69 protein-coding genes (1 of these 69 running past the window's edge) are annotated in these 56,225 nt (G+C 38.0%); 47 read left to right on the plus strand and 22 right to left on the minus strand.

The genetic code is table 11. The annotated features are described in order from the left end of the window. Window positions 1–56: 56 nt before the first annotated feature. From MKY76_RS06015 to MKY76_RS06035, 5 genes are read left to right on the plus strand one after another with little or no spacing between them, the layout of a single operon-like run. Window positions 57–1,073: an iron ABC transporter permease gene (locus MKY76_RS06015; RefSeq protein ID WP_066036574.1), complete on the plus strand. Its 1,017-nt coding sequence runs from the start codon at window positions 57–59 to the stop codon at window positions 1,071–1,073. After that, window positions 1,066–2,106 carry an iron ABC transporter permease gene (locus MKY76_RS06020; protein WP_054550570.1) on the plus strand — a complete coding sequence of 347 codons (1,041 nt, stop codon included), beginning with the start codon at window positions 1,066–1,068 and terminating at the stop codon, window positions 2,104–2,106. Before MKY76_RS06015 ends, MKY76_RS06020 begins: the two co-directional genes overlap by 8 nt. 6 nt (window positions 2,107–2,112) lie before the next feature. Continuing rightward, window positions 2,113–2,982 carry an ABC transporter ATP-binding protein gene (locus MKY76_RS06025; protein ID WP_342557517.1) on the plus strand — a complete coding sequence of 290 codons (870 nt, stop codon included), beginning with the start codon at window positions 2,113–2,115 and terminating at the stop codon, window positions 2,980–2,982. Further along, window positions 2,979–3,251, plus strand: a complete 273-nt coding sequence (locus MKY76_RS06030) for a hypothetical protein (protein ID WP_342557518.1) — start codon at window positions 2,979–2,981, stop codon at window positions 3,249–3,251. Before MKY76_RS06025 ends, MKY76_RS06030 begins: the two co-directional genes overlap by 4 nt. A 9-nt stretch (window positions 3,252–3,260) precedes the next feature. Further along, window positions 3,261–3,740, plus strand: a complete 480-nt coding sequence (locus MKY76_RS06035) for an IucA/IucC family C-terminal-domain containing protein (RefSeq protein WP_342557519.1) — start codon at window positions 3,261–3,263, stop codon at window positions 3,738–3,740. A 73-nt stretch (window positions 3,741–3,813) separates the two neighbouring features. Here the strand turns inward: MKY76_RS06035 and MKY76_RS06040 are convergent, their stop codons facing one another. Next, window positions 3,814–4,377 carry a TetR/AcrR family transcriptional regulator gene (locus MKY76_RS06040; protein ID WP_342557520.1) on the minus strand — a complete coding sequence of 188 codons (564 nt, stop codon included), beginning with the start codon at window positions 4,375–4,377 and terminating at the stop codon, window positions 3,814–3,816. Between the two features lie 165 nt (window positions 4,378–4,542). Here MKY76_RS06040 and MKY76_RS06045 point away from each other — a divergent pair, with 165 nt between their 5' ends. From MKY76_RS06045 to MKY76_RS06055, 3 genes are all read left to right on the plus strand, one after another. Then, window positions 4,543–5,466 (plus strand): DsbA family protein, encoded by a 924-nt coding sequence (locus tag MKY76_RS06045; RefSeq protein ID WP_342557521.1) that lies wholly within the window; start codon window positions 4,543–4,545, stop codon window positions 5,464–5,466. Window positions 5,467–5,480: 14 nt separating this feature from the next. Further along, window positions 5,481–5,801: a monooxygenase gene (locus MKY76_RS06050; protein ID WP_054550573.1), complete on the plus strand. Its 321-nt coding sequence runs from the start codon at window positions 5,481–5,483 to the stop codon at window positions 5,799–5,801. Window positions 5,802–6,186: 385 nt separating this feature from the next. Continuing rightward, a complete protein-coding gene (locus MKY76_RS06055; protein ID WP_342557522.1) occupies window positions 6,187–7,542 on the plus strand; it encodes a YjiH family protein in 1,356 nt (451 codons plus the stop codon). A gap of 15 nt (window positions 7,543–7,557) precedes the next feature. Here MKY76_RS06055 and MKY76_RS06060 read toward each other — a convergent pair whose 3' ends face one another. From MKY76_RS06060 to MKY76_RS06075, 4 genes are read right to left on the minus strand one after another with little or no spacing between them, the layout of a single operon-like run. Beyond that, complete coding sequence (locus MKY76_RS06060) at window positions 7,558–8,289, minus strand: CPBP family intramembrane glutamic endopeptidase (protein WP_048391371.1); 732 nt, start codon at window positions 8,287–8,289, stop codon at window positions 7,558–7,560. Window positions 8,290–8,313: 24 nt separating this feature from the next. Next, a complete protein-coding gene (locus MKY76_RS06065) occupies window positions 8,314–9,009 on the minus strand; it encodes a hypothetical protein (protein ID WP_342557523.1) in 696 nt (231 codons plus the stop codon). Further along, entirely contained in the window at window positions 9,006–9,869 is an 864-nt protein-coding gene (locus MKY76_RS06070; RefSeq protein WP_342557524.1) for an ABC transporter ATP-binding protein, read from the minus strand. Before MKY76_RS06070 ends, MKY76_RS06065 begins: the two co-directional genes overlap by 4 nt. Further along, window positions 9,870–10,232: a GntR family transcriptional regulator gene (locus MKY76_RS06075; RefSeq protein WP_048391366.1), complete on the minus strand. Its 363-nt coding sequence runs from the start codon at window positions 10,230–10,232 to the stop codon at window positions 9,870–9,872. Window positions 10,233–10,556: 324 nt separating this feature from the next. Between MKY76_RS06075 and MKY76_RS06080 the strand changes: the two genes are divergently transcribed. Next, window positions 10,557–10,808 carry a phage holin gene (locus MKY76_RS06080; RefSeq protein WP_048391360.1) on the plus strand — a complete coding sequence of 84 codons (252 nt, stop codon included), beginning with the start codon at window positions 10,557–10,559 and terminating at the stop codon, window positions 10,806–10,808. A gap of 81 nt (window positions 10,809–10,889) precedes the next feature. Then, entirely contained in the window at window positions 10,890–12,977 is a 2,088-nt protein-coding gene (locus MKY76_RS06085) for a DUF2339 domain-containing protein (RefSeq protein WP_342557525.1), read from the plus strand. Between the two features lie 209 nt (window positions 12,978–13,186). On the opposite strand, the gene MKY76_RS06090 is transcribed toward MKY76_RS06085, so the two are convergent. From MKY76_RS06090 to MKY76_RS06100, 3 genes are read right to left on the minus strand one after another with little or no spacing between them, the layout of a single operon-like run. Next, a complete protein-coding gene (locus MKY76_RS06090; RefSeq protein WP_342557526.1) occupies window positions 13,187–14,824 on the minus strand; it encodes a hypothetical protein in 1,638 nt (545 codons plus the stop codon). Then, complete coding sequence (locus MKY76_RS06095; RefSeq protein WP_054550582.1) at window positions 14,824–15,273, minus strand: prepilin-type N-terminal cleavage/methylation domain-containing protein; 450 nt, start codon at window positions 15,271–15,273, stop codon at window positions 14,824–14,826. The genes MKY76_RS06090 and MKY76_RS06095 overlap by 1 nt, the downstream gene beginning before the upstream one ends. Before the next feature lies 1 nt (window position 15,274). After that, window positions 15,275–15,739, minus strand: coding sequence for a type II secretion system protein (locus tag MKY76_RS06100; RefSeq protein ID WP_112117554.1), 465 nt, complete (start codon window positions 15,737–15,739; stop codon window positions 15,275–15,277). A gap of 580 nt (window positions 15,740–16,319) precedes the next feature. Here MKY76_RS06100 and MKY76_RS06105 point away from each other — a divergent pair. The 12 genes from MKY76_RS06105 to MKY76_RS06160 all read left to right on the plus strand — a co-directional run bounded on the left by MKY76_RS06105 (window position 16,320) and on the right by MKY76_RS06160 (window position 26,643). Further along, a complete protein-coding gene (locus MKY76_RS06105) occupies window positions 16,320–16,652 on the plus strand; it encodes a hypothetical protein (protein ID WP_342557527.1) in 333 nt (110 codons plus the stop codon). A 126-nt stretch (window positions 16,653–16,778) separates the two neighbouring features. Beyond that, a complete protein-coding gene (locus tag MKY76_RS06110) occupies window positions 16,779–17,651 on the plus strand; it encodes a G5 domain-containing protein (RefSeq protein WP_342557528.1) in 873 nt (290 codons plus the stop codon). Window positions 17,652–17,674: 23 nt separating this feature from the next. Continuing rightward, window positions 17,675–19,339, plus strand: coding sequence for a GspE/PulE family protein (locus MKY76_RS06115; protein ID WP_048391675.1), 1,665 nt, complete (start codon window positions 17,675–17,677; stop codon window positions 19,337–19,339). Window positions 19,340–19,350: 11 nt separating this feature from the next. Further along, window positions 19,351–20,397, plus strand: a complete 1,047-nt coding sequence (locus MKY76_RS06120) for a type IV pilus twitching motility protein PilT (protein ID WP_048391346.1) — start codon at window positions 19,351–19,353, stop codon at window positions 20,395–20,397. Beyond that, on the plus strand, window positions 20,394–21,599 hold the full coding sequence (locus MKY76_RS06125; RefSeq protein ID WP_036080216.1) for a type II secretion system F family protein: 1,206 nt from the start codon (window positions 20,394–20,396) through the stop codon (window positions 21,597–21,599). The genes MKY76_RS06120 and MKY76_RS06125 overlap by 4 nt, the downstream gene beginning before the upstream one ends. Window positions 21,600–21,724: 125 nt before the next feature. Further along, window positions 21,725–22,201, plus strand: a complete 477-nt coding sequence (locus MKY76_RS06130) for a prepilin-type N-terminal cleavage/methylation domain-containing protein (RefSeq protein ID WP_342557529.1) — start codon at window positions 21,725–21,727, stop codon at window positions 22,199–22,201. Between the two features lie 56 nt (window positions 22,202–22,257). Next, a complete protein-coding gene (locus MKY76_RS06135; protein ID WP_257961758.1) occupies window positions 22,258–22,701 on the plus strand; it encodes a prepilin-type N-terminal cleavage/methylation domain-containing protein in 444 nt (147 codons plus the stop codon). 112 nt (window positions 22,702–22,813) lie between these two features. After that, on the plus strand, window positions 22,814–23,788 hold the full coding sequence (pilM, locus tag MKY76_RS06140; protein ID WP_342557530.1) for a pilus assembly protein PilM: 975 nt from the start codon (window positions 22,814–22,816) through the stop codon (window positions 23,786–23,788). After that, window positions 23,788–24,381, plus strand: coding sequence for a hypothetical protein (locus MKY76_RS06145; RefSeq protein ID WP_257961756.1), 594 nt, complete (start codon window positions 23,788–23,790; stop codon window positions 24,379–24,381). Before pilM ends, MKY76_RS06145 begins: the two co-directional genes overlap by 1 nt. Then, window positions 24,378–25,070, plus strand: coding sequence for a hypothetical protein (locus MKY76_RS06150; RefSeq protein WP_048391335.1), 693 nt, complete (start codon window positions 24,378–24,380; stop codon window positions 25,068–25,070). The genes MKY76_RS06145 and MKY76_RS06150 overlap by 4 nt, the downstream gene beginning before the upstream one ends. Window positions 25,071–25,134: 64 nt before the next feature. Beyond that, the gene (locus MKY76_RS06155; RefSeq protein WP_048391334.1) at window positions 25,135–25,887 is read left to right on the plus strand and encodes an A24 family peptidase; all 753 of its coding nucleotides are present in this window, start codon (window positions 25,135–25,137) and stop codon (window positions 25,885–25,887) included. Between the two features lie 33 nt (window positions 25,888–25,920). Beyond that, window positions 25,921–26,643: a gamma-glutamyl-gamma-aminobutyrate hydrolase family protein gene (locus MKY76_RS06160; RefSeq protein WP_257961755.1), complete on the plus strand. Its 723-nt coding sequence runs from the start codon at window positions 25,921–25,923 to the stop codon at window positions 26,641–26,643. A gap of 108 nt (window positions 26,644–26,751) precedes the next feature. Here MKY76_RS06160 and lexA read toward each other — a convergent pair whose 3' ends face one another. Then, on the minus strand, window positions 26,752–27,369 hold the full coding sequence (gene lexA, locus MKY76_RS06165) for a transcriptional repressor LexA (protein ID WP_004232118.1): 618 nt from the start codon (window positions 27,367–27,369) through the stop codon (window positions 26,752–26,754). A gap of 166 nt (window positions 27,370–27,535) precedes the next feature. On the opposite strand from lexA, the gene MKY76_RS06170 reads away from it, so the two are divergent. Next, window positions 27,536–27,850 (plus strand): LysM peptidoglycan-binding domain-containing protein, encoded by a 315-nt coding sequence (locus MKY76_RS06170; protein WP_048391327.1) that lies wholly within the window; start codon window positions 27,536–27,538, stop codon window positions 27,848–27,850. Continuing rightward, window positions 27,847–28,512, plus strand: coding sequence for a recombinase family protein (locus MKY76_RS06175; protein WP_004232122.1), 666 nt, complete (start codon window positions 27,847–27,849; stop codon window positions 28,510–28,512). Before MKY76_RS06170 ends, MKY76_RS06175 begins: the two co-directional genes overlap by 4 nt. Before the next feature lie 29 nt (window positions 28,513–28,541). Here the strand turns inward: MKY76_RS06175 and def are convergent, their stop codons facing one another. The 4 genes from def to MKY76_RS06195 form a co-directional block, all read right to left on the minus strand. Further along, entirely contained in the window at window positions 28,542–29,117 is a 576-nt protein-coding gene (gene def, locus MKY76_RS06180) for a peptide deformylase (protein WP_342557531.1), read from the minus strand. Further along, window positions 29,110–29,301 (minus strand): helix-turn-helix transcriptional regulator, encoded by a 192-nt coding sequence (locus tag MKY76_RS06185; protein ID WP_082148123.1) that lies wholly within the window; start codon window positions 29,299–29,301, stop codon window positions 29,110–29,112. The genes def and MKY76_RS06185 overlap by 8 nt, the downstream gene beginning before the upstream one ends. Before the next feature lie 280 nt (window positions 29,302–29,581). Further along, window positions 29,582–30,115: a DJ-1/PfpI family protein gene (locus tag MKY76_RS06190; RefSeq protein ID WP_054550592.1), complete on the minus strand. Its 534-nt coding sequence runs from the start codon at window positions 30,113–30,115 to the stop codon at window positions 29,582–29,584. Between the two features lies 1 nt (window position 30,116). Next, a complete protein-coding gene (locus MKY76_RS06195; RefSeq protein WP_103117633.1) occupies window positions 30,117–30,650 on the minus strand; it encodes a GNAT family protein in 534 nt (177 codons plus the stop codon). Between the two features lie 187 nt (window positions 30,651–30,837). Here MKY76_RS06195 and MKY76_RS06200 point away from each other — a divergent pair, with 187 nt between their 5' ends. From MKY76_RS06200 to MKY76_RS06210, 3 genes are all read left to right on the plus strand, one after another. Continuing rightward, window positions 30,838–31,071, plus strand: coding sequence for a DUF896 domain-containing protein (locus tag MKY76_RS06200; RefSeq protein WP_004232132.1), 234 nt, complete (start codon window positions 30,838–30,840; stop codon window positions 31,069–31,071). A gap of 126 nt (window positions 31,072–31,197) precedes the next feature. Continuing rightward, complete coding sequence (tkt, locus tag MKY76_RS06205; protein WP_103117634.1) at window positions 31,198–33,192, plus strand: transketolase; 1,995 nt, start codon at window positions 31,198–31,200, stop codon at window positions 33,190–33,192. 110 nt (window positions 33,193–33,302) lie between these two features. Continuing rightward, window positions 33,303–33,950 (plus strand): HAD family hydrolase, encoded by a 648-nt coding sequence (locus MKY76_RS06210; protein WP_342557532.1) that lies wholly within the window; start codon window positions 33,303–33,305, stop codon window positions 33,948–33,950. A 45-nt stretch (window positions 33,951–33,995) separates the two neighbouring features. Here MKY76_RS06210 and MKY76_RS06215 read toward each other — a convergent pair whose 3' ends face one another. From MKY76_RS06215 to MKY76_RS06235, 5 genes are all read right to left on the minus strand, one after another. Then, window positions 33,996–34,628, minus strand: coding sequence for a response regulator transcription factor (locus tag MKY76_RS06215; RefSeq protein ID WP_009370700.1), 633 nt, complete (start codon window positions 34,626–34,628; stop codon window positions 33,996–33,998). Next, window positions 34,603–35,643: a sensor histidine kinase gene (locus tag MKY76_RS06220; protein ID WP_288583059.1), complete on the minus strand. Its 1,041-nt coding sequence runs from the start codon at window positions 35,641–35,643 to the stop codon at window positions 34,603–34,605. The genes MKY76_RS06215 and MKY76_RS06220 overlap by 26 nt, the downstream gene beginning before the upstream one ends. Beyond that, entirely contained in the window at window positions 35,640–36,323 is a 684-nt protein-coding gene (liaF, locus tag MKY76_RS06225) for a cell wall-active antibiotics response protein LiaF (protein WP_066036595.1), read from the minus strand. The genes MKY76_RS06220 and liaF overlap by 4 nt, the downstream gene beginning before the upstream one ends. 112 nt (window positions 36,324–36,435) lie before the next feature. Further along, window positions 36,436–37,074 carry a PspA/IM30 family protein gene (locus tag MKY76_RS06230; RefSeq protein WP_009370701.1) on the minus strand — a complete coding sequence of 213 codons (639 nt, stop codon included), beginning with the start codon at window positions 37,072–37,074 and terminating at the stop codon, window positions 36,436–36,438. Between the two features lie 15 nt (window positions 37,075–37,089). Further along, window positions 37,090–37,446, minus strand: a complete 357-nt coding sequence (locus tag MKY76_RS06235) for a hypothetical protein (RefSeq protein ID WP_048391315.1) — start codon at window positions 37,444–37,446, stop codon at window positions 37,090–37,092. 338 nt (window positions 37,447–37,784) lie between these two features. Here MKY76_RS06235 and sirA point away from each other — a divergent pair, with 338 nt between their 5' ends. The 3 genes from sirA to MKY76_RS06250 all read left to right on the plus strand — a co-directional run bounded on the left by sirA (window position 37,785) and on the right by MKY76_RS06250 (window position 39,142). After that, window positions 37,785–38,210, plus strand: coding sequence for a sporulation inhibitor of replication protein SirA (sirA, locus tag MKY76_RS06240; protein WP_004232148.1), 426 nt, complete (start codon window positions 37,785–37,787; stop codon window positions 38,208–38,210). Between the two features lie 99 nt (window positions 38,211–38,309). Further along, complete coding sequence (locus MKY76_RS06245; protein WP_004232154.1) at window positions 38,310–38,528, plus strand: YneF family protein; 219 nt, start codon at window positions 38,310–38,312, stop codon at window positions 38,526–38,528. Window positions 38,529–38,638: 110 nt separating this feature from the next. Then, window positions 38,639–39,142, plus strand: a complete 504-nt coding sequence (locus tag MKY76_RS06250) for an S-ribosylhomocysteine lyase (protein WP_112117565.1) — start codon at window positions 38,639–38,641, stop codon at window positions 39,140–39,142. Window positions 39,143–39,190: 48 nt separating this feature from the next. Here the strand turns inward: MKY76_RS06250 and MKY76_RS06255 are convergent, their stop codons facing one another. Continuing rightward, window positions 39,191–40,162 carry an alpha/beta hydrolase gene (locus MKY76_RS06255; protein WP_036080551.1) on the minus strand — a complete coding sequence of 324 codons (972 nt, stop codon included), beginning with the start codon at window positions 40,160–40,162 and terminating at the stop codon, window positions 39,191–39,193. Window positions 40,163–40,369: 207 nt separating this feature from the next. Here MKY76_RS06255 and MKY76_RS06260 point away from each other — a divergent pair, with 207 nt between their 5' ends. The 3 genes from MKY76_RS06260 (at window position 40,370) to MKY76_RS06270 (ending at window position 42,528) form a co-directional block, all read left to right on the plus strand. Continuing rightward, window positions 40,370–41,554 carry an acetyl-CoA C-acetyltransferase gene (locus MKY76_RS06260; protein WP_082148122.1) on the plus strand — a complete coding sequence of 395 codons (1,185 nt, stop codon included), beginning with the start codon at window positions 40,370–40,372 and terminating at the stop codon, window positions 41,552–41,554. A 23-nt stretch (window positions 41,555–41,577) separates the two neighbouring features. Next, complete coding sequence (locus MKY76_RS06265) at window positions 41,578–41,844, plus strand: YqkE family protein (protein WP_036080173.1); 267 nt, start codon at window positions 41,578–41,580, stop codon at window positions 41,842–41,844. 177 nt (window positions 41,845–42,021) lie between these two features. Beyond that, a complete protein-coding gene (locus MKY76_RS06270; RefSeq protein WP_048391312.1) occupies window positions 42,022–42,528 on the plus strand; it encodes a GNAT family N-acetyltransferase in 507 nt (168 codons plus the stop codon). Between the two features lie 16 nt (window positions 42,529–42,544). On the opposite strand, the gene MKY76_RS06275 is transcribed toward MKY76_RS06270, so the two are convergent. Together MKY76_RS06275 and MKY76_RS06280 are read right to left on the minus strand one after the other, a co-directional pair. Then, a complete protein-coding gene (locus tag MKY76_RS06275; RefSeq protein ID WP_066036598.1) occupies window positions 42,545–43,024 on the minus strand; it encodes a VanZ family protein in 480 nt (159 codons plus the stop codon). Then, entirely contained in the window at window positions 43,021–43,920 is a 900-nt protein-coding gene (locus tag MKY76_RS06280) for an aldo/keto reductase (protein ID WP_342557533.1), read from the minus strand. Before MKY76_RS06280 ends, MKY76_RS06275 begins: the two co-directional genes overlap by 4 nt. Window positions 43,921–43,996: 76 nt before the next feature. Between MKY76_RS06280 and MKY76_RS06285 the strand changes: the two genes are divergently transcribed. From MKY76_RS06285 to MKY76_RS06340, 12 genes are all read left to right on the plus strand, one after another. Beyond that, window positions 43,997–44,554 (plus strand): NUDIX hydrolase, encoded by a 558-nt coding sequence (locus tag MKY76_RS06285; protein ID WP_048391304.1) that lies wholly within the window; start codon window positions 43,997–43,999, stop codon window positions 44,552–44,554. Between the two features lie 53 nt (window positions 44,555–44,607). Beyond that, a complete protein-coding gene (locus MKY76_RS06290; protein WP_004232169.1) occupies window positions 44,608–45,120 on the plus strand; it encodes a hypothetical protein in 513 nt (170 codons plus the stop codon). 122 nt (window positions 45,121–45,242) lie between these two features. Then, on the plus strand, window positions 45,243–45,707 hold the full coding sequence (locus MKY76_RS06295) for a Fur family transcriptional regulator (protein ID WP_004232171.1): 465 nt from the start codon (window positions 45,243–45,245) through the stop codon (window positions 45,705–45,707). Between the two features lie 175 nt (window positions 45,708–45,882). Continuing rightward, window positions 45,883–46,785, plus strand: a complete 903-nt coding sequence (xerD, locus tag MKY76_RS06300; protein ID WP_112117567.1) for a site-specific tyrosine recombinase XerD — start codon at window positions 45,883–45,885, stop codon at window positions 46,783–46,785. 98 nt (window positions 46,786–46,883) lie between these two features. Then, a complete protein-coding gene (gene deoB, locus MKY76_RS06305) occupies window positions 46,884–48,065 on the plus strand; it encodes a phosphopentomutase (RefSeq protein ID WP_115673517.1) in 1,182 nt (393 codons plus the stop codon). A gap of 15 nt (window positions 48,066–48,080) precedes the next feature. Beyond that, on the plus strand, window positions 48,081–49,331 hold the full coding sequence (locus tag MKY76_RS06310; protein ID WP_315054888.1) for a thymidine phosphorylase: 1,251 nt from the start codon (window positions 48,081–48,083) through the stop codon (window positions 49,329–49,331). A gap of 239 nt (window positions 49,332–49,570) precedes the next feature. After that, on the plus strand, window positions 49,571–49,924 hold the full coding sequence (spoIIAA, locus tag MKY76_RS06315; RefSeq protein ID WP_004232181.1) for an anti-sigma F factor antagonist: 354 nt from the start codon (window positions 49,571–49,573) through the stop codon (window positions 49,922–49,924). Beyond that, complete coding sequence (gene spoIIAB, locus MKY76_RS06320) at window positions 49,917–50,357, plus strand: anti-sigma F factor (RefSeq protein ID WP_048391296.1); 441 nt, start codon at window positions 49,917–49,919, stop codon at window positions 50,355–50,357. The genes spoIIAA and spoIIAB overlap by 8 nt, the downstream gene beginning before the upstream one ends. 10 nt (window positions 50,358–50,367) lie before the next feature. Continuing rightward, window positions 50,368–51,159: an RNA polymerase sporulation sigma factor SigF gene (sigF, locus tag MKY76_RS06325; protein ID WP_009370709.1), complete on the plus strand. Its 792-nt coding sequence runs from the start codon at window positions 50,368–50,370 to the stop codon at window positions 51,157–51,159. Between the two features lie 15 nt (window positions 51,160–51,174). Further along, the gene (locus tag MKY76_RS06330; RefSeq protein ID WP_004232186.1) at window positions 51,175–52,623 is read left to right on the plus strand and encodes a spore germination protein; all 1,449 of its coding nucleotides are present in this window, start codon (window positions 51,175–51,177) and stop codon (window positions 52,621–52,623) included. 225 nt (window positions 52,624–52,848) lie between these two features. Continuing rightward, window positions 52,849–54,168: a diaminopimelate decarboxylase gene (gene lysA / locus MKY76_RS06335; RefSeq protein WP_066036603.1), complete on the plus strand. Its 1,320-nt coding sequence runs from the start codon at window positions 52,849–52,851 to the stop codon at window positions 54,166–54,168. A 199-nt stretch (window positions 54,169–54,367) separates the two neighbouring features. Further along, window positions 54,368–54,739 (plus strand): GNAT family N-acetyltransferase, encoded by a 372-nt coding sequence (locus tag MKY76_RS06340; RefSeq protein WP_004232192.1) that lies wholly within the window; start codon window positions 54,368–54,370, stop codon window positions 54,737–54,739. Here the strand turns inward: MKY76_RS06340 and MKY76_RS06345 are convergent. Further along, window positions 54,736–55,242, minus strand: coding sequence for a DUF309 domain-containing protein (locus MKY76_RS06345; RefSeq protein ID WP_004232196.1), 507 nt, complete (start codon window positions 55,240–55,242; stop codon window positions 54,736–54,738). The two genes, MKY76_RS06340 and MKY76_RS06345, sit on opposite strands and share 4 nt — an antisense overlap. A 55-nt stretch (window positions 55,243–55,297) precedes the next feature. Between MKY76_RS06345 and MKY76_RS06350 the strand changes: the two genes are divergently transcribed. Further along, a complete protein-coding gene (locus MKY76_RS06350; RefSeq protein ID WP_066036605.1) occupies window positions 55,298–56,077 on the plus strand; it encodes a segregation/condensation protein A in 780 nt (259 codons plus the stop codon). Beyond that, on the plus strand, window positions 56,049–56,225 hold the 5' portion of the coding sequence (scpB, locus tag MKY76_RS06355; RefSeq protein WP_342557534.1) for an SMC-Scp complex subunit ScpB. 417 nt of this gene lie beyond the right edge of the window; only the first 177 of its 594 coding nucleotides appear in the window; its start codon is at window positions 56,049–56,051; its stop codon lies off the right edge, out of view. Before MKY76_RS06350 ends, scpB begins: the two co-directional genes overlap by 29 nt.

Genomic DNA, 56,225 nt, shown 5'->3' on the forward strand with positions numbered 1-56,225 from the left:
TGAGCATAATTGAAACCTACATAAGCTAAATTGTGGATCAAGAAAGTTGGCATAACATGAGAATTATTCTTTCCAGTACACCGATGAAACAAATAGGTTTATTCATCAGCTGTTTGATTCTTTTGCTGGCATTTATAATCAGCATAGCTATTGGTCAAACGTCCATACCTTTTTCGTCAATCTATGATGCTATTTTTCATTTTGATGCTGCTAACAAGGAGCATGTCATTATTCGAACATCTAGATTTACAAGAGCTGTGATCGCTACAGTAGTTGGCGCAAGCCTTGCCATTGCGGGCGCATTAATGCGAGCATTAACAAGAAATCCTTTAGCAGCTCCTGATATTTTAGGTATTAATGCAGGGGCCATATTTTTTATTGTCAGTGCTATTACTCTTTTTTCCGTTCAATCTTTAATGAGCTATATGTGGATTGCCTTTTTAGGGGCAGGTGCAGCGGGGGCGATGGTTTTTTTCCTAGGCTCATTAGGAAGAGATGGGTTAACACCGATAAAAATAGTATTAGCTGGTGCAGCGATTACAGCTCTATTTGTCTCGTTTACGCAGGGGCTTTTAGTCATCGATGAACAAGGTTTACAAAGTGTCCTGTTTTGGTTAGCGGGTTCTGTATCGGGGCGTAGTATTGAAATGCTCGTGCCTGTCCTACCGTTTATTTTAGGAGTGACAGTCGTGGCAATATTTATGGGGCGTTCAATCAATATTTTACAATCAGGAGATGATATTGCCAAAGGATTAGGACAACGAACAATGCTCACGAAAATCACGCTAGGCATAATTATTATCATACTGGCAGGCAGTTCAGTAGCTGTTGCAGGTTCAATAGGCTTTATTGGCTTGATTGTCCCTCATATGGCGCTCCATCTTGTTGGCACGGATTATCGCTGGATTATTCCCTACAGTGCCGTGTTGGGAGCAATATTGCTACTGTTGGCTGATATTGCGGCAAGATATGTGATTATGCCATTGGAAATGCCGATTGGTGTCATGACAGCCTTAATCGGAGCTCCTTTCTTCATTTATATTGCACGAAAGGGGTTAGCAAAAAATGCCTAATTATGTGTCGGTTCGAACGAAAACTAATCGTATATCTTTTCAAATTGCTAAAAGAACGGCTTGGATTCTACTACTTTTAAGCTTATTATTAGTCCTCATAACGGTTCTTGGTTTATCTGCGGGGAGCGAGTTTATCCATCCTGTCACTGTGGTGAAAGAATTATTAGGCTATGGCAATGGAGATTACGATTTTGTCTTACATACATTAAGGCTCCCGCGTGTGTTGATGGCCTTATTAGTTGGTGCTGCGCTGGGAGTGGCCGGTTTAATTTTACAAGGAATTATCCGTAATCCTCTTGCTGCCCCAGATATTATTGGTATAACGAGCGGAGCATCGATGGGGGCAATTATTTTTATCGTGTACTTTATGGGATCAGTCAGCATTCAATTTTTACCGTTAGCTGCTATATTAGGTGCTGGTATTGTCTCCTTCATCATTTACCTACTATCATGGAGAAAAGGAGTCACACCAATTCGAATGGTACTAATTGGAATTGGCATCTCAGCTTTAGCAAAGGCGGTTGTGACGATGCTGCTTGTAATCAGTAATGTAGCCGCTACAACGAAAGCCTATTTATGGCTGACAGGTAGTTTGTATGGAGCCAATATGCAGGATGTCTATTTGCTATTACCGTGGCTAGTCATTTTAGTGCCACTAACATTTATTTTAGCAAGAACGGTGAATGTGAAGGAATTAGGCGATGAAATAGCGATAGGGCTAGGAGTAAAAGTACAAGTGTATCGTTTACTTTTTCTACTCATTAGTGTCATGCTAGCTGGTTCTGCAGTAGCTTTTGCTGGTGGCATTGCCTTTGTTGGATTAGTGGCTCCTCATATGAGCAGAATGCTTGTTGGGCGTTCCTTTGCAGGATTAATTCCTGTGACAGCTATTATAGGTGGGATCATTGTCATTGTGGCTGATATGGTGGCACGCACAGCCTTTTTACCAAAGGACTTACCTACAGGAGTCTTTACTGCTGCAATTGGCGCACCATTCTTTATTTATTTATTATTTAGAACGCGCAATCAATAAAGCTTTATGATAAAAAAGTTAAAAGCGGGAGAAGAAGGTGACAGGAATTTGAAACATGTCTTAGAAGCACAAAATTTACATGTAAGCTATGGAGAAAATCTTATTTTAGAGGATTTGAATCTTCAAATACCAAAAGGAAAAATTACAGTACTAGTTGGGGCCAACGGTTGTGGAAAATCTACACTACTTCGGACATTTGCACGATTACAAAAAGCGAAGTCGGGTGAAATTTTTTTAGATGATAATAAACTAGATGCCATTTCAACGAAAGAGGTAGCGAAACGTTTAGCTATTCTACCGCAGGGCCCTGTTGCACCAGAAGGATTAACTGTTCAGCAATTGATTAAGCAAGGTCGTTATCCACACCAAAGTTGGTTAAAGCAATGGTCTACGGAGGATGAAAAAATTGTAAACAATGCGCTTGCAGTAACGCAGATGACTGAATTTGCCGATCGTCCAGTAGATGCATTATCAGGTGGTCAGCGGCAACGTGTATGGATTGCTATGACATTAGCGCAAAAAACAGATCTTATTTTACTAGATGAACCTACAACTTATTTAGATATGGCTCATCAAGTAGAAATTTTAGATTTACTATTTGATTTAAATGACAAGGAAGGGCGTACCGTCGTTATGGTATTACACGATTTAAACTTAGCCTGTCGCTATGCCCATCATATTGTGGCGGTACGTAATAAACAGGTTTATGCCCAAGGCAAGCCAGAGGAAGTGGTGACAGCAGTGATGGTCCAGGCTGTTTTTCGTATGGATTGTACCATTATTAAAGATCCGCTCTTTGGGACACCTTTATGTGTGCCACATGGCAAGGGGCGAACAGTTCAAACAGTGGAATTAGAGGAGGTAGGGATCTGTTGAGCCTATCACTGTCAGCTGAAGAAACATCCGTGTTACTAAGAGAGTATCGATTGTCGATAGAGCCTGCAGTAGATGCTACATACTCTTTATATGCCAAAAATTTATTGGACAATGAACAAGCTCTAGATTATTTACAAAAAATTGCCCATTTCTTTCAATCGCCTTCTATCCTAGTTACTGCATCGTTGTTTGCGAAGCGCTATAGCGTTTTAACGATAGCTTCAGCCTTCTATGCTATGTCCAGATACGATAAAGGACTACATTGCTGAATTGAAAATATGTGGGTAGAAGCGGAATCTTCAAAACCTTGGCTTCCTACTATTCGGCTAATCGATTGCACAGTGTCTATACCTACTGAAGACCGTGAAAAATGGCGTGATGAGGTTCTTAGAGAAATCTTTGCGAATAATTTAGCGAAGGTTTGGCAGTCATTAGCGAAAATAAGTAAAATTCCAAAAACAATCTTATGGGAAAACACAGCTATTTATGTGAATTGGCTCTATGAAACGAAAATAGGGGAAGGAGCCAGTGAGCAAGAAAAGGCTCGTATACAAGAGGATTATCACTATATTGTAAACCAAGCACCAGGCTCCATTTTTGGAGAAAGGAAAAATCCTTTGACAAACTATTGTGGTCCTAAAGTGACAATTATGGAATCGGAGCAACCTGTACGCTTGAGAAAAACATGTTGTTTCTATTATCATACCTCTGATGAAGCAAATGATTATTGTATCTCCTGTCCAAAAATAAAAAGATAATCATAACAACAAAATCTCTAAACCACCAAAAGTGAGTAAACACTTATAGCCTTTCATAGGTGTTTACTCACTTTTATTTTTGACCATCAATACCTGCCATTAAATAAGGAATTGCAGGTTTGATAAATTCTTCGGGCTGTATCTCCTGATTGCTAGTTCTCCATTCTATAGAAGCGCCATAGATTCCCCAGCTTAATATTACAGCAGTCATTTTTAGCGCTTCGTTCTCTGTCACTGCATTTTGTTTCAATAACATTTTGTAAAAGATAATTTCAAGCTGCTCTCTAATAATGCGAGCAATTGTCTCTTCATAGCCTCTATGACAACGATTAGACAATGACTTTTGAAAATTAGTTATCGCTTTAAAGAGAATAATGAAAGCTCCTTCATTAAGTTCGTTATGCTGTAGAAAGTCATCATTCAAATTAATTAATAATACTTCTGATAGGACCTTCTCTAACAAATCATATATATCTTCAAAGTGATAATAAAAAGTCGCACGATTAATCATGGCCTCTGTCGTAATATCCTTAACCGTTATATCCTTGAACTCTTTTTTACTAGAAAGTGCAATGAAAGAATCCATGATTAATTTACGAGTCCGTATAACACGAAGATCTGTCTTAGATGAGGTCATTACTTACACTCCTTTTTAAACAATTTCTTCAAAGTGTTGTATAAACAACAATTCAAATAGATTATTGGTTTATTGATGATTTTATTATGAATAAAATACAACTGTAAGGCAAATAAGAGAGTTATATATTTATATTTAATGAAAGTAAGAAAAGGGGATAGTCTATTGAAGAATCATCCAATGGTTTGTGATTTAGAGACAGGTGTATGTGGAATAGCTGGCGAGGAGGAATTGGGGATAATTGATTTTAATCAACCAAAGAAATCCATTGAAGTATACTATGTAACGGATCCAATATGTTCTCATTGTTGGGCACTCGAACCCGTTCTTCGACGTTTTATCGAGCAGTACGGACACTATTTTAACTTTCATACGATTATGGGAGGATTACTAGAAAAATGGGGTGATGGTCCAGTAGACCCTGCTAATGGAATATCTGGACCTGCTGACGTTGTAGGACACTGGAGAGAAGTTGGAGAATATTATCGCATGCCAATAGATGGAACAGTGATGATGAACAATCCAGTGCAATCATCCTATCCACCATCTCGTGTTTTTAAAGTGATTCAAAAAAATCAGCATGATGCTATAGCATTTGAATATTTGCGCAGAGCAAGAGAAGCGCTATTTGTATTTAATCAAAATATTGCAGATACATCCGTTATGATTGACATTGTAAATAGACTGGGGCTTGATGGAGCGGCTATTGTAAACGAATCAGAACAAACAAGCGGGCAACAGTTATTAAATGAAGATTTTGACCTTGCAAGAAATCTAGGCGTAAGAGGATTTCCAACTATTATTATGATGAATGAAGATAATAAAGGGTTGAAAATTGTTGGTGGGCGTCCATTTGTAAACTATGTGGAAGGACTAAAACAGGTTCTCAATTTTGAAGAGCTGCAACCAAAACAACAGCCATCTCTTTTAAGCTTGCTTGAAAAAGAAAAGCTTCTATTTTCGAAAGAAATTGAAGTCATGTATGATTTGGAAAAGTCAGAGGTTATATCTTATGTGAAAAAAGAGCTTTCATCAGATCAATATGAAATGAAGGAAATACTTGGTGAATGTTATATTACTACTAAATAATGAGGAGAATGACAATGACATACGTATTACAAGTAGATTTTAAATTGGATGGACCATTTGGTGATGTGATGGCAGAAGCGTTTTCTGACTTAGCAAAAAGTATTTATGAAGAGGAAGGACTTTTGTGGAAAATTTGGACAGAGAGCCCTGAAACAAACGAAGCGGGCGGCATCTATCTATTTGAATCAAAACGCACAGCTGAACAATATATAGCAATGCATTCAAAAAGGCTAGCTGAATTTGGAATCACTACTATCAACGCAAAAATCTTTGCTATCAATTCAAAACTGACTGAAGTTACGAAAGGTCCAATAAAACAATTAAAAAATCACTGATGCATCATAGAATTACTAGCTAATTCAAAGGAGTCTAATTTCTAATTAAGAAGTTAGACTTTTATTTTATGAATGTATAAATATTCTGAATATTGTGAGGTTGAACCAATTGCGTTGTAGCGTTTACAATAGTTTTATATCACGTTTATGTTATAAAAACATGAATAATTTGAGTGTTTTTCTGTTTAATGCTCAATACTTCAAAGCTTTTAAAATCGTTCTATAGCAGAAGGAGGGATGAGATGTTGAATGAAAACAACATATTTTTGCTTATATAGTAGTACAACAATTGATAAATAAATGTTTCTTATAAACACTATTTTAATTGTTGTTATGCAAAATACATAAATTATTGAGATTAAAAGAGATGAGGTTTTATAAAAAAATGAAAAAGTATTCTGTTGCTACATATTTTTACTTCATTATTCCGTCTTTAATTGGTGTCTTTCTATTTATGACCCCCATTTTAACGGAAGAGGGCTGGAAAGTACCCATTGCCATATTAGCCAATGTTTTAGCGGGGATTGTGGCCCCGATCATTAGCTATTTTACAATTGGAATGTTTGCCATCTCTGCAATTGGTGCACTTATAGCGAAATTTATCCCTCGTAAAAATGCTAAAGAACCTAGTATGTTGGATACATTGTTTTATGTTAATTGGTTTTGGACAATTACTCGTATTATCGGTTTAGCCTTTGCTTCAATGGTGGTCTTCGATTTTGGACCTTCTGCCATCAATAATGAAAATACGGGTGGACTTCTCATGGATCCAAATGAGGGACTTGTGACGTTTTTATTTACCATTTTTTTGTTTGCGGGTTTCCTTTTACCATTTTTAACAAACTTCGGTTTACTTGAATTTTTCGGGACAATGATGGTGAAAATTATGCGGCCACTGTTTAAAAGTCCAGGGCGTTCTTCAATCGACGCTCTTACGTCATGGGTAGGTGATGGCACAATAGGTGTGTTAATGACCAGTAAACAATATGAGATGGGGAACTACACAAAAAAAGAAGCTGCGATTATTGCCACAAGTTTCTCAGTAGTGTCCATCACATTCTGTATCGTTGTATTGGATACTGTACATTTGGCACGCTATTTTATTCCTTATTATTTGACAGTAGTACTTTGTGGAATTGTATTAGCCATTATTATGCCTCGAATCTATCCACTTGCGAAAAAGGAGGATACGTATATAGATGGGACACCAGTGGATTATTCACGTGAGAAATTACCAGAGGGCTATAATTCTGTTTCACATGGTTTAGAAAATGCACTTGCTATTGCGCATGCAAATCGTGATCCTCGACAATTTTTCAAAGATGGCTCTAGAAATGTAATTGATTTATGGGTAGGTGTGGCCCCTATCGTTATGGCTTTTGGGACAATTGCCTTAATGCTTGCTGAATTTACAAGTATTTTTGCGATTTTAGGAAAACCGTTTGAACCAATTTTAACCGTCCTTGGCTTGCCTGAAGCGGCTGAAGCAGCGCAAACAATGGTCGTAGGCTTTGCCGATATGTTTCTACCTTCTATTTTAGGTGCAGGGATTGAATCGGAAGTTACTAGATTTGTTATTGCTGTTGTTTCTGTGTCACAGCTGATCTATATGTCTGAGGTAGGTGGACTTATTTTAGGTACAAAAATTCCATTGAAGTTTTTGGATTTAGTCGTCTTATTTATACTACGTACGCTTATTTCTCTTCCAATTGCAGCATTGGTTGGTCATCTACTCTTCTAACTAAAATGCCAAGTCTTAAATGGACTTGGCATTTTTCATAAACAGATTGTGATCGATTTTCTTTAGACGTCTCCATAACGTAAGCATGTAGATAAAGAGTACAAAAATGATAAGATAGGCACTTAACATGGAGCCTTCCGTATTTCCCATAATGTTGAAGAAATTATTCAGTCCATGGAAAATAATTGTTACGATAATTGATTGACCTTCCAATACAAGTAAAGCTAGAACAAGGCCAACTAAAAGAGCATAGATGATTTGAAGAATCGTATCTTCTAGAGATTGGCCACCTAGTAATTGTAACGCATGTGTGACGCCAAACAATATACTAGAAATCCAGACAGCAGAAAAAGCCCCTTTTGCTAATAGCATGCGTAGCATAATGCCTCTAAATACAGACTCCTCAATAAACGCTACTATGAAAATTTGCATGATAAACATGACAATTAAATCACTAATAGATGTCATATTCAATCCTTTTGTGCTTACTAAGATGATGCCTAAAATAAGAAGAAGTGGTAAGGTGATGAAGAAATGATTCTTTTTAATAGGATAAAAGAAATATACTCTCCATTTCTTTTTCGCCGCTATATACATGAAGAGCCCTAATGCAAATGGGATTAACAGCGCAAACTGTAGAAAAGGGCTTAAAGGTTGTTTGATAGAAACAAAGGCACCATTTAAAACATAGAAAAATATGAGTAGAGACTCTAAACCAATTATTTTTATCAACATTTTTGGGTTCATGTTATTATCTTCCTCCTATTCTATTTATACAGGATTGACAGAAACCTTTCGCATACTAGCTGAAATAACTAGATAGAGGAAAATACTAAAAACAAACATGCTCCCTAAAATCGCTAATATAGATGAATTGGCTAATAGTTTATACAACGGAGAATACCATTCAAAGATCACCATTAATATAGGTATTAATGCAAGGAAACCAATTAAGCTATAGCCTCCTAGTATGCCTAAACGATAAAAAACAACGTTAAGGAGAAGGCCAGAACTTAGACAAAATAAAAGCAAGACCGTATCCAATACTACTGTTTGGAAAAATGAATGGGTAATATCAAAAAATAAGATAGGGTGGATGATAATAATATCTTTGATATTGAATAGGGTAGAAACATAAGAAATGATTTGATGAGTACACGCAATAATCAAGGCACCGACCAGACTCCAGCTGAAAAAAAATAGCCCGACATACAACATATATTGCTGACGACTTAATCCTAGCTTTAAAAAATAGGGTAAGGTTTTATTGAGAAGTTTTGTTGCCATCATACTGTAAAAAATATAAACAGGAATTGAAATAGTCATAGCAAATGATACATATTGACCAAAAAATGCATCTAAGAAAAATGACAAAAGCACGATAGAAAATAAAATGCTCCAAAAAATAATATTTTGCTTCTTATAGCTTTGAAATAAGATATAAAAACTGCCTTTCATCGTGTTCATCGCCCCGACCTCACTTTCTGTTTACTTAAATAGACGAGCATATCTTGAAGAGAGACAGATTCAAGCGTAATGTTCTGATCTTCAATGGATTGACCATTTGCGAAGACAATAGCTGTCATCTCTTGCATAAATGTATGTTGATAGATTACTTGTAAATCCCCAATTGCTCTCTCAACATCTGAGGCATTGCCTTTTACAGCCACAATATGCTCTCGCCATTCATCAGTGGTCTTTTGGAGCAAAAGTTCGCCCTCATGTAGAATGAAAATTTCCTCAAATAGCTCGCTTGCCTCATCGATTAAATGTGTAGATAGAATAAATAATCGCGGATTTTCTGTTTGCTGCTCAATTAACAAATCATAAAACATATTACGCGCTGCTACATCTAAACCGATATAAGGTTCATCAAATATAGTTATAGCTGTACAACTCGCAAAGCCTGTAATAATTCCAAGTGCAGAGACCATCCCTTTTGAAAGATTACGCACTTTATCTTTTGGATTCAGGGCAAATATTTGTAGCAGTTCTTGAGCTAGCTCTTCATCCCATTTTGGATAAAAGAAGTGATTGGCCTTTAATGTTTGGGCAATGGTCATTTCTTCTTGAAAGTTGCCACTTTCAGCGACAAAGCAAATATCACGTAATGTGGAAGGGGCATTGAAGACATTTTCTCCGTTAACTAAAATTTCTCCGCTTGTTGTAGAGATGAGGCCTGATAATAAATTTAAAAAAGTTGTTTTACCAGCTCCATTGTGACCTAAAAGGCCAATAATCTTTGGTCCCTCCATGGTGAAAGAGATATTTTTCAAAGCTGCTTTATGTTTATAGGATTTCGTGACATTGCTCACATTAATTTTCATTCATGATCCCCCTAGTATCAATTTTTGTAACTCTTCATCTGAAATGCCTAGACGTCTTGCTTCCTTTTTCAATGGTTCAATATGTTGCTGGAAAAAGCTTTCTTTACGCTCAGTAATTAAAATATTTTTGGCGTCTGCATGTACAAACATACCGACACCTCTCTTTTTATAAATGACGCCCTTATCCACTAATTCATTCACGCCTTTCCCAGCAGTTGCAGGATTAATCTGGTATTCTTTTGCAAACTCATTTGTAGATGGAATGCGATCTTCAGGCTGTAGCTGTCCATCTAGAATGGCATCTTCTATTCTTTCACGTATTTGTTGGAAAATGGGCTTTTCGTTATTTAAAGAATGAATCACAATCCACCTCACTTGTTAGTTGGTTAATTACTTGTGTAACTAACCATATAACTTATGGCATCCATTGTCAATGATTTGGTAAAAAAATGTACAAAAATTTTTACATGAAAAAAACCTTCTCATTCTTGAGAGGGCTCTAAGTAAACTAAATATATGAACATGTTATTCATGAAAAAAATTCCTTCACTTTCTATATTTGAAAATAGATTGCATCACAAAATATTATCAAAAAATCCTAGTAACTTGGCAAGAGTTCCATTTTTGCATATGTGTCACATAACCACTATGCATATACTGTGGCAAGAGGGGGGGAGGTGAGCTTTTATGAGAATTAATTGGAAGGTTCGTCTTCAACATATTCCATTTCTACTAGGGCTATTTTCATTGTTGCTCTTACTCGCACAACAAGTGGCTGCAATTTTTGGCTATGATTTTACAGGTGTGATGAGTGAGCAAATATCATCTATTTTAAATACAGTCTTATCCATTTTTGTGTTAATGGGGGTCATTGTCGATCCAACCACACGTGGCACTAGTGATAGTGAACGTGCCTTAATGTATCGGAGACCGAGATAAAATGAACAAAAAGTGTAATTTTACAATAAGGATAAATATGTTATAATGTTAGAAAATTGATAAAGTGGGGAGGATGATTGAATGTCCCTTGAATTGGAGCGCAGAATTGCGAAGCTCGAGGAGGAAATGGCAGATTTACGTCAGGAGTTGTCAATATTAAAAGGTTCGCAAAGCACTGAAAAAAATAATACTCTTGATGCCAGACAGTCGATGATCAAGCAATCAGAACCAATTAAACCAAAACCAGTACTGGAGTCGAAGCCTATCCCGACTAAAGTAGCGGAAAAAGAAGTGCAACCACAGCCATCGATGGAGGAACGTGTTATGTGGGCACTTCCAAAAGTATTCATGGTTATTTTAGTAATGGGCGTACTTTGGGGTCTAAAACTTGTCAGTGACTATGGCTATTTATCGGATGGCGTGAAAATCATCCTTGCCTATGTACTATCGTTGGGATTGGCGGTTATTGCCTATGTACTAGAGCGTAGGAAAGTAGGCTCATCGGCTATAACGATTTCTTTATATGGTGGGGCATTTATTGTCGGTATTTTAACAACCGCAGCAAGTGCCATATTATATGAAATCATTGGTCTTATTCCAGCACTAGGCATTACGCTGCTTTATATTGGCTATGGTATTGCTATTAGCTATTTGAAGAAAAATGAAGCACTAACTGTTTTTGTTGCCTTTACATCATTATTACTACCTTACTTACTAGAATATATGGATTTTAGTGCTGTCATTATTTTATTATTTGTGGTCGTATTGTTTGCTGCATTGCAATTAGTTATTTACCAGCACAAGCAAAAACTAGCCCTTTATATCGCCACATTCTTTTCAGTGCTAGCAGTGAGTGTTGTAGCATTTATGAATAGTGATCAACAAGTAGTTTTTGCACTTGGCTTACTTGTAATTCTAGCAATCTTTTATGCAATATGGTGTTTACTGTATAACGCACAATCCAAATGGAAGCCACTTCACATTGGACTCCAATTTTCTTTAGGCTCATTTAGTTTATTACTGCTGAATTTAATCATTCGTTCTCTTGAAAATGGAGAAATGCTACTCCTCATTTTAATGGCTTTATTTGGCGCTGTAGCGTTTTATAGCTATCGTCAAAAATGGCAGGAGGTACTGGATAGTGCTGTGACACTTGTGTTTATCACCTTCTGTAATATGATACTTCTATTGAATATTCCGAATAAAGTGGATGATTTATTGTATCCTTTGATTGCATTTGCAGGCGTGATGATGAGCTTACGAATACGTGCAAGTATGATGAAGGTCGTTACTTCACTTTCCCTTGTGATGACATTTACACTAAACTTTGTTTTCCATGAAGCAAGTCCATTTTTCAGCATCGATCATTTAAGCTTATTTATGCCAATCATCTATTTCATCATTATTTATTTATATGCAAGACGTCCAAAAGAGACACTCTCACCTTTTGAAAAGGTCATGAAGGATTTGTATGTAATCGATATTTTAGCAGTGGTCACAGCTGGCTATTTCTTAGCCTATATTAGCAAGCTAGATGCCGTATACTTTACAGCCGCAAATGGCATTCCATATATGGTGTGTATCGTACTAGCTGTCTTATTTACTGGTTCTTTATTTGTAGAGGAAACTTACAAAGGACGTGCATTAACGCCAGTACTTGGTGCATTTTCCCTACTAGTCTCCTTGATGATCAGCACTAGAGTGTCAATGTTGGAAAGCTTAAACACTATCACTAGATTAATTTATTTAGCAGTGATTGTAGCGATTGTCGCTGATGTGCTTGTAAAAGGAATTATTTATCGATTGTACGAGGACCGTCTGGGGAAATATGTGGACGCCATTGTAAGTACGGGGATTGTGCTCACGATGATTTCAATATGGGGGCTGATCCATCAGTTTACGTTTAACAACGCCCTTGATTGGAAGCTAAGTATCGCCCTTACAACTATTACATTATTCTTAACTGCTAGTGTATCACTATGGATTAGTTCCACACATCATTTAAAAACATTGCGCACAACAGGCTTTATTATTTTAGTTATCGCATTTATTAAGCTAATTTTCTTTGACTTATCTGCCCTTGATTTACTGATTAGAGCTGTTCTATTTATTACCATTGGCGGTATTGGAATGCTATTGTCGGGTAGGTTGTTGAGGAAAAATGAATGAAGTTAGTGTGTATAGGTATCAGTAAATTGTAACAATAAAAATGTCAAAGCGTAGTTTAAACAGCGCTTTGACATTTTTGCTATAAGTTCCTCATCTCAGAACAATTAACGATTATCATATAAGCAATCACTAACAAAAAAAGTTTTGCTTATGAAATTAAGTAAGACGAAAAACAGCCATAAAAAAATTCTCATGGCTGTTTTGTCGCATTAATTTTCAATCATACTTGTTTCCTCAGTCCAGAAAAGATTATCTTTTACATTTGGAGTAGGGTAATCTGATGTTTCTGTTTCAGGTACAACACCTGGAGGTAGAGGGGTAGCAGGTCCTCCATAAGTGATACTAGTACCTCCGCTTGAAGATATATTATTTGCAACTACAATACCTGTAATATTTCCCCCTCCTTTCAAATTAATAGTGGCATTCGGTGCAATTATATATTGCCCATTAGTTTGCATGCCTCCACTAATTTCTATGCTTCTACCTCCTGAAATAATATTTCCGTAGATAGCAGCTCCTGATGTTAAAACCATGTTTGAGCTTTTATTTATAATAGATCCAACGATTTTTGAGTTAGCATTAAGATTTATTGTAGATGATCCTTGATGATAAATATTTAATTGAGATGGATTCCCATTTTGGTTGAAGGGGCCAATGAAATTAGTTATATTTTTTGCATATATATTTAGCTTCCCGTTCCCTTTAATAAAAATTTTCCCGTTTTTAATATTTAAATTATCTATATAAATATCAACCTCTTTATCTCCTACATCAATTGTGAAATCATTACCTGTATCCACAGTGAAATTTCTAAACTTAATACTTGAAGATCCTGTAGAAAGGTTTAACGTATATTTTGGATCTCTCCATGTATGGGGAGCGTTATAGTTTCCTTGATTGTCAATAACATCATACGGATTCCATTGATCTCCTATTGTTTGTTTAGATGCATAAGATATATTGTTTGCAGCTAAAAACTTATCATCTGGAAAAAATGTTGGGGGTAGATAACTTTTCGGATCGATATTCAACTTCGGAACGGTAGTATACGAAAGCCAGTGATCCGCAATTATATTATTTGGATTTTCTAAGCTTATATCTCCATTAACTTTTGCTCCACCTTTAAGTGTAAAAGTACCATTTTGCAAACTTACATTTCCTGTAACAGAACCACCCTCTGTAATGGAGATATTTCCTGAAACAATTGAAGCATAGCCATCAGGGAAGCTACCAGGTGGTTGTTCATTATTATTTTCACCAGTGCCATCACCACTATCACCGTCCTCCGAAAACGGAAGACGAGGTTCAATTTCGATTTCTTGCGTTACTTCTCGTTCTTTGGAGCCTTCAATGCTGCCCTTTGATACAATATTAATTCGATAAAGCAATGGTGTCCCATCTGCTGGTAATTCAGTATCTAATGTAATAGATGCCACTTTTCCTGTCGAAATGGCATGTGATTCTAGTATAGAAGGGGCATTTTTAAACGCTTTAAATTCACTATTTAAAATTCTTCTGTATTCCGCCTCCGCCTCCGCCTTTTTTAAACGAGGAAGCTGAGGTCGAGTGCTTTTTCTTCTTGTATTTTCACTATCAATCCATTTCGTAATTTGCTGATAGGACCTACTTTGAATTTCTGATAATTCTTTTTTTACTTCTAATTTCGCTAAACTCATCCCCGCCTCAGCAATATAAAAGACAGCCTGATCTTTTCTCTCGTAGTCTACTTGTTTTAGACTGTTAGAAGAGACACTGAGTAAAGAAATACCAAGGATTGAAATAATCACAACTAAAAATAATGCAAGGGCAAGTGCTGAACCTCGTTGATTTTTAATTTGTTTACTCATTATTTTCCTCTCCTTTGAGTAATATCTGTTGCTGCTGTTTGACCATCTTCACTTATAATTTCAATAGCGCCTCCACTGATCGTAAATGATGATATTTTATATGCAATGACTTCATCCTTGCCATTTGAATTTCGAATAATTTGATTATTTTCTAATCTATAAGTTGATACAACTTCCTCACCTAACAATAATGTGTGTAATTCTTTCGGAGGGTCTGTTGTATCATCAGATTCTGTTATAAGGTTATCACTTTTTCGAAAATCCTTCGTAATTACTTTTAAGGCAAAAGATAAATCCTTAATCTCACGATTATGTGTACTTTGCTCGAGTTGTTGCTTTGTAGCAGATGTTACAATACTAATACTCAGCATGGATACGACGGCAAGAATAACAACGACTGTGAGCACTTCAAATAATGTAAGACCTTTGCTATTTAAGAGCCATTTCATCTTATTTTGCCCCCCCAAGTATATACACATTTTCCATTGTAGCTTTACTATTTGTACTATTTTCAATAACTTCTAGATGTACATAAACCGCATTTTTATAAGCGGTATCTGCAGGAAATGTTTCTAATATTAAATAGTAGGTAAAACGATCTTCTTCGTGTGGTAGATATTTATACATTTGGTTAGTGGGTAGAGAAGATGAGGACGTTTTAGCATTCTCTTCATCTAATTCATAGCCACCTGCTAAATCTTCATAAGTAACAGCTCCACCAGATGCATTATAAATCTCCTCCATCTTTACTTGAGCGGCATAAGTAGCATCCATAATATCATTTGACTTGTGCGTTGTCTTATTTGATTGAACGAGCAAGCCAAAAAATGAAATTAACACAATGCCTATTATTAAAAGGGCGGCAACAACTTCAATCAAAGTCATGCCTTGATTATTTTTAAGATATTTTATCAAAATCAATTCCCTCCCTATATTACTATTGATCTATCAATAGTTTGGTCTATGTTGAGTAACCGAAAATATATTGTATGTCGATATTTAGCTCTATTTTATTTTATTGATTTATTTTACAGTGTCTTTGTCCACTCCTATGATCATGTGGACCTCACGGAGCAACGCTTTATCAATAGATTGACCACTAACAAAGCTTTCATCATTTGGTGTTCATAATCATAAATTTCATATAGAGTGTGTAAAACCTCCTAAATATCATAATTATTTTTAATGCTAAAGATATAGTTAGCTTCAATTTATTATAAAATAAAAAATTCTTAATATGTATGTAAGTTCAAAAAGATAATGAATTGAAATAGTTAATTAAGGCTATTATAACAAATTCTAAATATGTATCGAAAAAAATTAAGGTTATTCATAGTTCTTTGTGACTAAATGTTGAATTATTTTTGAATTTTCATGTGAAACATCTAGTCAAAATCGGAACAAAGTTGCATTTTAGTAGTGCCAGAATACCATAGTTGTAGTATCATTTGTATATAAATAGAAAAACCACTAAGTTAAATAAAGGATGATGTGGATGAAAACATACATAAAAATAATTAGCTTGTTTTTGGTAATTGTTCTAATTGTGGGATTTTTTGTTCCATCATTTGTGCTAAATGACACAGTTTTTGCTAAAGAAGGTCCTAAATCTTCAACTATTGGGGGTATTAAGATCCATGATGTGAAAACAGTAGATTTAGCAACTACGCTACAAAATGCAATTTCAGAATGGCAAGGTGCCGAAATGGAAATTGTTAGTGATGGTATAGCCAAAACCATTGACTCGAAACAATTTGTTTTTGATCCATCAGCAGCTATTGCTCAGTACGAAATGCTGACTAAAAAGCCTTGGTATGCTTTTTGGTAAAAAGAAAAAGTAGTTCATATTCCCATTCCTGTTACCGTCAATGAAGCGATTACGCAGCAAATAGATGAAGCAGGTGTTTGGGATACAGATAAAACACTCCAGAAACTAATCTTACAAGCCAGCTATTTGAAGGAGCATAAGGTCGAAGCCGTTATCAATGAAGGTTCCATGCAAACCGGGGAAAGGATTGCCTTTCAGATTGCCGAGCTACCAGCAAATAGTCAAGGAGTAGCAAAAATCATTCCGTTATTAAATGATGTAAATCTAGTTCCAAATCAATCCATCTCGTTGCTTACACTTTTAGGTGAACAGGCTGGGGTTGTCAATGATGCAGGTTTAGATTTTGTGGCATCAATGCTATATAGTGTAATTCTTCAAACGGATTACGAAATTTTAGAAAGACACTCTCAGGAAATAAATCCAAGCTATTTGCAACAGGGAATTGAGGCAGATATCAATGCAGCATTAGCAAAAGACTTACAATTTATTAATCGGTCTGAGCAGCTCGGTAAACTGAAAGCATCTATAGAGGGTAATCAATTAAAGATAGAAGTTTTTGCAGCCGCGAAAGACAAGGACATCACAGTACGTGTTAGTAAGGATAAAATTGTAAAGCCACGCATTATTTATCGCTATTCGAAGGAGTTAAAGGCTGGACAAGAAAGAGTGGAGCAAGAGGGGAAAGAGGGTTCAAGAGTGGAAGTATATCGTTCCATTGTAGAGAACGGAGCAACAGAAGAACAATTCATTAGTAGAGATTATTATGCACCTCAAAATCGAATTGTTACGCGTTCTTCGCAGGAGCCTGTTATTATCACAACGCCTACTCAGAACGTAGGGGCGGGTGCATCAGATCCTGATTTAGAAGTGGATTTAGATGGTAATGGTTTGCCTGATGTGAAACCTTCAAAATCAGAGGAAACAAAGCAAGAAGATGGACCAGAAATTGTCTATGGCTACTATGATAAGGGTGGTAATTTTGTACAAACAAGTCCATAACGATTGGAGGTATGTTTATGGCAATGAAGCCAGGGCGTAAACGTTTAGGAGATTTACTGGTGGAATCAGGTGTTATCACAGCTGACCAGCTTGAGTACGCATTAACTACTAAGATGAAAAATGAGAAGCTTGGAGATTTCCTTATCAAAGAAAATTTCTTAACAGAGCAGCAGCTTATTGAAGTCTTAGAATTCCAGCTTGGTATCCCTCATATCAGTCTGAATCAGTTTTCAATTAGTCCCGAATTATTACAGCTAATTCCAGCGGAGCTGGCAAAGCGGACAAATATTATGCCGATTCGCAAAGAGAAAAATAAATTGTTTATTGCAATGGAAGACCCGATGGATTATTTCGCCATTGAGGAAGTTCGTATGACGACAGGCTGTCAAATCGAGACAAGTATTGCGGCAAAAGATGATTTATATCGGACGATAACAAAATACTATGATTTACAGGAATCAATGGATGCGGCAATGTTGGATTTGGCTGCCACAAGTACGGAAACACAAGAGGAAATAGAGAATGAGGATTCACCTATTGTTCGTTTAGTGAATCAAATTATTGCGAATGGTGTCGCACAGCGCGCTAGTGATATCCATTTTGATCCGCAAGAAACAGAGCTTCGTGTCCGCTATCGGGTAGATGGTGTGCTACGTACTGAGCGATCCTTGCCAAAGCACATGCAAAACGTCGTATTGGCGCGTATTAAAATTATGGGGAATTTAAATATTACAGAAAATCGTATTCCGCAGGATGGACGTATTAAAACCAATGTTAATTTTAGACCTGTCGATATCCGTTTAGCTACACTACCAACAGTTTATGGTGAAAAGGTAGTTATGCGTATTTTAGATTTAACTAATTCAGCCAATGATATTGATAAATTAGGCTTTAGTGCAAGTAATGAAGCACTTTTCAGGAAAATGATAGCCCATCCAAACGGTATGATGCTGATTACTGGACCAACAGGCTCAGGTAAGTCCTCTACGTTATATGCGGCCCTTTCTCATTTAAATGAAGAAGGCGTCAACATAATTACGGTTGAGGACCCAGTGGAATATCAGTTAGATGGTATCAATCAGATTCAAGTAAAAGAGGAAGTCGGCTTAACATTTGCGGTAGGGTTACGCTCAATTTTACGACAGGACCCCGACATTGTAATGGTAGGGGAAATTCGTGATCTTGAAACAGCTCAAATTGCTATCCGTGCTTCACTAACAGGCCATTTAGTATTAAGTACACTGCATACTAACAGTGCCATCGAGTCTATCTCACGGCTCCATGACATGGGGATCGAGCCATTTTTATTATCCTCTTCCCTTGTAGGAATCATGGCGCAACGTCTTGTACGAAAAGTTTGTCGTGATTGTGCTGAACCATATATATTCACTTCTCGTGAACTAGAAATACTTGAGGAGAATGGGGTGGAAGGCAAAACACATGGTAAAAAAGGGCGTGGATGTCCTGCCTGCAATCAAACAGGCTACAGAGGACGTATGGCGATTCATGAAATCCTCCCTGTTGATCGCCAAATAAAGGATATGATTTTAAATCGTGTTGGTGATCGCGTCCTCCGTGATTATATGAAAGAAAAAGGCTACCATACCCTATTAGTGGATGGATTACAAAAGGTTGTAGCAGGCCAAACAACCACTTCAGAAATATTACGTGTTGCAAGTGCAGACTAGGGGTGAAAAAAATGACAGCATATTCAATCGTTGAATTATTAACACGTGCATTTGAAGAAAAAGCATCTGATCTTCATTTAACAAAAGGTATTCCACCAGTATATCGTATCCATGGGCAACTAGAGCATTACGGCACAATCCCACTTGAAACAGAGGATTTGAAGGCAATGGTAAAGGTCATTCTTCCTGTCCATAAACAACAGGAATTTGAGGATAAGGGAGAAACAGACTTTAACTTTTCATTGCCTGGGAAATGTCGATTCCGTGTCAATGCATACCATCAGCGAAATGAAGTGACGATTGCAGCTCGTTTAATTGAGGCTAAAATTCCTTCTATTGAAGCACTCAATATGCCACAGGTGTTATATAAGCTTGCGGAAAAACCACAAGGCTTAATTTTAGTAACTGGCCCAACAGGCTCAGGGAAATCAACTACCTTGGCAGCAATGATAGATCACATCAATGAAACAAGATCTAAACATATTATTACGTTAGAGGATCCAATTGAATATTTGCATACACATAAGAAGTCTGTCATCAATCAACGTGAGATTGGTGTCGATACAATGAGCTTTGCCAATGGTTTACGTGCATCATTACGTCAAGACCCAGATATTATTTTAGTTGGGGAGATGCGAGATTATGAAACCATTTCAACGGCTATTACGGCTGCTGAAACAGGGCATTTAGTTATGGCTACACTGCATACAAGTAGTGCACCAACGACGATCGACCGTATTATCGATGTATTTCCACCGCATCAGCAGAGTCAAATTCGTGTGCAGCTTGCGAATGTACTACAAGGTATTGTTTCTCAGCGTTTATTTGTACGTAAGGATGTAAAAGGGCGTATTGCTGCGACAGAAATTTTAGTACAGGCACCTGCTATTTCTAATTTAATTCGTAACGAAAAAATTCACCAAATTCCAAGTGTGATGCAGACAAGTAAAGCATTGGGTATGCACACATTGGAGTATTCCATGCAACACCTAATTACCACAGGTAAGATTTCACTAGAGGATGCAAGACCATATATGAACGCTGGTGATTATAGTTGACGATATTTCGTTATAGTGGTCGGACCAAAACAGGAGCACCTAAAAAGGGCATTATCGAGGCACCGAATAAAAAGGTAGCCATGGAAAAGCTTCGAGCACAAGGAATTAATGCACGAGAACTTCAGGAGTCAAATAGCATTTTACATAAAGATATTGCTTTTGGAACAAAAGTAAAGCACCAGGAATTTGTTATTTATTGTCGACAATATGCGACATTAATTCGTGCTGGCGTTCCTGTCGTTGAAGCGACCCATATTTTGGGTGAGCAAACCCGGAGTAAACCACTAAAGCGAGCATTGATGCAGGTTGAAGAGGATATTCGAAATGGTATGGCATTTTCAGATGCAGCAGGCAAACACCCAAAAGTGTTCCCATTGCTATTTGTCAATATGATGCGTGCTGGTGAGGCTACAGGGAACGTCGACGATACATTAGATCGTCTTGCAAGCACACTAGAGAAGCAATACAACATTAAGAAAAAAATTCAATCTGCCATGACCTATCCAGCGATTTTATCGCTTTTAACACTAGTGGTTGGTATGTTTTTAATGGTGTTTATTGTGCCAACCTTTATGGATGCATTTAAAGAAATGAATTTGGAAATGCCGTTAATAACGGTCATTGTAGTGGGTATTAGTGATTGGCTCATTCAGTTTTGGTACCTTGTGATTTTAGGGCTATTGGTATTAGTAGTGGGCCTTCACTATTTCTATAAAAATAATAAAGAGTTTCATTATGCCGTCAATGTATTTTTACTGCGTATGCCAATCTTTGGACAGCTTTTGCAAAAGGATATTATCGCGAGAATGACAAGAACCTTGTCAACACTCTTTAGCAGCTCCGTACCAATCTTACAAGCCTTAACAATAGTCGAAAAGGTTGGTGGTAATCCGGTAATGGGGAAAGTAGTACTGGAAGCACGCGATAATTTAGAAAAGGGTGGCACATTATCAGAGCCACTTGAAAAAAGCTGGCTATTTCCACCGCTTGTAACACAAATGACATCAATTGGCGAGAAAACAGGGTCCTTGGATTACATGCTCGAAAAGATTGCTGATTTTTATGAAGAGGAAGTAAACCGTGCCGTCGATACCATGAAGTCACTCATTGAGCCTTTAATGATTGTGGTACTGGCTCTAGTTGTAGGAGTCATCGTTGCGGCTATATTCTTACCAATGTTCCAACTATATGAAAATATGTAATGTTTACAATATTTATATGGATGCCCTTTTGTTCCGCTTAATGGGAAATATCTACTTAGATTTGCTAACAAAAGGAAGCGGCAAGTAGGTATCTTCATGGTTAAGTATTAAAGGAGAGACTGGACATGGAAATTAGGGTAAAGAACGAAAAGGGCTTGACATTAGTCGAGTTATTGGCAGTCATTGTTATTCTAGCTATCGTTGCTGCCATTGCAATTCCAGCTATAAGTAATGTCATTGATAATTCACGTTATAAGGCATTAAAAGCAGATGCCATTAATGTTATTCATGCCGCGCAGTTTTATTTTATGGAGCATCCAACCGCTGATCAATGGCAAATCGTCGAAGTGGAAAAATTAGTATCCGACGGTTATTTAGACAGTGCTGGCAAAATATTAGAGGCAGATAAAGAAGGTCAAAGTGCCAATGTCCAATTTATCGAGGGCACCTATTACTTCAATGCGCATGCGATTTATTACAGCAATGGGAAATATATTAATTTTGATAATGCCACCCTACAGCATATTGCAGACGATATTCGTAAGGGCAGCAAGGGAATTGGTGGCAAATGTATTGGGCGAGATTGTGCAGCTTCGCCATAATGTTCAGAAGCGCGTGTACACACACTTCATATAAAACTATTAAGGAGGATTTCAAAATGTTAAAAAAGTGGAAAAATAAAAAACTATTGAAAAATGAGAAAGGTTTAACATTAGTTGAACTATTAGCTGTAATTGTTATTCTAGCAATTATTGCAGCAATCGCTGTACCTGCAATTGGTAATATTATTAATAAGTCGAAGGACCGTGCAATTTTAGCGGAGGCATCAAATATTCTTTCTGGAGCAAAGATTGCTTATATTGATGGGGCGTGTACTGATGGTAAATGTGATGCAGAGGCATTAAAACAATTTGTAGATGGTATTGATCTCAAGGACACAGAAGCCGAGTATACTGGAACTGAATGGAAAGTGACATATTATAGATTCTCAGAAATTAAAACTCCTGGCCTTAAAGTAGATAAAACAGTTAATGAAACCAAACTAAATGAATTATTAACAAAAGCAGGGGGAGATGTGAATCAAGAAGAAAAAGAAGAGTAATCAGTCCTCCCAACCCACTCAGAAGCGCAAGAAAATTTGCGTTTCTGGCTGGGAAATGGATGACTAATTGAAAAAATCATTTATACTGAGTAGGATAAGGAGGTCTTTTCACATGTTTAAGAGAAAAAGAAAGTCGCATGTTTCGATTGAACTGAAGGATTATGTGCTGCGTGCGATTGTGGCGAAAGGACCAGAGCCTAATCAGTGGCAGGGCTATGAATTCCCTTTAGCAGCTGGAATCGTTGAAAATGGGACTATTATCGACGAGGTAGCTCTTTTTGAGGTGATTAAAGAGCAAGTAATGAAATGGACAGGGAAAAAACAGGCTGTTCGCATGTTTGTCCCTGATACGACGGTTCTATTAAAAAACTTTGAGCACCCTAAAGATGTAAAGCCTCAAGAATTAAGAGGATATGCTGAAATGGAATTGGGACATTCTATTCATTTACCATTTCAAGACCCTTTAATTGATGTGTATGATGCAGATGCCGAGGATGGCAAGGCTATCTTATTTGCTGCGCCTTCTGAAGAGATTACGAAACTGGTAGGGATGCTGTTAGATGTTTCATTAGAACCCGAAGCTGCCGATATTCGTGCGCTTTGTAATATACGCTTATTAGAGCACATGTCCTTATTAATGCCTAATAAAACATATTTAATTGCAGAATGGTCGATTAATGAACTCTCCATCAGTATTTTTTCCAATGGCCAAGTGGAGTTTTTGCGCTATCAAACCATTGAAGTAGATATGACGCAATGGGTGGGGAAGAAAGAGAATGAGTTTAGCTATCAATTTATTTATAATGGCGAATCAGAGAATTATCAAATGGTCGTAATGGATCAGGTTTTAGAGATTGATCGGATGATGAATTTCTTTAAGTTTTCTTTACATAAAGGTGAAAAAACAGTGGATGAAATTATCATGCTTGGCGATAACCCACTATTGAAATCAATTGGGAACTTACTCGCTTCTAATTTAGAACCACCACTAAGGGTTGTCGATGGGAAAAAAATTGAGAAATCGTTTCCTCGCTTTAAGCGAGAATTTTCAACGTTGCTTGGCTTAGCTTTGAAGGAGGTTCGTTAATGGTTCCAGATATAAACCTCTTACCACAACTTGAAAAAAGAACAACCTCTCCCAAGCTTTTTTATAGCTTGGTGATTGTCATTGTGGGACTTATTGTAGCTTATTTACTTTTTTTATTTTTTACATCCAAAAGTGAATTGTCACGATTGACTGCAGAGGAACAGGCATTAACAACACAGCTTGATCAATTGCAACAAGAGCTAGACGCACGACAAAATGTCGATCAGGGTTCGTTGGAAGAGTCAGTAACTTTTATTCAAAGCGTTTCTTATCCTGTAACACCGTTAATTGATGAAACAAAAACTTTATTACCAACTCATTCCTATTTACGTAGCTATGTTTTCGGAGAGAACTCGGTGAATATTGAAGTGGATTTTGAAACGATGACAGATATATCGAAATATGTGGAGCGACTTTTAATGAGTAGCTATTTTACAGATGCTCAAATTAACACTGTCTCAAACTTTGAAATAGAGCTAGGTGAACAAAGGGTGTTAACACCCCAACAAAAATTTAAAGAAGTACCGCGATATTCAGTGTCCATTACAGCGACAATCGATTTTATGTATTTAGCTGGAGGACGACGCTCATGAATAAATTAACGAGTAGTAAAAATTCATCTATGATCTTGTTACTGGCGCTGATAGCTGCTATTTTATTTGCGCTGTATTATTATTTGCTTTCACCAAAATTGGATGAAGTGAATGAGAAAGAGAGTAATGTATTGCAGGTGCAGCAAGAATTAGCTAGTGTCAAAGAACAACTAGCACAATTAGACAAAGAGCAGGGACAACCTACTATCAATATATTAGCCTTAAGACAAAAGCTACCTGCAACAAGAGCCGTTGAAAAGATTATTCTTGATTTAGCTGAGATTGAAGAGGTGACAGGAACTCGTATACTGTCTTTAACTGTTCAAGGTGAGGACGGCACTGTGACACCTTCAGATGTATCGAATGATCTTAATATGTTGGAGCAGGCTGAAGCAGAGGTCAATGGTGATCAGGAGAACAAGGAGACTACTACACCGATTGCATCTCTTTCGAAGGACTCTTTACCAACTAATTTAAAGCTTGTTACTTTTATATTAGAGGTGGGTGCGCTTGATTTTAATTCTCTTGAAAGCTTTTTACAGGAGGTTGAACAATTAGAGCGTGTCATGAAAACCGATAAGATTGAATTTAAATTGCCTGGAGAGCAGGCACAGCTTGAGAAAGATGCAGATCTTACGTTAAAGGCAACAGTGCAAGTGACAACGTTCTATTACGAAGAACAACAATAACTTTATTGATAGGCGCACCATACTGCATTTGTATGGGCGCCTATTGGTTTAGGAGGACATAAAATTGGAAATGGCTTATACGATCTTTATTTTTTTATTTGGACTTGTCTTTGGCTCTTTTTATAATGTAGTTGGCTTACGTGTACCACAGAAGGAGTCGATTGTACATCCTCCTTCACATTGTCCAAAATGTCAGAGACGACTGACGGCGCTTGATTTAGTACCAGTTTTGTCTTATGTATTGTTAGGAGGAAAATGTCGTGGTTGTGGCAATAAAATTTCTTGGGTTTACCCAGTCATAGAATTAATGACAGGTGTATTATTTGCCTTTGCTTATGGGCAGTTAGGCTGGGGCATAGAATTGATAGTAGCACTCTTTTTTATCTCCTTATTAGTTATTATCGTTGTATCAGATTTAGCCTATATGCTAATTCCAGATAAGGTGTTAGTATTCTTTTTACCTTTGCTAGCTATTGGACGAGTGCTGTCACCATTAACACCGTGGTGGGACTCTCTTGTGGGTGCTGTGGTTGGTTTTGGCATATTATATATCATTGCTGTGCTATCAAACGGTGGCATGGGTGGAGGCGATATTAAATTATTCTTTTTAATTGGTCTCGTTCTGGGTACGATTGATACACTGTTAACGTTATTTTTAGCTGCAGTTATTGGTATGATTGTCGGGATTACCATGTTATCGAAAAACAAACAGGGGAGAAAAACACCCATTCCGTTTGGGCCATCTATTGCATTGGCCGCAGTTATTGTTTATTTCTATGGCGATGTATTAATTAATTGGTATCTAGGCTTTTGGTAATTGTGCAATTTTCAAGAATTTGGAGGGAAGCAAGTGAAACCGATTATTGGTATTACAGCCTTTGTTGAGGATGATTTATCCTCTCGATTAAATGCTGCTTACAGTAAAAGCATCATTGAAGCAGGTGGAATTCCACTGATTATTCCAATTGGAGTAGAAGAAGAGGCAGCCCAGATTTTAGCCCTTACAGACGGTTTATTATTATCTGGTGGTCATGATGTGCACCCATTTCTATTCGGGGCTGAGCCTTCATTAAAGCTTGGAAAAATTCATCCAGCGCGAGATACGATTGAGTTAGCATTGATTGAAGCCGCATTCCAACGTAAGATGCCTATTTTCGGGATCTGTCGAGGAATTCAAATACTAAATGTTGCATTAGGTGGTACCTTATATCAGGATATTGATAGTGATCACTTTAGTACCAAGTTACTCCAACATATGCAGCAATCAGGTCGAGCTGTAGCTACCCATTGTGTACAGGTTATTGCTGACAATCTATTAGCGACTATCGTTGAACAAGAGAAAATAGCAGTGAATTCATTTCATCATCAAGCGGTGAATGTTTTAGCAGAAAAATTAAAAGTAGCGGCAAAATCTAACGACGGTATTATCGAAGCGGTAGTTCATGAGGAGATGCCATTTTGCTTAGCTGTTCAGTGGCATCCTGAGGAACTAGCCATAGCAGGAGATGAGAGTGCTCAAAAGCTATTTTCAGCCTTTATTGAAGCGAGCTTAAAATTTAAGAAGGAAGCTTAGAAGAGGCATTGTACAAAGAATCCAATCGTATGTGGATTCTTTTTTTTGCGTAAAAAAGAGGATACATGCTCTTAGAAGGAACATAATCCTCAAAATCTGCTTTAATCGTTAATGTACACGTCTGTAAAGACCTACAACCTGTCCTAAAATAGAAACTTGATCGACTATAATTGGTTCCATAGAAGAATTTTCAGGCTGTAAACGGAAATGGTTTTTCTCTTTAAAGAAACGTTTTACAGTTGCTTCATCCTCAGCTGTCATAGCTACAACAATATCCCCATTATTAGCTGTTGCCTTTTGTTTTACAATGACTAAATCTCCATCTAAAATCCCAGCTTCAATCATTGATTCCCCCATGATTTCTAGCATGAACAATTGATCTTCACTTGTGCCATACGTATCGGGTAATGGGAAGTATTCTTCAATATTTTCAATTGCTGTAATTGGAGAACCAGCTGTAACCTTCCCGACAAGTGGGACATGGATCACCTGTTGTTTTTGAATGGATTCTTCAGGCTCTAAAATTTCAATTGCGCGTGGCTTTGTTGGATCTCGACGAATAAAGCCTTTTTGTTCTAATCGAGCTAAATGTCCATGAACAGTTGAACTGGAAGCAAGTCCAACTGCTTCACCAATTTCACGTACTGATGGTGGATATCCTTTAGCTCGTACCTCTTCCTTAATGAAAGCTAAAATGTCCTCTTGTCTTTTCGAAACTTTTTTCATGAGTGCTCACCTCTTTTTTCTATAATCATTCTTCTTATTTGATAGTATAACAGAATGCGAACATGTATGCAAACATAGGTTCGAAAAGTGTTTGACAAAAACGTTTGTTCGCTTTATTATGGGAACATACATTCCGAACAAACATTCTTAAAAAGGGGTAATGATTATGACATGGTTTAAGAAAAACACACATATCTCAATTTTAATAGGAGCTTGTTTATTATTTGCAGCATACCTTTACATTACTGATCCAGGAAAAGTTAGTTACGCAGAAATTCAAATCGAACATGGGGATAGCTTGTGGTCGTTAGCCGAGCAATATCGTGGTAAAATGAGTACTGATGATTGGATAAAGCTTGTAAAAACTGAAAATGAACTAGCAGATATTAAAATTGTAGCGGGAAAATCTCTAGTTATTCCTGTAGTGAGTGATCAAGCCAGTCCCATCAATACTATCGAAATTGCGAGAAATGAACAATGATAAATAATCAACTATCGGCTGTTGTCTATTGTCGCGTAAGTACTGAAAAAGAAACACAAAGCTCCTCATTAGAGCGCCAGCAGGAAGAGTTGCTACGCTATGCTAAAGAGCAAGGCTATGCGGTGAAGGGCGTGTTTAAAGATCAACATAGTGGCTATGATGTAGAACGTGAAGGCTTGCTAGAAATGCTTGATTTTATAAAAGATAAGAACATTAATGCTCTTTTTGTCCAAGATGAAACTCGTTTAGGACGAGGCAATGCAAGGATGGCTGTATTACATTTATTACAAAAGTCAGCAACTGATGTTTTTTCTATGCGTGATGCAGGCCCAGTCCAATTAAATGAAATGGATACGATGCTGCTTGAAATTTTAGCGATTGTAGAGGAATATCAGCGTAGAATCCATAATGCTAAAATTCGACGAGGTATGCGACGTGCTGTAGAAAACGGTTATCGTCCAGAAAATAATTTATCGAATCGAGGTAATCCGCAGGGGCAGGAGCGAAAAGATCTACCTGTAGAGGAAATTGTGAAACTACGCAAACGTGGATTTACCTTTGAAGAAATTTCTATAACGCTTAGAGGGTTAGGCTTTGAGGTAAGTAAGGCGACAGTACATCGTCGTTTCCAAGAGCACCAAGAAAGATTAGCAGGAAAATAATATTCCTGCTAATTTTTTTTTGTAAAAAACTACTGAAGGGAAGAAAAGCTTTCAATGATAACATGATTTGGCAGTTGGAAAGGGTGCTCTTTATTTATTCGGTCATAAAACATGATGCCATTTAAATGATCGATTTCATGCTGTACAACGATGGCCCCGTAGCCCTGTAACTGTACAATAATTTCATGTCCATCGATGTCGTAAGCTTTGACTTTAATTCTCTCATATCTCGGTACAAAACCAGGGACAGGTCGATTTACAGATAGACAGCCTTCTCCTTCCGGTAGATAAATCATATTAAGGGAATGACTCATTATTTTAGGGTTAATCAGCATCATTTCTTGGTCATCAAAGAGTACAGCAAACATTCGTTTATCTACGCCAATTTGATTAGCAGAGAGTCCACTTCCAGGGCGAAGCTTATATTTTTTTGCTAGCGTTGGATTTTGGCTATTTTTCAGATATTGTAGCATGGCTAGGAGGGTATTTCGGTCCTCATTGGTCACGGGTATCGACACTTCTTGAGTTTCTTTTCTTAAAATTGCTGAGTGTTCTTTCACGAAGTCCTTCATTGTAATCATATAATTTGGGTGAAATTTAGTCATAGATAAACACCTCATCAATACGGCTATTGAGAACCTTAGCAATCTTAAAAGCTAATTCTAGGGTCGGATCATATTTATCATTTTCAATATTATTAATCGTCTGTCTCACAACTCCACACTCTTTTGCAAGAGCAGCTTGTGTTATGCCTAATTTTTTTCTTAAAATTTTGATGATGTTCTTCAGAAAGATCCCTCCATTTTGTCCAAAGTATTAGACATATATCGTAAGATAAGAATTAAAAAATGTCCAACTAATTGAACATTTTTTGGTGTGAAAAACAAAACAGTCAATTGAAGGGGAGAAATTGATTTCCGGTGCAGGCTGCTTGCTTTCCTGTGGCACGCTGACGGAACGGAAATCACCCCACAGCCTTGTTAAAAGTTCTCATTCTACTAATGACATCATCTTTTTTCAATAACATGAAATGCCCGATTAATTGGACATTTGGATTTTAAATCATCACTTAATACCAATTCTCATCAAAATTTAGCTTTAACGCATGTCCGAAACAAATACCGAAAGGAATAAAACCTCTTCCTCTTGCTGTAATGATATTTCCATCTTGTACCACTAGTTCATCTGAATAGTTATGAAGTTCAAAGCACCCTAACTGCTCCATGCCATCTAAAGGTAGTCCTACTGTATATTTTTTGTTCTTTAAGACCCCTGCTTTTGCTAATAGGTAAGGGGAGCTAGAAATACTTGCAATCATTCCTCCTTTTGCAGATAGATGACGAATGAAATCTAGTAAGCTCTCTTCAAGTTGTAATGTAGAAATATCCATACAGCCTGGTAATAGTAGACTATCAATATCGTCAAGCTCTACCTCATTCACGGATAAATCAGCTATACAATTTAAACCAGATTCTCCTCTGATAGGTTTGGTATTCGATCCAAGTGTGATGATGGGTTTACCGCCTTGCATTAATATGGACAAAGCAACACTCAATTCATATTCACTAAATTGTGGGTATAATAACACCGCAGTTTTCTTCATTTCATACACCTCTTACCTTTAGATTGTTCCATTCTTCCTCTAAAATAGCGTAATAGTATTCATCCCACCAAGTCTCTCCATGAGGAATGCATTTTTTGAAAAATCCTTCTTGGCGCATTCCGATTTTTTCCATGACTCGGTAAGAAGCGATATTTTCTGGCTGGCATGTGGCAATAATTCGATGAAGTTTCATTTTATTAAAGCCGTGATCTAATAGGGCCTGAGCAGCTTCAGAAGCATAGCCATGATTATGATAGGCAGGATTCATAACCCATCCAATTTCATACGTATGGTCGCCAAAGTATTTGTGGAAAACAAGATGACCAATGACTCGCTGTTGTTCACGTAAAACAATGGCGAAATGTTTTGCTTGCTCGTTGCTATTCTCTGTTACGAAATTTTGAACCTGATCTTCATTCAACACACCCTCTGGCATATAGTGCATGACCGTTTTGTCGGACATATAGCTATAAACAGCCTGCCAATCTTGGGCTTCAAATGTTCGAATAAGTAGTCTAGGTGTTGTTATGTTCATGATAGCTCCTCCTATTATCTATCAAATTTTTCCTTTTATTATTAGTTATACACCTCTAACTTCTGGAAGTCATGTAAATAATGGCTAAGAAGTGTTTTTAAGGGTTGGTATAACTGCATTTTAAGGGAAACCATGCTATACTTTGCATACTGAGGTCATTAAGCTAGGTACTGAAAGGTGTGTAACCATGTTATCAAAGGAAAAAATTAACCGAATTAATGAATTATCTGCTAAGGCAAAAAGCGGACAATTAACAGAGGAAGAAGCAAAGGAGCGAACAGCGCTTCGCAAGGAGTATTTAGATACGTTTAGAGCAACTATGCGAGATACGATTGAAAACGTTAAAGTGGTAGATGCAGAAGGAAATGATGTAACTCCTGAGAAGGTAAAACAAGCACAAAAAAATAAATTTCTAAATTAATGTGACACAATTCAATAAAGTATGGATGAAAACGCAAATAGTATAACAAAAGCATTGTTTTCTAAAGCAATGTTGACTAAACTGTAAAAGAACAATATATAGGACGAGAAAGGATGTCACAATATAATGACTCAACACGCGGATCTTTTAGCTATTAATGCTATCCGAACTTTGTCAATCGATGCTATTGAAAAAGCAAATTCTGGTCACCCAGGTTTACCAATGGGAGCAGCGCCAATGGCTTATACGCTTTGGACAAAACAATTACGCCATAATCCAGCAAATCCAAAATGGTTTAACCGTGATCGTTTTGTACTATCAGCAGGTCATGGTTCAATGCTTTTATACAGCTTACTTCACCTTGGAGGCTATGGTTTACCAATGGAAGAAATTCAAAACTTCCGCCAATGGGATTCATTAACACCAGGACATCCTGAATATGGTCATACAGTAGGGGTAGAGGCAACAACTGGTCCTCTTGGACAAGGAATCGCTATGACTGTTGGTATGGCAATGGCTGAGCGCCATTTAGCCGCTACTTACAATAAACCAGGTCATGACATTGTTGACCACTACACATTTGCGTTATGTGGCGATGGTGACTTAATGGAAGGTGTTGCAGCAGAGGCGATTTCATTAGCTGGTCACTTAAAACTTGAAAAATTAATCGTACTTTACGATTCTAATGATATTTCTTTAGATGGTGACTTAGAAAAGTCATTTTCAGAAAACGTTCAAAAACGCTTTGAATCTTATGGTTGGAATTATTTAAAAGTGGCAGATGGTACAGATGTAGATGCTATTAATGCAGCCATTGAAGAAGCCAAAAAATCTACTGGCAAGCCAACATTAATTGAAGTGAAAACAGTGATTGGTTTTGGTTCTCCAAATAAATCTGGTAAAGCAGATTCTCACGGTGCACCACTTGGTACAGATGAAGTTGTCTTAACGAAGGCAGCCTATGAGTGGGCACATGAACCATTCCAAATTCCTGCAGAAGTTTACGATACATTTAATGCGGCTGCTGAAGTGCAAGGCGCACAACCAGAGGAAGCTTGGAATGCAAAATTTGCTGCTTACAAAGAAGAATTCCCAGCGTTAGCAGCTCAATTTGAGAAAGCGATGAATGGTGAATTACCAGAAGACTTTGCTTCTGAGTTACCTGTATATGAAGCTGGTAAATCTGTAGCAACTCGTTCTTCTTCAGGCGATGCAATTAATGCTATTGCGAAGAAAACACCTTCATTCTTTGGTGGTTCAGCTGACCTTGCTGGCTCCAATAAAACAACGATGAAGGGTGCAGGAGATTTCTCAGCAGACGACTATGCTGGACGTAACATCTGGTTTGGTGTTCGTGAATTTGCAATGGGTGCTGCTATGAACGGAATGGCTCTTCACGGTGGTTTAAATGTATTCGGTGGTACATTCTTCGTATTCTCTGATTACGTTCGTCCAGCAATTCGTCTATCTGCATTAATGGGTCTTCCTGTAACATATGTATTCACACATGATTCGATTGCAGTAGGGGAAGATGGTCCAACACATGAACCAATCGAACACCTTGCGTCATTACGTGCAATGCCAAACCTATCTGTTATTCGCCCTGCGGATGCAAATGAATCAGCAGTTGCGTGGGAGCTTGCAGTAGCAGCAGAAAAAACACCAACTGTTCTTGTATTATCTCGTCAAAACTTACCTGTTCTTGACGCTTCTATTGAAACAGTACGTGAGGGCGTAGCAAAGGGTGCTTACACAGTGTCTCCAGCTACAAAAGAAGTAGCAGATGCTATTTTAATTGCAACAGGCTCTGAGGTTTCGCTTGCTGTCGAAGCACAAAAAGCATTAAAAGCAGACGGAATAGATGTAGCAGTTGTTTCTATGCCATCTATGGATCGCTTCGAAAAACAAGACGCAGCTTACAAAGAATCTGTTCTACCAAAAGCTGTTACAAAACGTCTTGCAATTGAAATGGGGGCATCATTCGGCTGGCATAAATATACTGGCTTTGAAGGCGATGTTCTAGCAATTGATAAGTTCGGTGCATCTGCTCCAGGCGAATTAGTAATGGAAAAATACGGCTTCACTGTTGAAAACGTAGTAGCAAAAGTGAAAGCACTATAATTTACAACAAATACCACAATACTCAGCGATTTAAACATCAACTGAGTGTTGTGGTACTTTTTTTAGCGGCAAACATAGTCATGTAAAAACTCCATAAAAAGGGTGAGCGAATGAAGAACTATAGCGTTGTGTTATTTGACCTAGATGGAACGTTATCTGATCCCAAAATAGGAATCACTAAATCAGTGCAACATGCTTTACAGAAGGCGGGCGTCATGGTGAATGATTTGGATGAACTCGAACCATTCATTGGACCACCATTACAAGTATCTTTTCAAGAAATCTATGGATTCAATGATACACAAATAACGCGAGCAATTAGAGATTACCGAGAACGATTTACGGAAAGGGGAATGTTTGAAAATAAACTATATGAAGATATTCCAGCATTGTTAGCTCAATTAAAGCAACAAGGATATATACTAACTATTGCCACCTCAAAACCAACTGTCTTTGTGGAACAAATCATAAAGTATTTTCAGCTAGAGTCCTATTTCGATCTTGTCGTAGGAAGTCACTTAGATGGTTCACGTTCTGCCAAAGGTGAGATTATTGCAGAGGTACTTCAACAGCTGGATTCCTATCCAAAAGACCAATTTATTATGATTGGGGATCGAAAATATGATTTGATCGGCGCTCGTGAAAATCAAATCGATGCCATCGGTGTGACATATGGTTTTGGGTCGCTAGAAGAATTAAAAAATGAAGAGCCTACATATATTGTGGACCATGTAAATGATCTCCTAAAATACCTCTAAAAACACGAAAAACTGCATGTCAGCATGCAGTTTTTTTATGTAGGATTATTTAGCAAGTCCGTTTTGGAAGGCGTAGACGACGGCTTGAGTACGATCTTGAACTTCTAGCTTTGCTAAAATATTACTAACATGTGTTTTTACCGTTTTCAAGGCAATATATAGCTCATCAGCGATTTCCTGATTGGCTTTACCCTGGGCCATTAGCAATAATACTTCCATTTCACGTTCAGTCAATTGTTCGTATAGTGGTGTACTATTGCCGTGGCGCATGCGGTGCATCATTTTGGAAGTGACCTCTGGCTCTAATACCGTTTCGCCACCCATCGTTTTTCGAATAGCATCTGCAATTTGTTTGGCATTAGATGTTTTTAAAATATAGCTTACCGCGCCAGCCTCTAAGGCAGGGTATACTTTATCATCATCTAAAAAACTAGTCACCATCATGATTTTTGCCTCAGGCCATGCTGCTAATATTTCCACTGTTGCCTCTGCTCCTGTCATAACAGGCATCACATTATCCATTAAAATAATATCAGGCCTTAGCGCTAGGGCACGTTCCACAGCCTCTTTACCGTTCTCAGCCTCACCTACAACCGTAATATCTGGCTGTGCTGAAAGATAGGCTGACACACCAATCCGTACCATTTCATGATCATCCACTATGAGCACTTGTATCATCGACATTGACCTCCTCCTTTTGTAAAGGAATTTTAACCTCTACAATTGTTCCTTCACCAGGCACTGATACAATTTTATAGGTGCAGCCAATTTCAACTGCTCGTTCAGCTATATTTTGTAAACCGTATGATGTGGATTTATCTTCCTCCACATCAAAGCCTAAACCATTATCTTGAATTCGTAAAATAGCTAAGTCGTCTCGTGCCACAAGAAGTAATTCCACCTCACTTGCTTTGGCATGACGCAGCGTATTGGAGAGTGCCTCCTGTGCAATACGAAATAAATGATCTTCCTCTGCTTTAGTTAAGGGCATTTCTTCTAATTCATATTCTATATGGAAATAAACTTTTTGCTGAAGTTCAATAATCAATTCCTCTAAGCCTTGTGCCAATGTTTTATTGTGTAAAGCTACAGGCCGTAAGTGTAGCAGTAATGCACGCATTTCTAGCTGTGCCTGCTGAACGATTTTCTCCACCTGTTTTAAGCTAGTAGCATGTTCGTCATTTTCAGTTAATGCAGATAGTAACATAGAGGCAGCAAATAGTTGTTGTGACACAGAATCATGGAGTTCTCTAGCTAGTCGTTGGCGTTCAGCAATAATACGCTCCTGAATAATTTTATCATTGGCCTCAGCCCGTTCATTGGACAAACGCTGTAAACTTTTACGTTGCGTATCAATTAATTCACTCGTTTGGACAAGTGCCTTTTTTAACGATTTCGGAAGAGCTTGTTTTTTAGGAAAAACAAAATCAGGCTCGATCAGTTGTTTCACTATTCGTGTTGCCTGCGCTTCTCGTGCCCTTGCAGTCATACTGATCCAGCTGGCAAACAGGAAGCTAAGTATAAACAGGCTAACTATGATGATGCCACCTAGAGGGATATTATCGTAATTCTGCTGCCATAAGGGCTCCCATGTTTTTTCATCAGGATTGCCCCATAGTGCAACAAGAAGACCGAAAACAGCACTCATTAAAATGAAAAATAATGTAAATAATCTTGAGATAAAGGCAATCATTTTCGTAGCACCTCCAAATCTCCAAGCCAGGTTGCGACATGAATAATCAGTACACGTTTAGCATCCTCAGGGTTGCCGTCTGAGAAAGTAATACTTTCATTTACTATACGTTGCGGCCCTACATGTAAGCAGGAGAGCTCACCAAATAACGTCGTATACTGTAAACGGAATGGAATTTCATAAGGAATATAAATTTGAACTTTACCAATACCTTGTCGAATTGTAATAAGACTAGTGCCAGCTGGTAAAATCGTTTGCGTTGTATCGATGGTAATATCTCCAGCGAGGCGCTGAATTTGTACATCTTGCCATTTATAAGCTTCTATAGGCGCTGGCATTGTACCAATTAAGTCATTTTTAATCGCAGGGAGTTTTTCAAAAAGCTCTGCACCAACTACTTTTGGCTCGTTTTCTCTTTGCAAGTATTGATAGAGCATATATAAGAGCATGATGACGATAAATAAACGTAAGCTCCACATCGTGAACAAAGCAATGGCAATAAAGAAAATTCCTGTCCATTTAAAAAATCGAACTTTTTTGGAAAAACTTAAATAAAGAAGTACAGCCCCAATCAATAAACAGAAGGCACCACCATTATTAAATATAGTTAGCTCCACAAAGACGAGTAAAAAGAAGCAAAGAACCCAAAATGTGAGCTTATTTGTTGTGAAATTTTGCATGAGGGTCACCCTTCCTTCTACTAATAGTATAAGAGAGGGAATGGGACCCTCTATTCTTAAACGTGAAAGAATGCGCCTTTTAATGTTGGCGCATTGCTTTCATTATACCATGTTATTTATTTTCAATTAGCAGTGGTGAGCTTTCTTCTACTGCTTTTTTTTCTAATTCTGCCAGTCTTGCCTCAAAAGTTGTAAGCTCATGGTCTTTATCGATTTGATAAGCTAATTTATCGATATATGCTTCTAAATCTTCAAAGTTTGTTTTATTATTTTTGGCAATCATTCCATCCATTTGATGATGGGCGCGAGTTACATTTTCTTTCCCCATCAGCTGTAATTGACGTACTTTCATATCTTTAATTTTATGCTTCATTGTTTCAAATTTACGCTCGAGCTCGAAGTATTCACGAGTACTTGCTTCAATGCTAGCTTGTAATGTAAGGTTACGAGCTGAATAAGCTGTTACTTCATCCGTAGCGAAATCAATTAAGTCCTGCTCTCCGCTAGATTTTGCTAATGCTAATTGAGATTCACGTTTCGCTAGTAAATCTGCGTTTTCTTTATATTCTTGTTCTAGCTTTTCTTTTAATTGCCCTTGTCGCTCTAATAATTTGCCTGTTTGTTCTGTTTGCTTTTCTGCTTCACGAATGTATTGATTTAACATCGCAATCGGATTTTTTTGTTCCTTCTTATCAAATAATTGGTGTAAGTCTGCCTCTACTGTATATCTAAAACGTTGAAATAAGTTCATTTAAAATCGCTCCTTTTATTTTGTTAAATTTGACCATTCTTTTTCAAAGTTTGTAAACGGATCTTCTTCTTTTTTTCCTTCAATTGTAGGGATTTTTACATCTTCGCCATTCCATTTTTTATAGATAACATAGATAATGGCGATTGCAGCAAGGCCAACCATTGCTGGAATGTTAGACACTGCTGATAGGACACCGATTAAACCAACTGTAAACCAGAAAATTTTACCGAAAGATGACTTACTAGCAATGTAGAAGTGCATGCCCAGTGCTACAAATAATCCAGAGAATAATAACCCCGCCAGTGGTCCAATTAACGCTAGTGCAACACATGCTGCAATGACGCCTCCAGTTAATAAAAGAAATTTTTTCATTTGTTTTAGCTCCTTTCGTTTGTACCTTTATGTTACCTATTTACAAGATTGTCTAAAACGGACTCGAAATTGATTTTGAACTAGGTCTTGAGGCTGAGATCCATCTAAGCAGCCAAAATAGAAGGTTTTTAGCCGTGTTTAATAAGACTTTTTCTTGTTTTTGGAAAAATATTAATTATTTTTGGTTGAAAATACCATTTGTCATAAAGTCATTTATAGACCCGAAACTAGAATTTTTTCGACAAAAATAGAAGAGAGATCCCTCCTTCGTTTGACAAATAAACAAGATTGAATGAGCTATACTTATGAAAAAGAAACTGAGCGAAGGAGGATTTCTGGTGAGAACCTATTCTATATATAAGATAAAAGAAGAGCATTTAACGTTTATTTTTGGCAGAGAGCGTAAGTTGTTAGAGATGATGCAAGGTTGTGAAGATGCCAATGAGAAATCCTTAAAAGAGCTTGCATATATATGTGAATCCGTTCGTTTTGAGGAGATTGCAGCCATGTTAGAGCATCAACTTGATTCCAAATATGCACACCTAGAAAGAGCTCGTAATGCTTTGTTTTTAGAACATCCAATCAAAGGTAAAATGGCTATTTATTTAGTAGATCGTAAAATTTGTGTTTACTGTGAAGGTTCGCGAATGCTAGATTTAGATTTATTTCAAATGCTTGCTAAAATGAGTGAACGTTTTATTGCTTTTAATAAACAGGATAATGAGTGTGGGTGGTTAAAGCCGATGAAGTATACAATGCACTAGGAAAATTCACTACAATATATAGTAACACGCTATTATTTGGTGTATAATGGAGCGTGGAGAGTTTTTTCTCGGTATATTGTAGTGGAGGAGGTTGGTTGTATGCCTACATGGGGCTGGATTATTATCGTAATTATCGCATTAGCAGCGGGCGCAGCACTTGGTTTCTATTTCGCTCGTCAAGCTATGATGAAATATTTGAAAGAAAACCCACCTATTAATGAGCAAATGATTCGTATGATGATGGCGCAAATGGGTCGTACGCCGTCTGAAAAGCAAGTACGTCAAATGATGGCGCAAATGAATAAATTCCAGAAGTAATTTGGAATGTTCCGAGCAACTAGTTCAAGCTTAACTAGTTGTTTTTTTATTTTTAATAGTATTTAAATAATTCTTAAAAATCATACAACTCTATAGGGAAACTATGTATAATGGAGTTACTATACGGAAGGGAGTTGTGTATATTGCAAAAAGAAAAAACAAATGTAGAAAGTTTTGATCTAGATCATACAAAAGTGAAGGCACCTTATGTTCGTTTAGCAGGTGTGAAAACGGGCAAAAATGGCGATGAAGTATATAAATACGATATTCGCTTTAAACAGCCAAATAAGGAGCATATGGAAATGCCTGCATTACATTCTTTAGAGCATTTATCTGCTGACATTATCCGTAATTACTCTGATCATATTGTTGATTTCAGTCCAATGGGTTGTCAAACAGGCTTCTATGTGTCCTTGATCAATCATAATGATTATGAGGATTTATTAGCTATTTTAGAGAACACATTTACAGATGTGACAAATGCAACCGCAGTGCCTGCCTGCAATGAAGTGCAATGTGGCTGGGCTGCTAGCCATAGTTTAGAAGGGGCCCAAGCATTAGCGAAAGAGTTTTTAGCGAAACGTGATGAATGGCATATTATTTTTGAAGATTAAATAAAATAAAAACCTTGCGAGTAAAATGACGCAAGGTTTTTCATTGCCCTAAAAATGGAATGGAATGACATTCGAAGAAGAAGAATCCCGATTGATTTTTTGATAAATAAAATTGTCTAGAAAATCATGAATTAAATCCTCATATTCATCCATATTTTCATTAAAGGATTGTGCATGTGCCCCTGTATCAAAAAGTTTTAATTTTTTTGGACCGGTTTTTTTATTGTAGAGATCGAGTGACATGGAAGCTGGAATAAATGTATCGGGAATACTATGGATAAAGAGCACAGGTTTTTCAATATGTGTGACGGCTTCGGCAGGTGTTACACTTTTAAATGAGTAACCATCTCTGAGGCGAACAAAAAAGTCAGCAAAACGAATAGGAATAATGGAGCCATATTTAAATTCAGTTTTCGCAATTTGTTTGAGTAACATAGAAAAGTCGGAGAACGCACAATCTGAGATATAAAAATCAGCACCATCCTCGACTGTTCCTGCATAGAGGAGCATGGTTGCTGCACCCATCGATTCACCGTGAATGCCAAGAATAGCATCCTCTCCAATCATGGCTTTTACTGTTTTCACCACGGCATCAAGATCGTTTTTCTCATAGTAGCCATAGCTTGTTGTCTTGCCTCCAGATTCACCATGGCGGCGGTGGTCAAATATAACGGAATTATAGCCAAGTCTTTCAAAAAGGCGAGCATATTTCACGGAATTTATTTTATTTTCGGTAACACCGTGGCAAATGATGATCGTGTTATTTGTTTGCAATGGCTGAAACATAATGCCTCGAATTGTATAGCCATTTGGAGAATCAATATTCAGTTCACATTTCAAGTTTTTATTGTACCAAGCCTCATCAAAGCGCTTTGCGGTCGTTTCTCGTTCCCGTATAAATTCAGGGTCTTTTTGTTGGATATACATTAATTTATTGGAAAGCGCGAAGCCGAACAGACCTGTTGCAGCGGCGGCTAGCGTTGTTGTAATACCAGAGAATAAAAGCATCTTCTTTTTCATCATAAAACACCTCCACATGCTGTTTCTTATTTGTAATGTTCCCAACTAAGATTGTTTAAAACACGTCAACATTTTACAATATCTTTGGCAAAACTGCGATTATTTCTATTATCGAAAATCGTCAAAATATTTGTTAAAATATACATATCTGCTAGTAGCATATGCATGCAGTGTTGATTCTTGAACGGGGAAAAGGGGAGAATGATTATGACAAACGAGGTAGTAATCGTGAGTGCGGTGCGTACAGCAATCGGCTCATTTCAGGGGACATTAAAAGACGTACCAGCGACAACGTTAGGTAGCATTGTCATTAAAGAGGCATTAGTGCGTGCTGGCGTAGCAGGAGAACAGGTCGATGAGGTCATTATGGGGAATGTTTTATCGGCTGGACTTGGACAAAATCCAGCGCGTCAAGCGGCAATTAAAGCGGGGTTACCTCAAGAGGTATCAGCTTTAACAATTAATAAAGTATGTGGATCAGGTTTAAAGGCTGTTCATTTAGCAACACAGGCGATTTTAGCGGGAGATGCAGAGATTGTTGTTGCAGGTGGATTTGAAAATATGAGCCAGGCTCCATATGTCTTAAAAAATGCACGAGAAGGCTTCCGAATGGGCGACCAAAAGGTAGTAGATACAATGATTCAGGATGGCCTATGGTGTGCTTTTAACGATTATCATATGGGCATTACAGCTGAAAATTTATGTGATATGTATCAAATTTCTCGAGAAGAGCAGGATGCTTTTGCAGCTCGTTCTCAGCAACGCGCAGAGGCAGCAATTGCAGCGGGCAAGTTTGAAAATGAAATCGTTGCTGTTGAGATTCCACAGCGCAAGGGAGAGCCACTGCTTTTCAATAAAGATGAATTTCCACGAGCAGGTGTGACAGCAGAATCATTAGGTAAGCTCCGACCAGCATTTAAAAAGGATGGCTCTGTCACAGCAGCGAACGCGTCTGGAATTAATGATGGTGCGGCAGCGGTAGTGGTGATGTCAAAGGAAAAAGCACAAGAGCTAGGCATTCAACCAATGGCGATCATTACAGCGAATGCTAGTGCTGGTGTAGATCCTGCAATTATGGGTACAGGTCCTGTAAAAGCAGTACAAAAAGCGCTGACAAAGGCTGAGGTTACTTTAAACGATATCGATTTAATTGAAGCAAATGAAGCATTTGCAGCACAATCAATTGCTGTAGATCGTGAATTAAGCTTTAATCATGATAAACTAAATGTTAACGGGGGTGCCATTGCTCTTGGTCACCCAATCGGTGCTAGTGGTGCTCGGATTTTGGTAACGCTATTACATGAGATGGAAAAGCGTGATGTGAAAACGGGCTTAGCCACATTATGTATCGGTGGTGGACAAGGCGTAGCAACAGTTGTGAAGCGCCCTTGATGTCAATAAGAAGGTGAATAGAAATGGGAAAGAAACGAAAACAGCAACAACATACTGACAATAGCGTAACAGCTAGCCTACCTAAGCAAGAGGCCGTTACATTAGCAGATCAGCTAGGTGGCGATGTGCTAGCAAAATTAAAAGCAGCGAAGCAAGATTTAACTGCTAAAGAGCAGGCGGCAGAAGAAGAGCGTCAGGCAAAATTAGCTTTTGAACGTAAACAACGAGAAAAAAACAAATCGTTTGAAGAACTTTTAAACGAATACGGCGATAAAGGTACTAAATATTAAGAGAGAACAGTGAATTCACATAGGTGGGTTCACTGTTTTATATTTACAGCATAACATTTATATGGTTGTGGTCGATATATAAGGAGAGATTATTGAAATTAATGGAATGGGAGACGCTGCCAATAACATATACCTAATTGTAGTTTAGTATCAATTAAATTATGTTAGGAGACCAACATGGTAGAATTACAAACAGAAAGAATAAGATTAATTCCTTTAAACGCTAAGTATCTTAATTTACTAATAGAGCATGAGGAGCAAATGGCGGCGGAGTTGTCATTAAGTAAAGGTGTAGGGAGTTTAGATTGCGAGCTTAAACAAGCGCTGTATTTTAGACTTTGCAAAGTATTAGAAGATGAGCCAAATTATCTATGGCATACGAATTGGTTACTTGTATTAAAAGAAAAAAATTGTGCTGTTGGTGGCATAATGCTAAAAGGTACGCCAAATGAGCAAGGGGAAGTTGTGATCGGGTATTATACTTTGCCTCCTTATATGGGGCAGGGCTATATGACAGAATCAATCATAGCTCTTAAAGACTGGTTACTCCATCAGCCAAATGCAAAATACGTTATCGCTGACACGGAAAAAGAAAATATGGCTTCCCATCGAGTTTTGGAAAAAGCAGGGGCTGTCTTGTTTAAAGAAACGAAGTCCCTCTATTTTTGGCGGTTCCACCTTTAAAATAAAAGACAAAAGGCTATAATTGAGCCTTTTGTCTTTTATTTTTGAGTATTTTTCTTAGTGCAACAACGAGACTAACAAAAACAATGGCTCCAGCTGTATCGACAAGCACATCTTGAGCACTCATTGTACGACCTGGCGTAAAGCTTTGACGAAATTCATCAAGCACCGCGATTGTAGCCGTTCCACCGATAGCAATACTTGCTGCAAAACGTCTTTTTCCCCAGGCGAAGTAAAGGCCAAGTGCGATGCATCCAAATCCCATGAAGTGTGTCAATTTACGAATTAAAAACTCTACAAATGGAAAATAACCTCGCTCTTCCACTGAAACGATGGTTCCCCAATAGGGAATTTTTAAAATAGATAGTTGTTTTTCAAAAGGTTTATTGGCGAGCAAATCTTCTAATTCTGGTAGTATACTCTGTTGCTCATAGGTCATACTAGAGGAGATTACTAGTACAACTAGACATATGAGTAAAATTAGCCATTTTTTCATCGATGTTCTTGATAGTACTCATTTTTTGTTAGCTCATTAGCTACCTTGAAATCTGTTATTGAATTAATTTTCTCGTAGGAAGCAAGCGTTTGTGCTAGTTGTTGTTGAGAGCTTGCGCCAATGACCGTAGAAGCGATTGTCGGCTCTTTTAGATTAAAAGCGATAGCCAAAGCATGCAAGTTATCATAGTGTAAAGCTAAGTCTGTTAACGTTGTTGTTAACTCCTCAGCAGTATAGGTGTTAAAACCATTAACATATTGTAGACGTTGTTGCCAGCTATTTGTTAATAAGCCCTTTGCCACTGTGCCACGTGTTACAACAGAAGCACCCTGTTTCGCAATAAAGTTAAACCATTCTTCAGGGCGGCGATCGAGGGCACTGTATTGCATCATGACGCTTCTAGCCGAGCTTGCAGGTAAAAATCGCTGCAATACATTAGGACGAATGGAGGATATACCATATTCACGAATGAGCCCTTCTTTTTTAAGTCCTTCAAATGTGTCAATTATCCCGTCCCAATCATCTTCGATTGTGCCACCGTGTAATTGATATACATCAATGTAGTCTGTTCCTAAACGTCGTAAGCTAGCATGGATAGCTTCTTTTATATAGGATGGTGATGCATCCCAATGCCAGCCATCTACCCCTTCTGCCCACCGATTACCTACCTTTGTTGCTAGGATGACATCATGACGACGCTTACCTAACGTTGCGCCAATAATCTCTTCATTTGCACCATAATCATATAAATCAGCTGTATCTATATAGTTAATGCCAGCATCTAATGCCATATCGACAATGGCAGCTGCTTGTGTTTTATCTGTCGAAAGAGACATGCCTCCTAAACTAATCTCTGAAATAAACAATTCACTTGTACCAAGCTGTCTTTTTTTCATACGAATGACCTCCTTCGATTTCTCTACTTGTAATGGTACAATGAACATATCTGAAGAACAAGCGAGGTTATCGTCAATGAAAAAGTTTGAGGAAAAAACAACGAAAACGACACCGATCTATGACGGAAGAATAATAAAACTACAAATTGATGATGTCACTTTACCAAATGGACAGGTTGCAAAACGTGAAATCATTAAGCATCCAGGTGCCGTAGCGGTGATTGCTGTTACGGACGAGGGTAAACTAGTGTTAGTAGAACAATACCGCAAAGCGCTGGAGCGTTCTATTATTGAAATTCCAGCTGGAAAGCTAGAGCCAGGTGAGGAGCCAGTGATGACAGCACGTCGAGAATTAGAGGAAGAAACAGGTTATGGCGCGCATCAACTTACTTTTTTACAAACATTTGCAACATCACCAGGCTTTGCGGATGAAGTTCTTCATTTGTTTGTGGCGAGGGGATTATATACAATAGACAATAAAGCAGATTTAGATGAGGATGAATTTGTCGAACTATTAGAAGTTTCGTTGGAAGAAGCACAAGTAATGGTGGCTGACCAGCGTATATATGATGCTAAAACAGCATTCGCAGTGCTATGGCTAGCTGCAAATTTAGAAAATAATCTTTTAGCATAATAGAGACGGACGAGCATAAGCTGTACAAACCTTGATAGAAAAGGAGCATGTTTATGTCTCGTACGGTGTCTATTTTTTATCACGCTTCCATCATTGCAGTAAGTTTTGTTTGTGGCGTTATTTTCTTTCATATTATTGGTGGACCGAAAGCGGAACCCTTTATATTATTTATAGAGCCTCGTTTAGCAGATGGGGACAGGCAATCCATTTTTCGTTTAGTACTGCCTGTTGCTATTTCCATAGGTCTTATATTATTACTAGCAACACATAGCGTCTTAAAGGTGTTAGTGCGTGTGACTGTAGCCATGCGTGCCACTTTTTTTGGCTTTAGTTCGGTTTTTTTATTACAAAAACTTGAAGCTTTTTGGCTTTATACGATTTGGTGGTTTCCATTTCAGCTCATCTATTGTATATTGTTGCTAGTCCTATGCAATTTACTTGTACCCGCTTGGTCAAAGCGAAAAATCGGGAAACAAGTATCTGGTCGGACAATTTTGTTGAATTTTATCGCATTTTTCATCATAATAGTTGCTGAGTTTATTGTTATTTCTTATGTGTTAAAATGATGGATTGAATAGACCAAAATTGTGATCAGATAAAAAAGTAGAAGCATGTTAGAAATCTATTCACTATCTTGTAATAGGATTTACTCCTTTGGTATAATGGAAAGAGTTTAGGGGGGCGTCACATGGAGAGCCGAATTGATCGTATAAAAAAACAGTTGCATAGTGCTAGTTACAAGCTGACGCCGCAGCGAGAAGCGACAGTTGCTGTTTTGCTTGAGCACGAAGAGGACCACCTAAGTGCTGAAGATGTTTATCTTTTAGTAAAAGAAAAAGCACCTGAGATTGGTCTAGCTACTGTTTATAGAACGTTAGAATTATTAACTGAGCTCAAAATTGTCGACAAAATCAACTTTGGCGATGGCGTATCGCGCTATGATTTACGCCAAGAGGGAGCTGCCCATTTCCACCATCATCTTGTTTGTATCGAATGTGGTGCTGTTGATGAAATTCAAGAAGATTTACTTGAAGATGTGGAAGCCGTTGTTGAAAAACGTTGGAACTTTATTATAAAAGATCACCGACTAACTTTCCACGGCATATGCTGGCGCTGTCATGATAAAAACGACGAATCGAATGAAGAAAAATAACGAAAAACTGTCTGTTTTAATCTTTGGTATAGATTGAATCGGGCAGTTTTTTGTTTTTTTTATTGAAGTATAGACACCATTAGGGTTGGTAGTTTATGTCGAATGGAGGGTCCTTTAGCACATTTCTTAAGGCCATGCTAAAATAGAGAATAATTGACAGTGAGGGGGCGTTGTGATGAATGAATTTCAATATGCAGTAGAGGACTATATCCATTTTATTCAGGTGGAAAGGCAGTTATCTGTTAATACATTAGCATCCTATCGCCGAGATTTAGAAAGCTATGTACATTTTTTAAAGGAAGCAGAAGGTATGTCTGATTTTAGTGTGGTAGAACGGACAACTATATTACGCCATTTAGAGCAATTGCGGGCACAGGGAAAGACAAGTCGTACCGTTGCCCGTCATATTTCATCGATTCGGAGTTTCCACCAATTTTTACTACGAGAAAAGCGCGCAGAAACTGATCCGACAGTCCATTTGGAGATGCCGACAATTGAGCAAAAGTTGCCTAATATTTTATCTATCCAAGAGATTGAAGCTTTACTAACAGCTCCAAATAAAAGTAAGCCACAAGGTATACGTGATCTTGCCATGCTGGAGTTACTATATGGGTCTGGTATGCGCATCAGTGAACTTATTGCACTGGATTTAGCTGATATTCATTTAACCATGGGCTTTGTACGTGTATTTGGGAAGGGTGGCAAGGAGCGAATCATTCCACTCGGCAAAAGCGCACTTTCGGCAATAAATGCCTATTTAAATGGTGCTCGTAGTCAATTACAGGGAAAGTACCCCAAAACAGATGCGTTTTTTATTAATCAAAGAGGGAAACGTTTAACAAGGCAGGGTTGTTGGAAATTAATGAAGGAGCATGCGTTAAAGGCAGGCATCCAACATGAATTAACACCACATACATTGCGTCATTCCTTTGCCACTCATTTGGTTGAAAATGGAGCCGATTTACGAGCGGTGCAGGAGATGCTTGGTCATGCAGATATTTCTACTACCCAGATTTATACACATATTAGCAAAACAAGATTATCTGAGGTCTATAAGCAATTCCATCCACGTGCTTAAAAGATAATAGGAAAAAATTATTTTTCAGTCGGATGTCTGACCTTTATTTTTCGCATTTTTTTGGTAAAATAGAGTCATGAGATTAGGAGGCAACCATTATGAATAAACCATTTAACAAAATCCATGTTGTTGTCATGGATTCCGTAGGTATTGGTGAAGCGCCAGACGCTGCTAAATTTGGGGATGTTGGCGCACATACACTAGGACATATCGCTGAAAAAATGAATGGGCTTACAATGCCAGTAATGGAGTCATTTGGTTTAGCGAATATTGAACCATTGCATGGAATGCATGCAACTACTGACCCTAAAGCATACTACGGTAAAATGCAAGAAGCATCAGTTGGTAAAGATACGATGACTGGCCATTGGGAAATCATGGGGTTAAATATTGATAAACCATTTAAAGTGTATCCAGATGGGTTTCCAGCAGAGCTAATTGATGAGCTAGAGAAACGTACAGGTCGGAAAGTGCTATGCAATCAGCCAGCAAGTGGTACACAAGTAATTGAAGATTTTGGGAAGGAGCATATGGAAACAGGTGCGATTATTGTCTATACATCAGCCGATCCTGTTTTACAAATTGCTGCTCATGAAGAAATCATTCCACTAGAAGAGTTATATAAAATTTGCGAAATTGCTCGTGAATTAACATTACAGCCTGAATATTTAGTAGGTCGCGTCATCGCACGACCATTTGTGGGTACGCCTGGAAACTTTACTCGTACATCCAATCGTCATGATTATGCGTTAAAGCCATTTGGTCGTACAACAATGAATGTTTTGAAGGACGCGGGATTAGATGTGATTGCAATTGGAAAAATCTCAGATATTTTCAATGGTGAAGGTGTGACAGATGCTGTACGTACAAAAAATAATATGGATGGTATGGATCAATTTGCAGAAGTTGTACGTCGTGACTTCCGTGGTCTAAGCTTCTTAAATTTAGTCGACTTTGATGCCAATTTCGGCCATCGACGTGATCCTCTAGGCTATGGACAGGCATTACAAGAATTTGATGCACGTCTACCAGAAATTCTAGAGGTAATGTCAGAAGACGATTTATTAATTATTACAGCAGATCACGGCAATGATCCAACCTTCCCAGGGACAGATCATACACGCGAATATGTACCACTAATTGTCTATTCACCACGTTTTAAAGGTGGTGCGGAACTTGCGCTTCGTGAAACCTTTGCAGATATTGCAGCAACAGTTGCAGAAAACTTTCATGTAGAAGCACCGCCATTCGGTAAAAGTTTCTTACATGATTTGAAATAAGGGGGTTTTTTTTGTATGAATATGGTTCAATTGTTTGAAAAGAAAAAACAAGGATTAGAGCTTTCTCAAGCTGAAATTCAGTATTTTGTTGAAGGCTATACGACAGGCTCTATCCCAGATTATCAAGCAAGTTCTTTATTAATGGCGATACGTTTACTAGGCATGTCTGATGATGAGACATTTTATTTAACAAAGGCAATGATCGAATCAGGCGATGTCATTGATTTAACATCTATTGAAGGCTTTAAAATTGATAAACACTCAACTGGAGGGGTTGGTGACAAGGTTACACTTGTGGTTACGCCAATTATTGCTGCTCTAGGAATTCCTGTTGCGAAATTTAGTGGTAAAGGCTTAGGGATTACTGGGGGGACAATTGATAAACTTGAATCCATTCAGGGCTTTAAAACAGAGCTTTCATCACAGGAGTTCATTGATAATGTCAATCAGCATAAAATTGCCGTTGCTGGACAAACAGGTAATCTAGTACCAGCCGACAAAAAATTATATGCATTGCGTGATGTGACAGGTACTGTCGATTCTATTCCATTAATCGCAGCTTCGATTATGAGTAAAAAAATTGCAAGTGGTGCCGATGGTATAGTCCTCGATGTAAAATGTGGCTCAGGTGCGTTTATGAAGACGCAGGAAGAAGCACAGCGTTTAGCAGATACAATGACGGCTATTGGAGAAAAACTTGGCCGTAAAGTCATCGCACACATCAGTGATATGGATAATCCTTTAGGGAAAATGATTGGTAATAAGCTTGAGGTAGTGGAGGCTTATGCCCTATTAAGTGGACGTATGGAAGAAACGCATGAAGATTTGGTTGATGAATGTGTTGTCATCTCTTCCTTGATGTACCAAATTGCGGCAGGTGTGAATGAAGTGGAAGCGACAGCTGCTGTTAAGCGAGTGCTAGCAGATGGCTCTGCAGCTGCAAAATTCGAGGAGTTTATTGTGGCGCAAGGAGGAGTAGTCTCTGATATTGTTCAAAATGACACAGCTCATAAAGTAGCAGTGACAGCGGTTTCAGAGGGCACGGTGGAGACGATTAATGCTTTATTAGTTGGAGAAGCAAGTGTTAGTCTAGGCGCTGGACGTTTAACGAAGGAATCAAAGCTTGATTATGATGCAGGAATTCAGCTAATCGCCAAAAAAGGTGATCATGTTAATAATGGCGATACGATTGCTTATTTGTATTCCAATCAGCCAATTGACGAAGAGACAATTAATAAAATTCAGCAAGCTTATACAATTGCATAAAGATTATTAGCGAGAGTCCTCACTTATGAGGGTTCTCGCTTTTTTATGCGTTCGATGAATCGCCAAAATTTAGAGCTCGATAGCGTTTAGAAATTGTAGATTTATCCCATACTGCACTTAACCTAAAAAGCTATAAGTATGTCGATTAGACACTATTTCGGAAGACTTTGCACTAGTTCTGTCAGCCACAAGGATTCAACCTATTGAATGTGGAATTGCACGAGGAGGAGGCGATGTTCATGCATTATCAATTAGAAATGGTCACAAGAGAGACAGTCGTTATACGTTTGTTTGGGGAGCTCGATCATCATGCCGTTGAACAAATTCGAGCGAAAATTTCTGCAGCAATTTTTCAAGGCACTGTGACGACCATCATTTGGAACTTGGAAGGACTATCTTTCATGGATAGTTCGGGAGTTGGATTAGTGCTTGGTCGTATGCGTGAGTTAGAGGCAGTTGCTGGGCGAACTATATTATTGAATCCATCGCCAACAATGCGAAAAGTATTTCAATTTTCAGGTTTAGGACCGTGGATGATGGATGCAACAGAGGAACAAGCGATTGATCGCGTAAGGGGGATTGTAAATGGATAACGAAATGACATTAACTTTTTTGGCAATTAGTGAAAATGAAGCTTTAGCGCGTGTAGCTGTTACAGGCTTTATTGCTCAATTAGATCCAACTATTGATGAGCTATCAGAATTTAAAACAGTTGTCTCAGAAGCAGTTTCCAATGCTATTATTCATGGCTATGAAGAAGATGGTAAGGGTGTTGTGACAGTTCATGCTAAACGTGAGGATGATATTGTGACAGTATCTGTCATGGATAAAGGGATAGGAATTGAAGACGTTAGTCGAGCGATGGAGCCATTATTTACAACAAAAAGTATGATGGAGCGTTCGGGTATGGGCTTCACGATTATGGATAGCTTCTCAGATCAGCTGACAGTTATATCAAAATGGCAAGAAGGAACAACTGTAACATTCACGAAGAAATTTTACACAGTTCGCACAGCGGTAATGTGAGGTTAAACCCGTGAAGCCGTTAGAACAGTCGTCCGATAAGCTATTGTCTCAGGAGGAAATGCGTGATTTAATTGCACGCGCACAGCAGGGCGATCATGAGGCTCGTAAACGAATGGTAGAAGGCAATACGAGACTTGTGTGGTCCATTGTTCAACGTTTTACAACGAGAGGTGTTGAGCTTGAGGATTTATTCCAGATTGGTTGCATAGGGCTCATGAAATCTGTGGATAAATTTGATTTAACCTATGATGTGAAATTTTCAACCTATGCTGTACCGATGATCATTGGAGAAATTCAGCGCTTTTTAAGGGATGATGGCATGGTGAAGGTGAGCCGCTCTATTCGTGAGCTCAATTTTAAAATCCGTCATGCTACAGATGAATTTATTAAAAAGAACGAACATCCACCAACCATTCAAGAGCTTGCTCAGGTGCTTGGTGTGACAACAGAGGAAATTGTTACAGCATCCGATGCACTGAGAGACCCTGCCTCTCTTCATGAGCAATTGTATGAGAGTGAGGGGGATTCCATTACACTAATGGATCAAATGAAGGATGAAAAATCGGAGCAACCATTTGATTACATCCCATTGAAAGAAGTACTAACGAGACTTGAGCCAAGAGAGCAGTCTATCATATATCTTCGCTATTTTTCAGATTGCACGCAAACTGAAATTGCAAATAGATTAGGTATATCGCAGGTACAGGTTTCCCGATTAGAGAAAAAAATCCTTGCCCAGCTGAAAAGTTGGATGGCAACAAGTGCAACAGTGGAGCAGGAAGTAATAAAAAAAGACATCTAAGAAAATGGTGACAGCATGACAAATAAATTATTTAACAGCTTAGAAGAAGCCGAAGATTTTCTTATCGAACAATTTGGTGACGGCGAATCGTTTGACGTTGGTATAAAACACTTATTTGTCAAAGATTTGCCGGTCCTTTGTGCATATATTAGTGGGCTTGTAGATGGAGAAGCTTTAACACAGTTGCTGTCTAGCATGCTTCCAGATGAGGACATTGAAATTGATGTAGAGGATGAGAAGGAATATTTTGAGTCTTACTTTAATTTCCATGGACGTTCAGAAGAAACAGAGCGTAAAGCCTATTTACTAGCCATTTTAAGTGGACAAGTCACCTTTATTACTAAAAGTGGCTATTGCTATGTTGCAGAGCTTAGAAACTATCCAGGACGCTCTCCAGAAGAGCCAGATAATGAAAAAGTTATCCGTGGATCAAGGGATGGCTTTACAGAAGGGATTTCTCAAAACACAGCCTTAATACGTAGGCGAATTCGTAATAGTAATCTACGTTTCGAGCTACATAAAATATCCAAAATCGGTCAAACCGACGTGGCGATCGCGTTTATGAAGGATGTTGCCAATGAAGATATGCTCGAAAGTTTACGACAGCGTCTTGGACAAATAAATCATGATGGCTTGACGATGGCCGATAAATCATTAGAAGAATGGCTCTTTAAACAAAAGTTCCACCCAGTTCCATTTGTACGTTATACGGAGAGACCTGATATTGCTGCAGCTCATCTACTTGAAGGGCATATAGCTATATTAGTCGATACTTCTCCATCCGTTATTTTAGTACCTGTTACAGTGTTTCATTTATTGCAGCATGCAGAGGAATATCGTCAGGCACCCACAGTAGGGACGTTTGTACGTTTTATGCGATATTTTGGCTCTGTAATGGGTTTACTTTTATTGCCATTGTGGTATGTATTTGCAACGAATGAATCCCTACTTCCAGATGCCCTCTCCTTTTTAGGTACGGAGGAGAAATCGCATGTACCTTTATTACTACAAATTTTGATTGCAGATATTGGAATAGAATTTTTGAGGATGGCCGCCATTCATACTCCGTCACCATTGTCCACAGCGATGGGATTGGTTGCGGGGGTAATCATTGGTCAAATTGCGATTGATGTTGGATTATTCTCTTCAGAGGTGGTCCTCTATACAGCGGTGGCAGCCATTCTTATTTTCATTATTCCATCCTATGAGCTTAGTATCTCCATTAAAATTTTTAGGTTACTGCTACTTCTGATGACGGGTCTCTGGGGTGTCAATGGGTTATTTATTGGTTTATTTTTATTGTTTACGTATTTATGTTCATTGCGACCAATGCAGGCACCTTATTTATGGCCGCTTGTTCCATTCTTTCCAACAGCAATGCTTCGCGTCATTATTCGCTTCCCAATGACAGCGGATGCACTCAGACCTTATGTAGTCGCTTCCAAACAGCGAAAAAGATCATAGGAGCCGTTGCACTCGTTTTTTTCATGTGATAAAGTTCACATATAGTATTTTGTGATTTTTGCAAAAATTATTTTCATTCAAGAAAAAGCAAGTACTATACATTTGTTTTTTTATATGTGAGGGAAATAATTTTTTGATGGAATGGTTCTAATATAGTAAAGAACCCTTCCACTTTCAAACCGTAAAAATAACAAGATGGAACGATGTGAAAAGGGAGAGATGCACATGCATTTATATGGAACACAAGCGATTTCTGAAGATGGTCATTTAACAATTGGACAGGTAGACACATTAGAGCTAGCAAAAGAGTATGGTACACCACTTTTCGTGTATGATACTGCACTTATTCGTAAGCGTGCGCGCAGCTTTATCGAAACGTTTAAAAAACTAGGTGTAAAAGCAGAAGTAGCTTATGCTTCAAAAGCATTTGCATGTGTAGCGGTGTATCAATTAGCAGCAGAAGAAAATTTATCATTGGATGTTGTATCTGGTGGAGAATTATTTACTGCCTTAAAGGCAGGTTTCCCTGCAGAGCGCATTCATTTTCATGGTAACAATAAAAGCATTGCTGAATTAGAGCTAGCTTTTGACTCCAAGATTGGATGTATTGTTGTAGATAATTTCTATGAAATACAGCTTTTAAAAGATATTTCGGAGCGCCGTCAGCAAAAAATGCGTATATTATTACGTGTTACACCAGGTGTTGAAGCACATACGCATGATTTCATCACGACAGGTCAAGCAGATTCAAAATTCGGCTTTGACTTAAACAATGGTCAAGCGGATGAAGCATTCCAACAAACATTTAACCATGAATTCCTAGAGCTACTTGGTTTACATTGCCATATTGGCTCACAAATTTTTGACACTGCCGGTTTTGGATTGGCTGGAGAAAAATTGATTGACAAAATTTCTGATTGGAACAAGACTCACGGATTTACATGTACTGTGTTAAACTTAGGTGGGGGCTTTGGTATTCGTTATACTGAAGAAGATGCACCGCTTGAACCACAAGTATATGTAGAGGATATGATTACAGTTGTCAAAAATAAAGCAACTGTTCTTGGACTGAAGATGCCGGAAATTTGGATTGAACCAGGTCGATCACTTGTAGGTGATGCAGGAACATCTCTTTATACAATCGGTTCACAAAAAACTGTGCCAGATGTGCGAAAATATATTGCTGTCGATGGAGGTATGAGCGATAATATCCGTCCCGCATTATACGACGCTAAGTATGAGGCAGTCATCGCAAGTAAGGCGAACGAGCCGAAAGATGAGCTCTATACAGTTGCTGGTAAATTATGTGAATCTGGCGATAAATTAATTATTGATGCTAAACTACAAGATGCTGCTTCAGGTGATGTGTTAGCCATCTTCTGTACAGGTGCGTATGGTTATTCGATGGCTAGTAACTATAATCGTGTGCCAAGACCTGCAGTTGTATTTGTAGAGGATGGACAGCATCAACTAGCTATTCGCCGCGAAAGTTATGAAGATATTGTGCAAAACGATCTCCCGCTAACTTTAAAAAAGGGTGAGTAAATTTGAGGAAAAATAAGTGGGTATTACTAGCGTCCATTACAACATTTATTTTATTATGGGGCGTAGTCTATTGGGTGTTGGCGTCGAAAGGTATTCTCGGACCTGGTTCGTAAGACAGAAATTGGCTTGCGGTAAAAGTACAAATCGTGTAGGATAGTCAAAGATTATGTACAGCTAGAAAAAGAGGGAATAGACAAATATGTTAATTCGATATAAAAAAGCTTTAGAGAAAATAGCAATGGGGCTACTTTCATTTATGCCTAACGAAAAAGACGTAAAAAAGCTTACAGAAACCATCCACTCCTATGAAAATGACGATAATTGGGTTTTATACTTATGGAAAAAGAATGATGAATATGTTGGCATTGTAGGGCTTGTTGTTGATGAGCATAATATAGCCACAATCCAGCACGTGTCGGTGATCCCTTCATATAGAGGAGAGGGCGTAGCAACGGAGATGCTTCAAGAAGTGGCGGAACTTGGCCAATATGAAAGTGTGCGTGCTACAGATGAAACACGTAGTTTTGTTCAAAAATGTATTCATTGTATCGATGAAAAAGCAGACGATTAACAACGTCTGCTTTTTCTTTGTTTGCTTTCTTGTCGCTCTGCAAGAATATGTGAGCGATCTCGAAGCATATGTTTATGAAGAAGATAATTTGAGCTATTTGATGGCAAAAGCTTTATACGTGCTAGGGCTAAATCCAGCAAGTGAGGTGAGAGAGGAAGCTGGAAAGTTTGAAAGGACTTGCCCATTTCAATCGAAGTGATAGCTTTTGTTATTTGTGTTAGGAGTTCAAGATAATCAATTTCTTGGAAAAAAACATGCCCTTCATTTACTTGAAAGTTATGAAGTGCTTTTTCTAAAATTCGTTTAGCACCAGTATTATTACCACGTCGCCAATGATAGAAACCTGTTGCCAGCTGCACATAGCCGACAAGCGGATGCATTTTATCACCAGGTGCAATTTCCTTCCAATATTCCTCTAGCACTTCATGGCATTCAAAAAAATCTTGATTGCCATTAAAATAGGCACAGTAATCTATAAATAAAGTATGATGCTGTGGATGCATTTTGGACTCCTTTCCACTATACTAAAAGAACATAGAATCTCAGGGTGGTAAAATAATGTCTTATGAAGTAAAATTAGAAGCCTTTTCAGGGCCTCTTGATTTATTATTGCATTTAATTCACAGATTGGAAATTGATATCTATGATATCCCAATGGCTGAAATTACACAACAATATATCGACCATATTCATGCAATGCAAGTACTAGAGTTAAATGAAGCAAGTGAATATTTAGTAATGGCAGCAACGTTACTGGCAATTAAAAGCCGCATGTTATTGCCAATTCACGAAGGAGAGATGGAGGACGCAGAATTAGAAGTGGACGGCCCTGACCCTCGTGAAGAACTGGTGCAACGCTTAATCGAATATAAAAAATACAAGGAAGCAGCTAGTAATTTGCAGGAGCTTGAAACAGACCGAGCACAGGTATTTACGAGGCCACCTGCTGATTTAACAGGATTAGCCTCAGAAGAACAGATGGCTTTATTTGATTTGAATGTGAATATCTATGATATGCTTGGAGCATTTCAAAAATTGATGCGTCGCAAAAAATTAAAGAAACCATTAAAAACAACTGTAGCAAGGCAGGAGCGATCAGTAAAAGATCAAATGCGCTCTGTTGTCGATTCTTTACGATTAACAGGTGGACGTGCATCATTTTTCGAGCTTTTTCCCTATGAAGATAAGCCAACACTTATTCTGACGTTTGTATCCCTACTTGAACTGATGAAACGTCAGGTCGTCATCGTAGAGCAAGATGGTAACTTTGAAGAATTAACGGTTACCTTACAGAAGGAGGAATGGGAAGATGACGAAAACTTTGATGTTACAGAGTAGAATTGAAGCCTTATTATTTGTTGTGGGAGATGATGGCTTAACGATTAAACAACTTTCACAACTCTTAGGAGAGCAGGAAGAGCTGATTCTGCAAACAATGAATACATTGAGAGAAACCTACGAAGAAGATTTAACAAGAGGAATCACG

Origin of the sequence: Lysinibacillus sp. FSL P4-0201 (genome assembly GCF_038593425.1) — a bacterium.
GTDB classification, from domain to species: Bacteria; Bacillota; Bacilli; order Bacillales_A; family Planococcaceae; genus Lysinibacillus; species Lysinibacillus capsici.

Coding starts and splice junctions, on each gene's coding strand:
- def (WP_342557531.1), bottom strand. CDS start 29,117: ATGACTAAATTTCACCCAAATTATATGATTACAATGAAGGACTTCGTG.
- MKY76_RS06220 (WP_288583059.1), bottom strand. CDS start 35,643: ATGATTGCCTTTATCTCAAGATTATTTACATTATTTTTCATTTTAATG.
- MKY76_RS06210 (WP_342557532.1), top strand. CDS start 33,303: ATGAAGAACTATAGCGTTGTGTTATTTGACCTAGATGGAACGTTATCT.
- MKY76_RS06190 (WP_054550592.1), bottom strand. CDS start 30,115: ATGAAGAAAACTGCGGTGTTATTATACCCACAATTTAGTGAATATGAA.
- MKY76_RS06120 (WP_048391346.1), top strand. CDS start 19,351: ATGACAGCATATTCAATCGTTGAATTATTAACACGTGCATTTGAAGAA.
- MKY76_RS06060 (WP_048391371.1), bottom strand. CDS start 8,289: ATGAACCCAAAAATGTTGATAAAAATAATTGGTTTAGAGTCTCTACTC.
- xerD (WP_112117567.1), top strand. CDS start 45,883: ATGAATGAATTTCAATATGCAGTAGAGGACTATATCCATTTTATTCAG.
- MKY76_RS06250 (WP_112117565.1), top strand. CDS start 38,639: ATGGAGTTACTATACGGAAGGGAGTTGTGTATATTGCAAAAAGAAAAA.
- MKY76_RS06340 (WP_004232192.1), top strand. CDS start 54,368: ATGTTAATTCGATATAAAAAAGCTTTAGAGAAAATAGCAATGGGGCTA.
- MKY76_RS06235 (WP_048391315.1), bottom strand. CDS start 37,446: ATGAAAAAATTTCTTTTATTAACTGGAGGCGTCATTGCAGCATGTGTT.
- MKY76_RS06285 (WP_048391304.1), top strand. CDS start 43,997: ATGAAAAAGTTTGAGGAAAAAACAACGAAAACGACACCGATCTATGAC.
- MKY76_RS06280 (WP_342557533.1), bottom strand. CDS start 43,920: ATGAAAAAAAGACAGCTTGGTACAAGTGAATTGTTTATTTCAGAGATT.
- tkt (WP_103117634.1), top strand. CDS start 31,198: ATGACTCAACACGCGGATCTTTTAGCTATTAATGCTATCCGAACTTTG.
- MKY76_RS06345 (WP_004232196.1), bottom strand. CDS start 55,242: ATGCATCCACAGCATCATACTTTATTTATAGATTACTGTGCCTATTTT.
- MKY76_RS06295 (WP_004232171.1), top strand. CDS start 45,243: ATGGAGAGCCGAATTGATCGTATAAAAAAACAGTTGCATAGTGCTAGT.
- MKY76_RS06085 (WP_342557525.1), top strand. CDS start 10,890: ATGTCCCTTGAATTGGAGCGCAGAATTGCGAAGCTCGAGGAGGAAATG.
- MKY76_RS06310 (WP_315054888.1), top strand. CDS start 48,081: ATGAATATGGTTCAATTGTTTGAAAAGAAAAAACAAGGATTAGAGCTT.
- spoIIAA (WP_004232181.1), top strand. CDS start 49,571: ATGCATTATCAATTAGAAATGGTCACAAGAGAGACAGTCGTTATACGT.
- MKY76_RS06275 (WP_066036598.1), bottom strand. CDS start 43,024: ATGAAAAAATGGCTAATTTTACTCATATGTCTAGTTGTACTAGTAATC.
- MKY76_RS06025 (WP_342557517.1), top strand. CDS start 2,113: ATGATAAAAAAGTTAAAAGCGGGAGAAGAAGGTGACAGGAATTTGAAA.
- MKY76_RS06065 (WP_342557523.1), bottom strand. CDS start 9,009: ATGAACACGATGAAAGGCAGTTTTTATATCTTATTTCAAAGCTATAAG.
- MKY76_RS06195 (WP_103117633.1), bottom strand. CDS start 30,650: ATGAACATAACAACACCTAGACTACTTATTCGAACATTTGAAGCCCAA.
- MKY76_RS06255 (WP_036080551.1), bottom strand. CDS start 40,162: ATGAAAAAGAAGATGCTTTTATTCTCTGGTATTACAACAACGCTAGCC.
- MKY76_RS06055 (WP_342557522.1), top strand. CDS start 6,187: ATGAAAAAGTATTCTGTTGCTACATATTTTTACTTCATTATTCCGTCT.
- MKY76_RS06080 (WP_048391360.1), top strand. CDS start 10,557: ATGAGAATTAATTGGAAGGTTCGTCTTCAACATATTCCATTTCTACTA.
- lexA (WP_004232118.1), bottom strand. CDS start 27,369: ATGAAAAAAGTTTCGAAAAGACAAGAGGACATTTTAGCTTTCATTAAG.
- lysA (WP_066036603.1), top strand. CDS start 52,849: ATGCATTTATATGGAACACAAGCGATTTCTGAAGATGGTCATTTAACA.
- MKY76_RS06115 (WP_048391675.1), top strand. CDS start 17,675: ATGAAGCCAGGGCGTAAACGTTTAGGAGATTTACTGGTGGAATCAGGT.
- MKY76_RS06070 (WP_342557524.1), bottom strand. CDS start 9,869: ATGAAAATTAATGTGAGCAATGTCACGAAATCCTATAAACATAAAGCA.
- MKY76_RS06270 (WP_048391312.1), top strand. CDS start 42,022: ATGGTAGAATTACAAACAGAAAGAATAAGATTAATTCCTTTAAACGCT.
- MKY76_RS06035 (WP_342557519.1), top strand. CDS start 3,261: ATGTGGGTAGAAGCGGAATCTTCAAAACCTTGGCTTCCTACTATTCGG.
- MKY76_RS06135 (WP_257961758.1), top strand. CDS start 22,258: ATGTTAAAAAAGTGGAAAAATAAAAAACTATTGAAAAATGAGAAAGGT.
- deoB (WP_115673517.1), top strand. CDS start 46,884: ATGAATAAACCATTTAACAAAATCCATGTTGTTGTCATGGATTCCGTA.
- MKY76_RS06230 (WP_009370701.1), bottom strand. CDS start 37,074: ATGAACTTATTTCAACGTTTTAGATATACAGTAGAGGCAGACTTACAC.
- MKY76_RS06265 (WP_036080173.1), top strand. CDS start 41,578: ATGGGAAAGAAACGAAAACAGCAACAACATACTGACAATAGCGTAACA.
- MKY76_RS06215 (WP_009370700.1), bottom strand. CDS start 34,628: ATGATACAAGTGCTCATAGTGGATGATCATGAAATGGTACGGATTGGT.
- MKY76_RS06350 (WP_066036605.1), top strand. CDS start 55,298: ATGTCTTATGAAGTAAAATTAGAAGCCTTTTCAGGGCCTCTTGATTTA.
- MKY76_RS06090 (WP_342557526.1), bottom strand. CDS start 14,824: ATGAGTAAACAAATTAAAAATCAACGAGGTTCAGCACTTGCCCTTGCA.
- MKY76_RS06130 (WP_342557529.1), top strand. CDS start 21,725: ATGGAAATTAGGGTAAAGAACGAAAAGGGCTTGACATTAGTCGAGTTA.
- MKY76_RS06105 (WP_342557527.1), top strand. CDS start 16,320: ATGAAAACATACATAAAAATAATTAGCTTGTTTTTGGTAATTGTTCTA.
- MKY76_RS06150 (WP_048391335.1), top strand. CDS start 24,378: ATGAATAAATTAACGAGTAGTAAAAATTCATCTATGATCTTGTTACTG.
- MKY76_RS06260 (WP_082148122.1), top strand. CDS start 40,370: ATGACAAACGAGGTAGTAATCGTGAGTGCGGTGCGTACAGCAATCGGC.
- MKY76_RS06020 (WP_054550570.1), top strand. CDS start 1,066: ATGCCTAATTATGTGTCGGTTCGAACGAAAACTAATCGTATATCTTTT.
- MKY76_RS06200 (WP_004232132.1), top strand. CDS start 30,838: ATGTTATCAAAGGAAAAAATTAACCGAATTAATGAATTATCTGCTAAG.
- MKY76_RS06290 (WP_004232169.1), top strand. CDS start 44,608: ATGTCTCGTACGGTGTCTATTTTTTATCACGCTTCCATCATTGCAGTA.
- MKY76_RS06015 (WP_066036574.1), top strand. CDS start 57: ATGAGAATTATTCTTTCCAGTACACCGATGAAACAAATAGGTTTATTC.
- spoIIAB (WP_048391296.1), top strand. CDS start 49,917: ATGGATAACGAAATGACATTAACTTTTTTGGCAATTAGTGAAAATGAA.
- MKY76_RS06145 (WP_257961756.1), top strand. CDS start 23,788: ATGGTTCCAGATATAAACCTCTTACCACAACTTGAAAAAAGAACAACC.
- liaF (WP_066036595.1), bottom strand. CDS start 36,323: ATGCAAAATTTCACAACAAATAAGCTCACATTTTGGGTTCTTTGCTTC.
- MKY76_RS06040 (WP_342557520.1), bottom strand. CDS start 4,377: ATGACCTCATCTAAGACAGATCTTCGTGTTATACGGACTCGTAAATTA.
- MKY76_RS06245 (WP_004232154.1), top strand. CDS start 38,310: ATGCCTACATGGGGCTGGATTATTATCGTAATTATCGCATTAGCAGCG.
- pilM (WP_342557530.1), top strand. CDS start 22,814: ATGTTTAAGAGAAAAAGAAAGTCGCATGTTTCGATTGAACTGAAGGAT.
- MKY76_RS06330 (WP_004232186.1), top strand. CDS start 51,175: ATGACAAATAAATTATTTAACAGCTTAGAAGAAGCCGAAGATTTTCTT.
- MKY76_RS06175 (WP_004232122.1), top strand. CDS start 27,847: ATGATAAATAATCAACTATCGGCTGTTGTCTATTGTCGCGTAAGTACT.
- MKY76_RS06170 (WP_048391327.1), top strand. CDS start 27,536: ATGACATGGTTTAAGAAAAACACACATATCTCAATTTTAATAGGAGCT.
- MKY76_RS06050 (WP_054550573.1), top strand. CDS start 5,481: ATGACATACGTATTACAAGTAGATTTTAAATTGGATGGACCATTTGGT.
- MKY76_RS06095 (WP_054550582.1), bottom strand. CDS start 15,273: ATGAAATGGCTCTTAAATAGCAAAGGTCTTACATTATTTGAAGTGCTC.